The sequence below is a fragment of the Gracilimonas mengyeensis genome (assembly GCF_900182705.1).
Lineage (GTDB): Bacteria > Bacteroidota > Rhodothermia > Balneolales > Balneolaceae > Gracilimonas > Gracilimonas mengyeensis.
In genome coordinates this window covers 1-57,671 of sequence record NZ_FXTP01000020.1, presented here as the reverse complement: position 1 = coordinate 57,671, position 57,671 = coordinate 1, and the positions used below count along the sequence as shown (strand labels likewise).

At 45.8% G+C, this 57,671-nt stretch carries 36 protein-coding genes and 4 tRNA genes (1 of these 40 running past the window's edge); 23 read left to right on the top strand and 17 right to left on the bottom strand.

The window, feature by feature from the left end:
• Positions 1–9,461: the 3' portion of a DUF2341 domain-containing protein gene (locus tag FN815_RS17840; protein WP_142456194.1), read on the top strand. The gene continues 241 nt to the left of window position 1, outside the view; 9,461 of the gene's 9,702 nt are visible here — the last part of the coding sequence; its start codon lies off the left edge, out of view; the stop codon is at positions 9,459–9,461.
• Between the two features lie 391 nt (positions 9,462–9,852).
• Here FN815_RS17840 and FN815_RS17835 read toward each other — a convergent pair whose 3' ends face one another.
• Positions 9,853–12,081, bottom strand: a complete 2,229-nt coding sequence (locus FN815_RS17835) for an NADP-dependent isocitrate dehydrogenase (protein ID WP_142456193.1) — start codon at positions 12,079–12,081, stop codon at positions 9,853–9,855.
• Positions 12,082–12,572: 491 nt separating this feature from the next.
• Here FN815_RS17835 and FN815_RS17830 point away from each other — a divergent pair, with 491 nt between their 5' ends.
• The gene (locus tag FN815_RS17830) at positions 12,573–14,966 is read left to right on the top strand and encodes a glycoside hydrolase family 31 protein (protein ID WP_142456192.1); all 2,394 of its coding nucleotides are present in this window, start codon (positions 12,573–12,575) and stop codon (positions 14,964–14,966) included.
• A gap of 430 nt (positions 14,967–15,396) precedes the next feature.
• Here FN815_RS17830 and dnaB read toward each other — a convergent pair whose 3' ends face one another.
• From dnaB to FN815_RS17810, 4 genes are all read right to left on the bottom strand, one after another.
• On the bottom strand, positions 15,397–16,941 hold the full coding sequence (dnaB, locus tag FN815_RS17825) for a replicative DNA helicase (protein WP_142456191.1): 1,545 nt from the start codon (positions 16,939–16,941) through the stop codon (positions 15,397–15,399).
• A gap of 475 nt (positions 16,942–17,416) precedes the next feature.
• Positions 17,417–18,247: a uracil-DNA glycosylase gene (locus FN815_RS17820; RefSeq protein ID WP_142456190.1), complete on the bottom strand. Its 831-nt coding sequence runs from the start codon at positions 18,245–18,247 to the stop codon at positions 17,417–17,419.
• On the bottom strand, positions 18,240–19,580 hold the full coding sequence (mtaB, locus tag FN815_RS17815) for a tRNA (N(6)-L-threonylcarbamoyladenosine(37)-C(2))-methylthiotransferase MtaB (RefSeq protein ID WP_142456189.1): 1,341 nt from the start codon (positions 19,578–19,580) through the stop codon (positions 18,240–18,242). The genes FN815_RS17820 and mtaB overlap by 8 nt, the downstream gene beginning before the upstream one ends.
• Positions 19,581–20,121: 541 nt before the next feature.
• On the bottom strand, positions 20,122–20,739 hold the full coding sequence (locus tag FN815_RS17810; RefSeq protein WP_142456188.1) for a hypothetical protein: 618 nt from the start codon (positions 20,737–20,739) through the stop codon (positions 20,122–20,124).
• A 77-nt stretch (positions 20,740–20,816) separates the two neighbouring features.
• Between FN815_RS17810 and FN815_RS17805 the strand changes: the two genes are divergently transcribed.
• The 9 genes from FN815_RS17805 to FN815_RS17765 all read left to right on the top strand — a co-directional run bounded on the left by FN815_RS17805 (position 20,817) and on the right by FN815_RS17765 (position 34,240).
• Entirely contained in the window at positions 20,817–22,778 is a 1,962-nt protein-coding gene (locus FN815_RS17805; protein WP_142456187.1) for an aconitate hydratase, read from the top strand.
• 448 nt (positions 22,779–23,226) lie between these two features.
• Positions 23,227–23,433 (top strand): hypothetical protein, encoded by a 207-nt coding sequence (locus FN815_RS17800; RefSeq protein ID WP_142456186.1) that lies wholly within the window; start codon positions 23,227–23,229, stop codon positions 23,431–23,433.
• A 27-nt stretch (positions 23,434–23,460) separates the two neighbouring features.
• Complete coding sequence (gene mutL / locus FN815_RS17795; protein ID WP_142456185.1) at positions 23,461–25,320, top strand: DNA mismatch repair endonuclease MutL; 1,860 nt, start codon at positions 23,461–23,463, stop codon at positions 25,318–25,320.
• Positions 25,321–25,760: 440 nt separating this feature from the next.
• Positions 25,761–26,873, top strand: coding sequence for a tRNA-queuosine alpha-mannosyltransferase domain-containing protein (locus FN815_RS17790; RefSeq protein ID WP_142456184.1), 1,113 nt, complete (start codon positions 25,761–25,763; stop codon positions 26,871–26,873).
• 507 nt (positions 26,874–27,380) lie between these two features.
• Positions 27,381–29,126, top strand: coding sequence for an Rne/Rng family ribonuclease (locus FN815_RS17785; RefSeq protein ID WP_142456183.1), 1,746 nt, complete (start codon positions 27,381–27,383; stop codon positions 29,124–29,126).
• Between the two features lie 57 nt (positions 29,127–29,183).
• Entirely contained in the window at positions 29,184–29,738 is a 555-nt protein-coding gene (gene hslV / locus FN815_RS17780; RefSeq protein ID WP_142456182.1) for an ATP-dependent protease subunit HslV, read from the top strand.
• Positions 29,728–31,149: an ATP-dependent protease ATPase subunit HslU gene (gene hslU, locus FN815_RS17775; protein WP_246075352.1), complete on the top strand. Its 1,422-nt coding sequence runs from the start codon at positions 29,728–29,730 to the stop codon at positions 31,147–31,149. The genes hslV and hslU overlap by 11 nt, the downstream gene beginning before the upstream one ends.
• A 187-nt stretch (positions 31,150–31,336) precedes the next feature.
• Complete coding sequence (locus tag FN815_RS17770) at positions 31,337–33,250, top strand: S41 family peptidase (protein WP_142456181.1); 1,914 nt, start codon at positions 31,337–31,339, stop codon at positions 33,248–33,250.
• 225 nt (positions 33,251–33,475) lie between these two features.
• On the top strand, positions 33,476–34,240 hold the full coding sequence (locus FN815_RS17765; RefSeq protein ID WP_142456180.1) for a DUF4412 domain-containing protein: 765 nt from the start codon (positions 33,476–33,478) through the stop codon (positions 34,238–34,240).
• Between the two features lie 80 nt (positions 34,241–34,320).
• Here the strand turns inward: FN815_RS17765 and FN815_RS17760 are convergent, their stop codons facing one another.
• Genes FN815_RS17760 through FN815_RS17750 form a run of 3 tightly spaced genes read right to left on the bottom strand, consistent with a single transcriptional unit; the run spans position 34,321 to position 36,900 of the window.
• A complete protein-coding gene (locus tag FN815_RS17760; protein WP_142456179.1) occupies positions 34,321–35,112 on the bottom strand; it encodes a purine-nucleoside phosphorylase in 792 nt (263 codons plus the stop codon).
• Entirely contained in the window at positions 35,099–35,899 is an 801-nt protein-coding gene (locus tag FN815_RS17755) for an MBL fold metallo-hydrolase (RefSeq protein WP_142456178.1), read from the bottom strand. Before FN815_RS17755 ends, FN815_RS17760 begins: the two co-directional genes overlap by 14 nt.
• Before the next feature lie 41 nt (positions 35,900–35,940).
• A complete protein-coding gene (locus FN815_RS17750) occupies positions 35,941–36,900 on the bottom strand; it encodes a PhoH family protein (protein ID WP_142456206.1) in 960 nt (319 codons plus the stop codon).
• A gap of 279 nt (positions 36,901–37,179) precedes the next feature.
• On the opposite strand from FN815_RS17750, the gene FN815_RS17745 reads away from it, so the two are divergent.
• The 3 genes from FN815_RS17745 to FN815_RS17735 all read left to right on the top strand — a co-directional run bounded on the left by FN815_RS17745 (position 37,180) and on the right by FN815_RS17735 (position 42,776).
• The gene (locus FN815_RS17745; protein ID WP_142456177.1) at positions 37,180–38,547 is read left to right on the top strand and encodes an AGE family epimerase/isomerase; all 1,368 of its coding nucleotides are present in this window, start codon (positions 37,180–37,182) and stop codon (positions 38,545–38,547) included.
• Positions 38,548–38,745: 198 nt separating this feature from the next.
• Positions 38,746–41,457: an aconitate hydratase AcnA gene (acnA, locus tag FN815_RS17740; protein ID WP_142456176.1), complete on the top strand. Its 2,712-nt coding sequence runs from the start codon at positions 38,746–38,748 to the stop codon at positions 41,455–41,457.
• Between the two features lie 89 nt (positions 41,458–41,546).
• Positions 41,547–42,776: a histidine kinase dimerization/phosphoacceptor domain -containing protein gene (locus FN815_RS17735; protein WP_185957369.1), complete on the top strand. Its 1,230-nt coding sequence runs from the start codon at positions 41,547–41,549 to the stop codon at positions 42,774–42,776.
• Between the two features lie 29 nt (positions 42,777–42,805).
• Here FN815_RS17735 and FN815_RS17730 read toward each other — a convergent pair whose 3' ends face one another.
• From FN815_RS17730 to FN815_RS17690, 9 genes are all read right to left on the bottom strand, one after another.
• Positions 42,806–43,969 (bottom strand): FAD-dependent oxidoreductase, encoded by a 1,164-nt coding sequence (locus FN815_RS17730; protein ID WP_142456174.1) that lies wholly within the window; start codon positions 43,967–43,969, stop codon positions 42,806–42,808.
• Positions 43,953–44,651: a class I SAM-dependent methyltransferase gene (locus tag FN815_RS17725; protein WP_142456173.1), complete on the bottom strand. Its 699-nt coding sequence runs from the start codon at positions 44,649–44,651 to the stop codon at positions 43,953–43,955. Before FN815_RS17725 ends, FN815_RS17730 begins: the two co-directional genes overlap by 17 nt.
• A 4-nt stretch (positions 44,652–44,655) precedes the next feature.
• Positions 44,656–45,765, bottom strand: a complete 1,110-nt coding sequence (locus tag FN815_RS17720) for a type III polyketide synthase (RefSeq protein ID WP_142456172.1) — start codon at positions 45,763–45,765, stop codon at positions 44,656–44,658.
• A 313-nt stretch (positions 45,766–46,078) separates the two neighbouring features.
• The gene (locus FN815_RS17715) at positions 46,079–47,452 is read right to left on the bottom strand and encodes an MATE family efflux transporter (RefSeq protein WP_246075348.1); all 1,374 of its coding nucleotides are present in this window, start codon (positions 47,450–47,452) and stop codon (positions 46,079–46,081) included.
• Positions 47,453–47,488: 36 nt separating this feature from the next.
• A complete protein-coding gene (locus FN815_RS17710) occupies positions 47,489–51,373 on the bottom strand; it encodes a sensor histidine kinase (RefSeq protein WP_142456171.1) in 3,885 nt (1,294 codons plus the stop codon).
• 46 nt (positions 51,374–51,419) lie between these two features.
• Complete coding sequence (locus FN815_RS17705) at positions 51,420–52,403, bottom strand: 2-hydroxyacid dehydrogenase (protein ID WP_142456170.1); 984 nt, start codon at positions 52,401–52,403, stop codon at positions 51,420–51,422.
• A gap of 24 nt (positions 52,404–52,427) precedes the next feature.
• Positions 52,428–52,847, bottom strand: a complete 420-nt coding sequence (gene rsfS / locus FN815_RS17700; RefSeq protein WP_142456169.1) for a ribosome silencing factor — start codon at positions 52,845–52,847, stop codon at positions 52,428–52,430.
• Between the two features lie 10 nt (positions 52,848–52,857).
• Positions 52,858–53,325 carry a LytR C-terminal domain-containing protein gene (locus FN815_RS17695; protein ID WP_142456168.1) on the bottom strand — a complete coding sequence of 156 codons (468 nt, stop codon included), beginning with the start codon at positions 53,323–53,325 and terminating at the stop codon, positions 52,858–52,860.
• 10 nt (positions 53,326–53,335) lie between these two features.
• Positions 53,336–53,857: a hypothetical protein gene (locus FN815_RS17690; RefSeq protein ID WP_142456167.1), complete on the bottom strand. Its 522-nt coding sequence runs from the start codon at positions 53,855–53,857 to the stop codon at positions 53,336–53,338.
• 167 nt (positions 53,858–54,024) lie between these two features.
• Between FN815_RS17690 and queA the strand changes: the two genes are divergently transcribed.
• From queA to FN815_RS17645, 9 genes are all read left to right on the top strand, one after another.
• On the top strand, positions 54,025–55,080 hold the full coding sequence (gene queA, locus FN815_RS17685; protein WP_142456166.1) for a tRNA preQ1(34) S-adenosylmethionine ribosyltransferase-isomerase QueA: 1,056 nt from the start codon (positions 54,025–54,027) through the stop codon (positions 55,078–55,080).
• Between the two features lie 2 nt (positions 55,081–55,082).
• Positions 55,083–55,775, top strand: a complete 693-nt coding sequence (gene ispD, locus FN815_RS17680) for a 2-C-methyl-D-erythritol 4-phosphate cytidylyltransferase (RefSeq protein ID WP_142456165.1) — start codon at positions 55,083–55,085, stop codon at positions 55,773–55,775.
• Positions 55,772–56,257, top strand: coding sequence for a 2-C-methyl-D-erythritol 2,4-cyclodiphosphate synthase (gene ispF, locus FN815_RS17675; RefSeq protein ID WP_142456164.1), 486 nt, complete (start codon positions 55,772–55,774; stop codon positions 56,255–56,257). Before ispD ends, ispF begins: the two co-directional genes overlap by 4 nt.
• On the top strand, positions 56,257–56,904 hold the full coding sequence (locus tag FN815_RS17670) for a DedA family protein (RefSeq protein WP_142456163.1): 648 nt from the start codon (positions 56,257–56,259) through the stop codon (positions 56,902–56,904). Before ispF ends, FN815_RS17670 begins: the two co-directional genes overlap by 1 nt.
• Before the next feature lie 66 nt (positions 56,905–56,970).
• Positions 56,971–57,046: transfer RNA gene (locus FN815_RS17665), tRNA-Thr, on the top strand.
• A 137-nt stretch (positions 57,047–57,183) separates the two neighbouring features.
• A tRNA-Tyr gene (locus tag FN815_RS17660) sits at positions 57,184–57,266 on the top strand.
• 7 nt (positions 57,267–57,273) lie between these two features.
• Positions 57,274–57,346 (top strand) — tRNA-Gly (locus tag FN815_RS17655).
• Positions 57,347–57,353: 7 nt separating this feature from the next.
• Positions 57,354–57,425 (top strand) — tRNA-Thr (locus FN815_RS17650).
• Positions 57,426–57,474: 49 nt separating this feature from the next.
• Positions 57,475–57,671 (top strand): GTP-binding protein (locus FN815_RS17645; RefSeq protein ID WP_246075346.1); only part of this gene is annotated, 197 nt, incomplete at its 3' end.

The following is a 57,671-nucleotide window of genomic DNA, read 5'->3' as shown; positions in this document are numbered from 1 at the left end:
GTAATACCATCCTCAGTCATGAAATAGAAAGTTATAATTCATCGACCGGCGAGTTGATTGCCTGGGTGCAGATTCCTTCCCTGAGTGGAAATACCGACACCGATATTTATATGTTCTATGGGAATGGGGCGGTTACTACGAATCCTTCCACAAATGCTATATGGAACAGTAACTATTTTGGGATCTATCACTTTGAAAATAATGTAAGCGATGCGAGCGGCAGCAATAATAATTTAACGAACCGGTCTACCTCAAATTTGGGAAATGGTAAAATTGGGTCTGCTAGAAACTTAAACAATTCATCAAATGTAGCTTCAAACAGTAATTCAGGCCAACATTTGGAGGTGCCAAATAGAATTTTTTCCGGCGTGGGGGATTTTACCTTTTCAGGTTGGGTACAATTAGACCGTGCAAATACCAACTGGGAACGGGTGTTCGATTTTGGCCGTAATACCAACATTAACTTTTTCTTTACCCCTTCGGTAGGTACGAATTCACCGTCCGAAACCCGGGTGCGTATTACTGGAAATGGAAATTCAGGAGAACAGGGAGCTATTATTTCCAATTCAACTCTTGATATCGGTCAATGGGTGCATTGGGCTATTGTACTTGATGATGGAGCAAATACATTGATTGTATATCGGAATGGCTCTCTGTATGGAACTGCAAATAATGTTACCCTGACACCAAATAGTATTGAGAATTCAAACTCAAACTATTTTGGAAGGTCAAATTACGGTGCGGATGATTACATAGATGCAAAGTTCGACGAGTTTAGGTTGGCAAGTTCCACCTTCTCGTCAGGCTGGATAGCTACAGAGTTCAATAACCAAAATAATCCATCTTCTTTCTATACTGTTAGCAATCAGCAGCCCGTGGATGGGAATCCTCCACCTGCCCCCCAAAACGTTTCAGCCGAGGCAGTAGCCGGGGGCGATATTCGACTTTCTTTTGATGATGTGGATGAGACCGGCAGCGGAGTTAGTTTGTATTCCATTCGTCGCGGAACCTCGCAGGGCGGGCCTTACAGTGAGGTAGCCACAATTACCGATGATGAAAGTTCCTCTTACCTCTTCCCCGATAATGGCGTAACCGACGGATTAACCTATTATTATGTAGTTGTAGCCGTGGATGGATCAGGCAATACAAGTGTGCCATCTGCCGAGGTGTCTGCTACGGCCGACCAATCACCCCCAACACTTGAGGCGGTTACTGTCAACAGGTCCAACCTGCAGCTTGATTATAACGAAAGCCTTGATGGCGGTTCGGTGCCCTCTGCAAGCAGTTTTACTGTAAATGTGAATTCCAGTGAGGTTACGATTACGAACGTTTCAATAAGTGGGGATAAAGTAAACCTTACCATCAATCCTGAGGCCGAAGTGGGAGATGATGTGGAGGTCAGCTATACGGCAGGAGGTAACCCAATTCAGGATGTGGCAGGGAATAATGCAGGGAATCTCACAAACCAGACCGTAACCAATAATACCAGTACTATTCCAGGGGCTCCGGTTAACGTCACAGCTACTGCTCTTGCGGGCGGCGATATTGAGATTAACTTTGATGATGTGGACAGCGAGGGGGGTGTTACTACTTATTCAATACAACGAGCCTCAAATGCCGGCGGACCCTATACGCAGGTTGCCACTGTAGGGGATGATGAAAGTGCGAGATATAGCTATACCAATACCGGCCTCACCGACGGTGGCACCTATTACTACGTGGTGACCGCTATTGATGGATCCGGGAATGAAAGTCCGGAGTCGGCCGAAGCTTCAGCAACTGCAGATGCCAGCGGACCGGTTTTGAATGTGGCCAGTATAAACGGTTCAACCCTGCAGCTTGATTACAATGAGAATCTGAGTCCCGCTTCCATTCCTGCCTCAGGTGACTTTACCATTCGGGTTAATGGAAATACGAGAACGGTTACTAATGTAGCTATCATCGGGGCTCGCATTAACTTAAGTCTTTCACAGCCTGTTGTGAGTGGTGATATTGTGGAAGTGGATTATAGTACCGGCACAAATCCTGTACAGGATGAAATCGGTAATAATGCCTCAGGTTTCAGCAATCAGCCGGTAACGAATAATACCTTTAATAACTCCGCTTTTGGGCCGGATCCGTGTCCCATCACCAACGGACAGGATGTGGCCTGGGCCTGTTTTAACGGAGTGTTTGGCGGAACTTCTATGTCTGCTTTTGTAGGGGGATTGGAAATTGCTACGGTGGACGCTGCGGCCGGAAGCAACACCACCTTTGCTCCCAACGCTTTGCAATCCTGGGCTTCAGGAGCGTATGCCGGGGATGAGTTTAACGGCCCACAGTTAAACCCCAGCGGAGCTACCGGTAATACGACATCCATCGATATTGATATTCCTTCAGGCGTGCCTTCAGATGCCATTTTGCTCTCACTCAACCGGCTGGCTCCCAACGGTGGAAATACCTCCTACACACTGGAAGCTTTTGATAATTCGGGCTCTAAAGTTTCTTTAAATGGCTGGCAAACAGGGCAAGGCACGGATGGCGGACTTTGTACCAACAACGTAAATTTGGTATACACCAACGGAAACACCACACTGGAATTTCAGCCCACGGTTTCCGGCAATGCTTCCTGTAGTATTTCCTCCACTCCGCTCTGGATAAAAATCGGCAATCCCGATATGGACCGGATTGAGCTTCGAAAAGTGCATACTGCCAATGATAATATTTATGTAGGACTGGGTGTTCGGGCTGATTTTGGGGATGCCCCTTCAACCTACACCACACAGTATAGCTCCAGAACACAGCCTCCAGCTTTCCACCTTTTGAATAATGATGGGAACGACCAGGTATTTTTTGGCGGAAATGTAGATCCCGATGGAAATGGAAGACCAAATGGAACATCATCCGGGGATGATACCGAAAGTTCAGGACTGGGAGCCGGTGATGATGAAGATGCGATTTCGTCTATGCCGGAACTGCATACGGCCCAACCCAGCTATGATGTCACCTTGGTCTGTTCCGGTGGCGGAGCGGTTGGCGGCTGGGTAGATTTCAATCAGTCTGGTTCTTTTGATGCCGGTGAGTATGATTCCGGGACCTGTTCTGCAGGAAGCGTAACGTTGAACTGGACTGGATTGTCAGGTTTAGTTACAGGTACTACGCATGCCCGTTTCCGTATCGCTACAAATGCAGCCGAAGTAGCCAATCCTACCGGAAGTGCTTCAGATGGTGAGGTAGAAGATTATATGGTTACCATCACCCCGCCACCTACGCCGGATTTGGTCATGTTGAAGTCGGTAAATAATACGCAGCCTATTGAAGGGGAAACCATCACTTTTACCCTGCAAGTGGGCAACAGCTCGGATGAATTCAGCGCAACAGGTGTACAGGTAACCGATCAGCTGCCGTCAGGCATCACTTTCACATCGGCCAATGCAGAACAGGGCAGTTATAACAGCGGAACAGGTATTTGGAATGTAGGAACCCTGGCACCGGAAGACACGGTTTCCCTGGAACTGATGGCCACGGTTAATAGCGGCACGGTGGGATCTACCATCGAAAACGAGGCCTCTATTTCTTCTGTGGATCAGAGTGATCCGGATTTGACCAACAATACGGCGACTACAGGGATTACCGTCATCCCCGAAACAGCGGATATCAATGTGCAAAAAGTGGTAGATAATGCCGTGCCGCTGGAAGGCGAATACATCACCTATACCATTTATGTGACGAACAACGGGCCAAAGGATGCCACCAATTTAAGCCTGATTGACCAGTTGCCTTCAGGGCTGACTTTCCAAAGTGCTACCGCTACGCTGGGAAGTTACAATCAGTCTACCGGCATTTGGACTATCGGGGCACTTGCAAATGGCGCTTCTGCCTCGCTGGCGATTAACGTAACGGTAGATGATGAAACGCAGGGCAATAGCATTTCTAATACGGCATCTATAAACACGCTCGATCAAAATGATAATAATGCAGACAATAACACCTCTACTGCAGTGGTGGACGTATTGATTCCCGGGGCTCCCAATTCCTGTAACGACCGGCCTTTGCTTACTTTCGAAAATGGCAACTTGATCAGTGGTTCCAACAACCAGATAGGGGCTGTTTATCGGTTTAACAACGTGATGAACGGGGTATATGCCAAAGTGGAAGTGATTACGATTAATAATGCTCAACTGTTGAATGTAGATGATGCCAACCTGAGTCAGCTGCCTGAAGAGTTCTCACCATCCATTGAAAACATTGGAGGTGATGACGGATACGTAGATTTCAAGATTTCCTTTTTTGATAATAGTACAAACCTGCCGCGCTATATGTCCTTTGCTGCTACCGGTTCTGACATTGATGGTACCGGAAGCCTGAAGGATTTGATTGGGTTTCAAAACCTGAGCTCGTTTACGGTAGAGGAAGCAACGAACCTGATAAACGACTACGCGAATGCATTCGTCACATTTGAATCGAATAACTTCCAGGATACCCAACCTACCTACAGCAATTACACCGACTACATGGTGTATGCCACTTACACGAACGAGGCGGTATTCAACCTGCGGGCTGGTATTAAATCTGACGGTACCACGGACGATCGCGTTATTTCAGTGAGTTTCGATCCCTGTAAAATCAATGATTTTGACGATCCAAACACGGAAAGCGTAGTTGATGTTGGGGTTACCAAAGAGGTGGATGACGTGACGCCGGATGTGGGGCAGGACATCACCTATACCATCAACCTCGCAAACACTAAAACTACACCTGCCACCGGCATTGTTATAGAAGATGTACTTTCCAGTGATTTGACGTTTAAATCGGCTACCCCAAGCCAGGGTAGCTATAACAGCAGCAATGGGGAATGGACAGTAGGTTCGCTGCAGGGCTTGCAATCTGCTACGCTTGAGATTGTTGCTGAGGTTGAAACCGGTACAGAGGGCGAGACCATATCAAACACCGCAACGGTTGCGGAAGTAGACGGTGTGGATTTGGTACCCAATAACAATACCACCACCATCGATATAGTTGTTAACGATCCGAACTCAAACCTCTCATGTACTGCTCCGCCCACTTTCTCTTTTGATACCTATAGTCTGGAACAGGGCGTTCCGGAGCAGGTCAATGCCGTCTATCGCTTTACCAATGTAGCTTCCGGACTGGATGCTCTTGTAACGATAAAAGCCATCAACAATGCCATATTGAATGAGTTGGATGATAACAGCGCGGGCGATCAGGCCGCTAACTTTAGTCCGCTTTTTGTAACCCAAAATGGTACCAGCAACGGATACATAGATTGGGAAATCAGGATTGTTCAGTCCGGAACAGATATCCCCGTAAAACGAAGTTTCTCCATGACAGGCCTGGATATTGACGGCTATCAGACGGGAGGAGAATCGATCAGGGATTACATGGGCTTTTCCCAGAATCAATCCAGTACCATAGAATCTGGAACAAACTTAGCGCTTAGCAACGAAGGGCCTTTCGCTATCTTCGCTTCCTCCACCACTACAGATGGACAAGGTTCTTTTGATACCGATCATATGGCATACATCACGTTTAACTATACCTCGAGGTTGGAGTTGCGCACCGGATCCATTCCAACAGGAGGTTACGACAGTGAACGTCTGGTCGATATTGATTTCAGAGGCTGTTTGAATCAGGAATTTGACAATCCTATTGTGAATACCAGGAATGCAGATATTCAGGTTACTAAAACGGTGGATGAAGAAAATCCGCTGGAAAATGAGGTGATCAACTTCACTGTAAATGTGACCAACAACGGTCCGCAGAATGCAACCGAACTGGATATCAGTGAGCAACTGCCCGCCGGGCTTTCCCTGATCCAGGCCACCCCCACACAAGGTACCTTTAACCAGCTCACTAAAACCTGGGCGATTGGAACGCTGAATTCAGGTAACTCCGCTACCTTGTCGCTTAGAACTTCCGTTGATTCGGGAGTAGAAGCCGATTCTTTGGTAAACATGGCTTATGTGAAAGGACTCAATCAGTTCGATCCCAACATTGCCAATGATACCTCCAAGACGGTGGTCCGCATTAGTATTGAGGCAGAAGGAACGGTATTCAGAGATAAAACCGGCAATGGTGTTGCAGACGGCGATCTGTCTTTCAATGATGCTTCCGGTGATCAGACCGGATTACAAAATGTTAAAGTACATCTGTTTAAAGATGGCGGAGACGGGCTTCCGGATGGCGCGGATGACGAATATGAACAAACGGTAGTTACCGGGAATAAAGGGGAGTATACCTTCCAGATTGGGCAGGGTGGGGATTACTGGGTGGCAGTGGATTCCAGGTCTGGCGCATTGACAAATGGAAGTACCTGGGCGGAGCAGACCTATGCACCTGCAGGCGCCTATTGTGCAGATGGTAATAACGGCACGGTGGTATCATCTACAGCAGGGAATTGTTTTGGAGGTCGCAGGGGCAATGTTTCTGATAATATCCCGGCCTCACCGACCGGCGCAGATATTGCACAGGCTGAGCATGTGGCTAAACTGACGGTTACAGATCAGGGAATAGAAGACATTGATTTTGGATTTAGCTTTAATGTAGTAACAAATACTCGAGATGGTGATGACGACGGTTCAGCGGGCCGATCGATACAGGGTGGATTGCGACAGTTTATCCAAAATGCTAATGCCATCAGTGGGGCTAATACTATGCGGTTTGTGCCAGCGGCACCGGTGAACAATGCCAACTGGTGGAGCATCACCTTAAACAGTGCCTTACCGCCGGTAACGGATCCCCTGACTACCATCAGCGGGATTGCTTACAGTAAAGACAGTCCCTTGGTTATTCGCAATGAAAATGGAGGAACCGTGGGGGCTGGTGGAGCGGTTGGAACAGCCCAAAGTGCCATCGGAAGCTTTAGCCGCAAAGAGCTGGAGATCAACCTGAATGACATGGGCGACTATGCCTTTACCATCAATACATCGGGAGCGGTGGTTGTTAAGGAATTGGCATTGTTCAACAACAGCAATGGTATCAATGTTCAAAATTCCTCTTCCGGTACCATCGAGAATAACCTTGTTGGATTGCGGGCAGATGGTACCAATCCGGGTGGAAACTCACGGGCAGGTCAGGGAATTGATTTTAGTGGATCTGCTTCACTTTCTATATTGGTTCAGAAAAACTTTATAGCCTACACCACGGGTAATGGGGTGAGATCCGAAAACGCCAATGCAAGCGTGACTTTCTTTGGAAACGAGGTATTTCAAACTGCACAGGAGAATACAGAGGCCGATGGATTATCGGTGATTGGAACTTGGACCATTGAGCAAAACCTGATTCACGAAAATGGAAACAGCAGCAGCGATCCGGTTACCGGTGGTAGTGGTATTGAGCTGGGACAGACAGGCAGTGCATCACAAAACAGTATCATTCGGGATAACACCATCCGGCATAACACGGTTGCGGGTATAAGTGTGCTGCATAGCGTTTCAAATTCCTTGATTGAAGCCAACGTAATTAATAATAACGGAACGAATTATTCCTCAGGCGGACAGAATTTAGGTGCGGGTATCAAACTTAGCTTTCCAGACGGCGGCTCCATTCAGGGCATCCGGATTACTGAGAACAGCTTTCTCAACAACTTTGGTCTTTCTGTGGATGTGGTTTCCAATTACAGTGGTTCAGGTCAGGCGGATGGGGTGAATTCCAACGATGGAAATATTCAGTCAACCAGTGTGGAACCTAATGCCGGTCTTGATTATCCGCAGTTTACGCTGGCAACGGTTGAAGGATCTGATTTGCGCGTGGAAGGTTTTGTAGGAACCAATGCCAATAAACTAAACGGCACCTACACTATCGAAATCTACAAAGCCGATAACGATGGCAACAATGAGGGATTGATTGAAGAAAACGGGACTTTGGTCAGACCACATGGCGAGGGACGGCAATTTATCGGAAGTGTAACCACCAACTCTGATGGCACCTTTAATGAAGCGGTTACTATCCCCAATTCTGTGACGCTGGCAACCAACGACCGCATCACAGCCATTACCATCGATGGCAGTAATAACACTTCTGAGTTTAGTGCCAACCAACGCATTGTACCTACCGGGGTTACGATTACCGGTTATGTGTATCAGGATGAAAATCACAACAGCGTTCGCGAAAATGGAGAAAACGGTATACAGGATGTGACGGTGGTACTCTATAATGTGGCGTTGAATAACTGTAAGAGTGTGATCACCAATTCTGATGGTTTGTATCAGTTTACCAATGTGCTGAATGGTGAATACGAAGTGATTGAAGCCTATGGGCAAAGTGTACCCACACCGGATGTTTGTACACCTACGCCTGTCGATCCCGAAGAGCATGTTTCCACCACGCCCAACAAACGTCCCGTTACGGTAAACAACCAACCGTACACCATGAACTTTGGGGATTTCAGAGGCGCTAAAGTAGAAGGAACCGTTTATAACGATAACGGCATCAGCGGTGGAACCGCAAACAACGCTCAACAGGATGGTGGAGAAGCCGGGCTTTCAGGAGTTACGGTTAAAGCTGCAACTACCGGTGGCTCTACACTACATGAGGTTCAAAGCAAGGGCAGCGGAGCATTTGAGCTATATATTTCAGCTTCAGAAATATCCGATGGAAGTGTTGTTGAAATACTGGAACAGGGCGGAACTGAGTATACCACGACCGGTGGAGAAGTCGGCAATACCCAGGGGACGTATACTCTATCCGAAGACAAAGTGAGCTTTACGTATGCTTTGGGAGAAGTGTACACCGGGGTGAAGTTTGCCAATGTACGGCTGAGCCGTTTGCTTACTAATGGAGAAAAGAATCTGCAACCCGGAACATCAGGCTTCTTCCAGCATACTTTTGAATCCAGAACGGCCGGAAAGGTGACTTTCTCAATAGAGAACACTTCCAATCCGGATAATGCAATCTGGCCGGTGGTACTGTATCGGGATCTTAATTGTAATAATTCGGTTGAAAGCGGAGAGCCTATACTGGACGAAAATACGGAAGTTGCCGTAACGGCCAATCAAACCATGTGCCTATTGCTGAAAGTGACGGTTCCACAAGGGGTATCCACCGGGGCTTCGAACAGTTCGGTTATTACTGCGAACTTCGTGTTAGACAATACGAGTCCTGATATTGAGCAAGAACTGCAGCGAACGGATTTAGTCCGGGTGAGCATCACTGAAGGCGGACTGGTGATTGTGAAAGAGGTAAACAAAGGACAGGCTTTGCCGGGCGCCTCCTTGACCTACACCATTGATTACACGAATAATGGAAGTGAGCCCATTAGCTCCATGGAAATAGTGGATAACACGCCATCCTATACCTCATTTACTTCTGCTACTTGCAATACCCTCCCAAATAGCTTGACAGGCTGTACCATTGAAGATCCCGGCTCCGGACAAGAGGGAGTTATAAAATGGATTTTCCAGGGAAGTCTTGCCCCGGGCGCCTCCGGTTCCGTAACCTACGTGGTCAAGATTCACGAGTAAGGATTAAGCCGATATTGTTGTACAAGATCTTTTGAAGTTGCACTTCAAAAGCACAAGTAACTCAAGGCTTTGCCTTGAGTCAGATATTGCTAATTACCCTCAACAAAACCATTTCATTCTGTCCTGCCGCAAGCGTCTCGCTTGTGGTATATAATGGTAATGAGTTGCAGTTACAGTTGGTACAAGCGAGACGCTTGCACCAGGATAGGTAGCCAGGATAAGTTCGGGCAAGTAAGCGTTAATGTGATCTTTTGAAGTTGTACTTCAAAAGGATAAGTAATTCGAGGCTTTGCCTTGAGTCATAGAAAGCTTCCCCAAAACTCCCAAGCATAAAAAAAGCCCGCCACCGAAACCGGGACGGGCTTTTGAATACGTTACTTCAGCAAATAGCTTACACGTTTTCAATGATTTCGTTTAGCGTTTTGCTTGGGCGCATTTTATCAAACACCAACTCGCGATTAGGCCAGTAATAGCCTTCGATATCCTGTGGACTGCCTTGCGCATCAATCAGCTCTTTGTTGATTTGATCTTCGTTGGCTTCCAGCTTCTCGGCTACTGCCTTAAAGTGTTCGGCCAGCTCGGCATCTTTGGTTTGATTAGCCAATGCCTTGGCCCAGTACATCGCCAGGTAAAAGTGACTGCCACGGTTGTCGTGTTCGTTCACTTTACGAGAAGGCGACTTGTCGTTTTGCAGGTACTCGGTATTGGCTTCGTCCAGCGCTTCTGAAAGAACCAGCGCGCGTTCGTTGTCGAAGGTTTTGCCGAGGTGTTCCAGCGAAACAGCCAGAGCCAGGAATTCACCCAATGAATCCCAGCGCAAGTGACCTTCATCCAGAAACTGCTGAATGTGCTTAGGCGCAGAACCGCCGGCACCGGTTTCAAATAAGCCACCGCCGTTCATCAGCGGAACAATAGAAAGCATCTTGGCGCTGGTACCCACTTCCAGGATAGGGAAGAGGTCGGTGAGGTAATCACGCAGCACGTTTCCGGTTACGGAGATCGTGTCTTTGCCGTCTTTGATGCGCTCCAAAGAGAATCGCATCGCTTTAACAGGACTCATAATCTGAATGTCCAGCCCTTCGGTATCAAATTCCGGCAGGTACTGGTTTACTTTTTTGATAAGTTCGGCATCGTGTGCACGGTCTTCATCCAGCCAAAAAACAGCGGGATCACCGGTTTCCCGGGCGCGGCGTACCGCCAGTCCAACCCAGTCTTTGATGGGGGCGTCTTTGGTCTGGCACATTCTCCAGATATCGCCTTGCTCCACATCGTGCTCGGTTACCGTATCGCCGGCTTTATTTACTACGCGAACTTTTCCTTTTCCGGGGATTTCGAACGTCTTGTCGTGTGAGCCGTATTCTTCAGCTTTTTTCGCCATCAACCCAACATTAGGCACGCTGCCCATGGTAGTAGGATCAAAAGCGCCGTTTTCCTTGCAGAAGTCAATCACTTCCTGGTAGATGCCGGCATACGAACTTTCAGGAATCACGGCTTTGGTATCCTGCGTTTCGTCATCTTTGTTCCACATCTGTCCGGAAGTCCGGATCATGGCGGGCATAGAGGCATCAATAATAACATCACTTGGAACGTGCAGGTTGGTGATACCTTTGTAGGAATTCACCATCGCCAGGTCGGGACCTTCTTCGTAGCACTTCTGAATATCGGCTTTGATTTCCGCCTTCTTGTCTTCAGGCAGCTCTTCAATTTTGGATTCCAGATCCCCAAAACCATTGTTGGGGTCTACGCCCAGCTCTTTCAGGGTTTCACCATGCTTTTCAAAAACATCCTTAAAATACACGCGCACGGCATGACCAAAAATGATAGGATCCGAAACCTTCATCATCGTGGCTTTCATGTGCAGAGAGAACAGCACGTCTTTTTCTTTGGCATCTTCCACTTGCTCTTCCAGAAATTTAACCAAGGCATCTTTGCTCATGGCGCCGGTGTCAATGACTTCTCCGGGCAACAGTTGGGTGCTTTCTTTAAGCACTTGTACCTCGCCGTTTTCATCCACAAACTCGATCCGTACGTCATCGGCATTATCTACCGTCACGGATTTTTCGGTGGAGGCAAAATCATCATGCCCCATAGTGGCTACATGTGTTTTGGAATCGGAACTCCATTCACCCATGGAATGTGGGTTCTTACGGGCATATTCTTTAACCGGCTTGGGAGCACGTCGGTCTGAGTTCCCTTCACGCAATACGGGATTCACCGCACTTCCCATTGCTATGCCATAGCGGTCATGGATTTTCTGTTCTTCCTCGGTCTCCGGCTCTTCGGGATAATCGGGAAGGTCGTAGCCTTTTTTCTGTAATTCTTTAACGGCGGCTACCAGCTGCGGAACCGAAGCACTGATGTTCGGCAGCTTGATGATGTTGGCTTCAGGTTTCTTGGCCAGTTCGCCCAGCTCCGTCAAGGCATCCGATACCTCTTGATCTTCTTTCAGGTAATCGGGAAAGTTGGCGAGAATACGTCCGGCCAGCGAAATGTCTTTGGTTTCTACATTGACCCCTGCGGCTTTGGTAAAGGCTTCAATAATAGGAAGGAGGGAGTGAGTGGCTAGGTACGGTCCTTCATCCGTAATAGTGTAAAAGATTTTTTCTTTGTCAGTGCTCATTGGTTGAATGAATGATTGATTGCTGTTTTTAATTCAAATAAAGATCGGTAAATCGTGCTCCGAACAAAAATTGAGGGGCAGGGAGTTTACAAAATTTAGAGGCAAAAAGAACATTTGAACATCGAATATGGAACATTGAACAAGGAATGCAGAACTTTTGGAGAAATTCAGGGGGGTAATTGATACATTGTTAGAGCTCGGCTATGATATTTCGGCCATCTTGCGAAGCAAACCTTTTCCTAATCCTTTAAAATTCAGGAATGGTGAAAGGAAGAATGAATTTTAGCTTTTCAGAGATTCCTCTTTATTTATTCCAATAAATTGATAAATTCATTCAAACAGAATAGTTGTTGTAGTACCGGGAATAAAATTGAGTGGTTTTGGATGATGATTTTTCACCTTCACACGGGGCTTTTGGGGATACCAGCGCAGCCCACTTTTTCGGCACACAGCCATTTCTCTTCTCACAAAGAACCTGAAAAAAGATGATTATGAACACCTTTCTAAAAAGCATAACCGCGATGTTATTGGCCATGCTGTGTTCCACCAGTGCATGGGCTCAATTGCAGGGCACCGATCTACTAAACGAGCCAACCGATATCGCTCCGGATTTCAGAAACTTCAAAAACACCTATTACCTGGCCGATCACGTGGCTTCATTTGATCCGGAAACGGCATCGGGAACTATCAAATATATTCGTCACGAGTTCACCACGCGTATGGCTTTTAATAATATGCTGGCTGGATTGGATTCGGTTGGAGCGAATGAGTTTCCCACTACTGAATATGCTGCTAGCCCCGAACTGCCATTTTCACTGCAGTTTGTGTCAGATCGTACGGTCCGGCTTAAGATGACATCGGGTCCTCAGTTTGTAGATGAAGAGCCTTCGCTGATGCTGGTTAACGGTTCGGCCCTGGATGCGCGTTCTGCGTGGAGCTATGCCAAAACCGAAGAAGGCCACAGCTACAGCAGCGAGTATGGCAAAGTGGTGATTACCGAAAATCCCTGGCACATTTATTTGTATGATGAAGAAGGTAAGCTGCTCACCAGCACCATCCACCAATCGGATGTAACCAACACCTACACTCCGGTTTTACCTTTTTCATATGTGCGTCGTGCCAGCGATTATTCCCGCAGCATGGCGGCTGTGATGTCACTTTCTCCGGATGAAAAGATTTTTGGCTTTGGAGAGTCCTTCACTCAATTCAACAAACGTGGACAAAAAGTAGTGTTGTGGGTGGATGACGCCAACGGCACCCAAAATGAGACCATGTACAAGCCCATTCCGTTTTATATGAGCAGCCGCGGGTATGGCGTGTTTATGCATCACTCTACTCCCATTAGTGTAGATGTGGGCAAGTACTTCAATGCTGCCAATTCTATGATGATTGGCGATGATGAAGCCGACCTCTTTTTCTTTTTGGGTGAACCGAAAGACATCCTGGATGAATACACCGAGTTGACCGGCAAAGCCTCCATGCCGCCCTTGTGGTCGTTTGGGTTTTGGATGAGTCGCATTACCTATTTCTCGGAAGCGGAAGGCAGAGAAGTGATTCAGAAACTACGCGATTATGAAATCCCGGCCGATGTACTGCATTTCGATACCGGCTGGTTTGGCGTGGATTGGAGAAGTGATTATAAATTCCCCGAAGATCGTTTCCCGAATCCTGAGAAGATGATCAGTGATTTCAAAGACGACGGATTTCATATTTCACTCTGGCAGCTGCCTTACTTCACCCCGAAAAACACGCTGTTTCCTGAGATTATTGAGAATGATCTCGCGGTGAAAGATCGCAAGGGAAATATTCCTTTAGAAGATGCGGTGTTGGATTTCTCCAATCCTAAGGCTGTTCAGTGGTATCAGGATAAACTGGAGCCGCTGCTGGAAATGGGTGTAGGCGCCATTAAAGTAGATTTTGGAGAGGCGGCTCCTGCCAATGGTATTTACGCTTCCGGCCGGACCGGCTTTTACGAGCATAATTTGTACCCCCTGCGCTACAATAAAGCCGTAGCCGATATTACCGAGGAGGTGCATGGCAATGGATTTATATGGGCACGAAGTACCTGGGCGGGCAGTCAGCGTTACCCCGTGCACTGGGGCGGTGATCCGGCTACTACGAATACGGCCATGTCAGCTACCTTACGAGCCGGACTTTCTATGGGACTCAGCGGTTTCACCTTTTGGAGCCATGATATTGGCGGCTTTGTGACGGCTACGCCTGAAGACTTGTACCGGCGCTGGACTCCTTTCGGGATGCTCACTTCCCACGTACGTTCGCACGGCAACCCACCGACTGAGCCGTGGGAGTTCAGCGATGAATTTCTCGAAGGTTTCCGTAAGGCCGATAACATGCGCTACCGCCTGATGCCCTACATCTACGCCCAGGCCAAGCATAATTCCGAGCATGGCTGGCCAATGCTGCGCGCCCTGTTTGTGGAATTTCCAGATGATCCCGGCTCCTGGCTCATTGACGATCAATATCTCTTTGGCTCGGATATCCTGGTAGCCCCGCTATTTGAAAATGTGGAAGAACGCGATGTATACCTGCCACCCGGAACCTGGATTGACTATCAGACTGGTGAAGTTTACAAAGGAGGCTGGCATTCCATCGAAGCTGGTGAAATTCCCATCATTGCTCTGGTGCGAAATGGAACCGTCCTGCCACATATCGAACTGGCACAATCCACCAAGTTTATGGATTGGAGCAAAATTGAATTGGTGGCCTATTCGGTAGAAGGTTCTGGAGCTTCTGGTAAGATTTATTTGCCCGATGGGGAAAGCGTTCAGGACATCACCCTGCAAAAGCAAAATGGCGAATACCAGCTGGTTGCTGATCCTTTTAATGGAGAGGTGAGTTGGGAGATTCGCAGTTTTGAGGAGTGATCCGGCCTGTGAATAATAACATCTAAGCAAGTCATCCCTGCGAAAGCAGGGATCTCAGTGCTTGATGAAAATGCCTTGGTTTTTGAACCAGGATTTTAAGGATGGGCCTGGATTTACAGGACGTGGTGCATGCATTTTTTGTAAGCAGGGGATGCATTAGGGGATAGAGCCATTATTAACCATCGTACACCCTCCGCGTGTTTTGGCAAGCCAAAACCCGGCACCTCCCTCAAGGGAGGACTAATTCGAAGTTGAATTCAATATCAAAAATTATCTTAGGTATCGTAGCTGTAATACCTACTGGATAAGTCTCTCCTTGAGGAGAGATCAAACAAAACAGATGTTCCTGTTTTGTTTGCGAGAGGTGTTGGTGCTAAGGGCAAAAAATCTTAAAACTAAAACCTTGCACCTAACATCTAAAACCTAATCACTAAAACGGTGCATCCTCATCCGGGGCAGGATTATGCGGCAGGGGTGGAGGTCCGCCACCTTCATTGCCGCCGGAAGGTCCGCCGTTGTTATTGCCGCCTCCACCATCCCCCATCATGGGGTTATCGTTATTGGCGGAAGTCAGGTTTTCAAAGCGGGCATATTCTTTCACAAAATACATCATCTTGCTGCCCACGGGACCATTACGCTGCTTCCCTACAATTATTTCGGCAAGACCGGTAGTCGATTGTCCTTCTTCCGTTGTGGTGATACCATAGTATTCCGGGCGATAGAGGAACATCACAATATCAGCATCCTGCTCAATAGATCCGGATTCACGCAAGTCACTCAACTGTGGACGCTTGTCGCCACCACGCTGCTCCACGGCACGACTCAACTGCGCCAGTGCAATTACGGGCACATCCAGTTCTTTAGCTAGTCCTTTCAGTCCACGGGAAATGGTCGCAATTTCCTGCTCACGATTACCGATGTCTTTGGAATTGGCCTGCATCAGCTGCAGGTAATCAATTACAATCAGTCCGATGTCTTTTTCACTTTTGAGCCGACGGCATTTGGTACGCAGCTCCATCAAGCTGATTGCCGGAGTATCATCAATATAAATTTCAGCACTGAATAAGCGACTGGCGGCATCAATGAGGCGGCGGAAATCTTCGTCTTTCAAGGTTCCCTTACGCGCTTCATCGGCACGAACCCGAGCTTCCATGGTAAGCAAACGTTGCACCAGGGACTGATTTGACATCTCCAAACTAAACAAGGCGATGGGCGTTCGGAGGTTTTCATCCGGATGCATGGCGGCGTTCCGGGCAGCCGTCAATACAAAAGCCGTTTTACCCATGGAAGGGCGCGCTGCAATAATCACTAAATCTCCTTTTTGCCAGCCGGCCGTCATATCGTCAATAGCCAGTCCGGTCGGCACCCCGGTAATGCCGTAATCCTTGCCACGAAGATCTTCCAGGTACGAGAGCGTATCCTTCAGTAATTTTTCAACGGGAACGGCGCTACTACGACTTTTTTGGTTGGAGAGATCGAATATGCTTTGCTCGGCGTGATCCAAAACATCGTAGGCATCCGATGTGGTATCGTAGGCTTCCTTAATCACATCATTGCTGGCCAGAATCAGGTTCCGCTTGATGGCCTTTTCAATGATAATCTGTGAGTGATATTCAATATTGGCTGAAGAAGAAACCGAGCGGGTCAGGTCAGACAAGTAGGTAGGGCCACCACAAACTTCCAGCAGGTTGTTGTCCTTGAGCTCGTTTTCTACCGTCAGCAAATCCAGCGGATTGTCACGTTCATACAGATTGGAAAGCGTCTCGAAAATATGGCGATTCGCCGTTTTGTAGAAATCATCCGGCTTCAGCATCTGCAAGGCAATGGTAGCAGCGCCGTGCTCAATGAGCATGGCTCCCAGTACGGCTTCTTCCACTTCTACAGCCTGGGGAGGTACCCGGCCTTCTTTTTCCAATACCTTGGAATCGTCCTTCTGATACTTATTACTATAATTGGAACCGTTGTTCTTCGCCATGAATGAAAGTGAGACTGGAATCTAAAACATTGACTTTTTTCGAACTTTCAAAATAGCTATAAATTGAAACCTAATTGAAAATCTTTTGAACAAATTTTACACCGGTTGTCAACATAGTTATCCACAATTTTATGATATGGTGATATGGTGATATGGTGATATGGTGATATGGTGATATGGTGATATGGTGATATGGTGATATGGTGAGGGAAGAGCTGGTGTTAAGTTCAGTGGTTTCTACTACAATTATAATTTTGGGATACCATCCTGCTCCATAGGAGCAAAATATTGGTAAAAAAGACACTGAACTTGGAAAGGAAAATTTTTGCCCCAATATTTTTTAGGCGATGATCTGTACCAAAATTTGGGCACTCTTCACTAATACTTGTTCACATATAAAACCGTGATGATCCGTTTTATCCGTGTCATCCGCGTTCCAAACCGATGGATTCAAGGTCGGATAAATCTATTCGACCTACTCGCCAACCAATTCGTCGTAACGTTTGCGCAGTTTCTGCACATCTTCCCAGGTAGGTCGCTTCCATTGCTGATTTCGTAACAAAGCCGCCGGGTGATAAGTAGCCATCAATTCCCGGCCATGGAATTCATGGAATTTTCCACGCAGATTGCTAAGCGAGGTTTCCTTATCTAATAAGGTGGTAGCGGAGACTTTCCCAACACACAAGATGAGTTTTGGATCAATCAGCTCAATTTGGCGCAGCAGAAAGGGGAGGCTGCGTTCGCGCTCTTCTGCTTTGGGATTTCGATTATTGGGCGGGCGATGTTTCAGGATATTGGCAATGTAAATGTCTTTTCTCTCAAAGTTGATTGCCGCCATGATTTTATCCAGCAGCTGCCCGGCCTGACCTACAAACGGTTCTCCCTGTTGGTCCTCGTTGTAACCCGGCGCTTCGCCCACAATCATTAAATTGGCATTGGGATTCCCCACTCCAAACACCAGATTGGTTCCCTTCAGATCGGTATGCAATTCCTCGGCCTGTTCACACAATGCCCGAAGTTCTTCCAAAGTTTCACAGCGTGCAATCTTTTGGGCAGTGGTAAGAGGCTCCTCTTTCTGTTCTTTTTCCTCTGGGGTGATGGCGTCTGATCCCTTGGAGGTTGCCGGGCTTTTTTTCACTTCACTGCTGTGGCTTACTTCTTTTGATACAGCAGCTGTTCCCGCTTCCTCTTTTTCTGCAGCAACTACAGATTGTGATTCAATATCCACGGAAAAATCCCCATACATATCTCGTTGCTGCTTAATAAAGCGGGAGGCACGTTCTATAAATTCCTGGGGATCATTCATAGGCTATGAGTTCTTTAATTACTTGTTCTTCTTGGACAATATCTTTCGGCAGCGTGCCAAAGTAAAATCCATTTTCGCTGCGCTTACCGATAGTAACTTCCTGTATAGTATTTCCTAAACGGGGACTAAAAGGTACGGCTACTCGCACATAATTATCGGTCCACCCATGAATAAAGCCGTTCTTATTTTCTTCCTCAAATAAAACGGGTCGCTTTTGTCCGATGAAGCGTTCGTTAAAGATAAAGCGTTTTTTGGCTGATAACTGCCGCAGTTTATGCGTGCGTTCTTTTCGTACCTCGTGATCCACTACCGGCTTGATAGTGAGTGCATGGGTATTAGGACGTTCGGAATAGGTAAACACGTGCAGGTAGGAGATGTCCAGGCTATCAATGAAGTAATAGGATTCCTGGAAAAGTTCATCCGTTTCGCCTGGGTGACCAGTAATCACATCTACCCCAATACAGGCATCAGGCATTAATTCACGAATCAGCTCAACGCGACTTAGATATAAATCAGTTTGATACCGACGGCGCATTAGCTTTAACATTTCGTCGCTGCCACTTTGAAGCGGCATGTGGAAATGCGGCTGTAGTTTCTTAGACTCAGCGGCAAAATGGATGATATCTTCATGGAGCAAGTTCGGCTCGATGGAAGAAACACGAAGGCGCTCCAGTCCGTCGACCTCATCAAGTGCCTGTAGCAATTGGAAGAAATCCTCATCAGTTCCCGCTCCAAAATCACCAGCATTTACCCCAGTGATGATGATTTCACGGAATCCTTCATCCACCAGCTGACGAGCATTACGCACCACGGTATCAATTTTGGCACTCCGGCTTTTTCCGCGGGCCATCGGGATGGTACAAAAGGAACATTTATAATTGCAGCCGTCCTGTATTTTCAGGAAAGCGCGGGTGCGGTCATCTGAAGAAAAAGCGTTGTGGAAGTCGACCGCTTCGTTAACATCAGTGCTGTGAATGATGGTTTCTTCCCGCTTGGCGAAATCATCAAACAGATCCAACAGTTTGAATTTGTCCTTTGTCCCCAGCACGGCATCAACGCCTTCAATCTCGGCAATTTCCTCGGGCTCCAGTTGGGCATAACAACCTACCACCGCCACAAAGGCATCCGGGTTAAGTCGTAAGGCCTGCCGCACGGTTTGCCGGCAGGTACTGTTGGCACTCTGGGTCACCGAACAGGTGTTAATGACATAGATATCTGCCTCTTCGTCAAATTCGGCAATCTCAAATCCCCGGTTGGCAAAATCTCTTCGCATGGAGGATGTTTCCGAGAAATTGAGCTTGCATCCTAATGTCTCAAATGCAACGGTTTTCATACCCGGAAATATAAAAAGTTTGGGGCAGTGTGTCGAGCCCGCTGGAACATTGAACAAGGAACATTCAACTTTGAACATTGAAGTGAACTTGTTGTAGACTGTATTCTTCGAATCGCGCATCGCACATCCCTCTGGTTTAGAGCTGAAGCTCTAAACCGGTCTCCCTTCAAAGGGAGAATTTTCACAAATTACACCACAAGTTATGAGGAACTCAGATCCAAAAACTATCAACTTAAATAAGGAAAAGTTGAAAGGAGAAAATCCCTCTTCGAAGAGGGACCGGAAAATCAGTTCACTGATTTTGCAGGGGGATGTGCGATGGTGACATAGCTTCGGTAATTGATTTAGGCAAATTCACAGTATCCTTTATACAAAACCAAGCCCCTCGAACAAACACCCACCGCTCCCGAATTCTCGGGAATAAATCAAAAACCGGGCACATCCCGCAAAGGAATATCAAATATTGAACAAGGAATATTGAATATCGAAGTGTTCGGGAATTGGCGCCAACGGACATCCAGCTTCATTAAACCATCCAACCCTACAAATCAATATCCAGTTTCACCTCTTCGTAATTTTCAGGCTCCAGCAATGGCCAAATCAGACAGATAATAAGCGTGATGATGCCGATCCAGTACATGCCCCAGGCTACGGTCATATAATGATCCAGGATGCCTTGCATGATAAGGAGATTGTAGAAGTCGTGGGCGGATTTGGGGAGATCGCCGATGAGCGGCATGCGTCGGGCTACGGCATCGGCAGCGTAGGCGGAGGATTCAATCCAGGCGAAGGCAGTAAGCAGCAGCCCCAGTTGTGCAACGATGCGATTCCGGTTCCAATATCCATATATAAAAATGAGAAAGGGCAATAGGATTTCAAAAAGCGTACCGCCCAAAATCCCAATAAAACGGGATCCGAAAAAGCCGAAAAAAGTATGACCGGCCTCATGAATGATCAGCAAAAAAGTATCAACCATAACAAAGATGGGAGAAAGCAAGAGAGGATGATCATAAAGCCAGGCAAAGGAGATTTCCCACTTCAGCGCCATCCAGTATTGATGGACCAGAAACCAGCAGAAGGGCAGGCAGATAATGGAGAACCACCATTTCCTAATGTGAGGCATGTACTTAACAAATAGCTGTTCTGTTGTAAGCTTCATAAAAATTGAACCATTTGGCCATTCAGCAAGTTGTAGATAGTGAATGTAATGAAATACTGAACAAGCCGAATACCGTTATGAGTAAACCACTGAACGTAACACAGAAGTTGATTAAAGATCATTTAGTTGAAGGGGAAATGACGCCCGGGGAAGAAATAGGGATCAAGATTGACCAGACACTCACACAGGATGCCACCGGAACCCTCGTGATGCTGGAGCTGGAAGCTATGGAACTGGAGGATGCAAAGACGGAATTATCCTGCCAGTATGTAGATCATAATTTGCTGCAGACAGACAATAAGAACCCCGATGACCACCGGTTTTTGAAGTCAGCGGCCGAGAAATTTGGGATGTGGTTTAGTCGCCCGGGTAATGGGGTGAGTCATCCTATTGAAACGGAACGTTTTGCCATTCCGGGTAAAACTCTGGCGGGCTCCGATAGTCATACTCCGGCTTCCGGTTGCATGGGCATGCTGGCTATTGGTGCAGGCGGACTGGATGTAGCCTTTGCAATTGCTGGACAACCTTTATTCATGAAAATGCCCAAAGTGCTTGGGGTTGAATTGAAAGGCAATCTGCCTGACTGGGTAAGTGCCAAAGATGTGGTGCTGGAAATGCTCCGTCGTTATAATGTAGATGGTGCCTCCGGGTATGTGATTGAATATTTTGGTGAAGGTCTCAAAAATCTTTCTACCATGGATCGCCATGTGATTGCAAATATGGGGACGGAGATGGGTGCCACGTCAACGGTTTTTCCAGCCGATGGCGAAGTTCGCCGGTTTATGACCTCGCAAGGCAGGGGCGATGAGTTTGTAGAACTAGTAGCAGATGAAGGCGCCGAATATGATAAATATGAAGAACTGATTCTGGATGATGTAGAGCCGCTTATTGCGCTGCCCAGCAGTCCCGGTAATGTGGTGCCAGTGCGGGAAGTGGAAGGAAAACCCATTTATCAGGCGTACGTAGGTTCGTCAGCCAATCCGGGTTACCGCGATTTTTGGATGGCATCTGAAATTGTGAAGGGGCGTAATGTGGATGAAAATGTGTCGTGGGATATCAACCCAACTTCACGGCAAATTATAGAGAACATGGTGAAGAATAACGTGATGTTTAACCTTGTTCAGTCCGGGGCCCGTATTCACCAGGCTGGCTGTAACGGTTGCATAGGTATGGGGCAAGCTCCCGCTTCCGGACAAAACAGCTTGCGTACGGTACCACGGAATTTTCCGGATCGGTCGGGTACCAAAGAGGATTCAGTATTTTTGGTAAGCCCTGAAACAGCAGCAGCTTCTGCCTTGACCGGGAAGATAACCGATCCTCGGGATTTGGAAGAGCTCTACAACTTGAAATATCCCAGGTTTGAGGAGCTTGACGATCCCATTGTGAATACCGAAATGCTGAAAGCACCTGTTCCCAAAGAAGAGCGCGGAGAGATTAAAAAAGGACCAAATATTTCCACTATGCCTGATTTTGACGGTTTAAGTGATTTTGAAGTACCGGTATTGCTGAAGATGGATGACGATATCTCCACTGATGAAATCCTGAGGGCCGGAGCAGAAGTCTTGCCATTTCGCAGTAACATCCCCGAAATAAGCAAGTTTACGCTGGATGTGGTAGATGAAAATTTCCACGATCGGGCCCTGGAGGCAAAAGAAGAACATGGAGGACATGTAGTAGTTGCAGGTGAAAATTACGCACAGGGATCAAGCCGCGAACACGCTGCCATTGCCCCGAGATATTTAGGGCAACGAGCTGTTATTGCTAAAAGCTATGCCCGTATTGGCTGGCAAAACCTGGTTAATTTCGGTATTCCTCCCTTTGAATTTTCCAACGAGGAAGATTACATCGATATCGATCAGGGCGACATCCTGAAGACAGAAAACATCCGTGCCAGCATTGAAAGTGGCAATACCGCCAAGCTCATTAATGTGACTAAAGGCAAAGAGTACGAAGTAAAACACAGCCTGAGTGAACGTCAGCGAGAGGCTGTTCTGGATGGCGGTGTGATAAATACCTTTAAGAAGAAAAAGGCATCCTAAGCTTACAGTATAAATTTGTCAGCCTTGGGGGTTGGTTCCAACGCAGAGCGTGTGGAACCAGTGGAGAAAAGATCATAGCTGATTGAGCTATCCTGAACCTTGGCACGAACACCCTCCGCCGGTTTTGGCGAGCCAAAACCAAGGCACCTTCCTCAAGGAAGGACTTATCCGAAGTGGTATTCTGTATCCTACTTTGCATAAGTTTCATAGCTGTAAAACTATCTCGTAAAGTCTCTCCTTGAGGAGAGATCAAACAAAACAGTTGTTTCTGTTTTGTTTGTGAGAGGTGTTGGTGCTAACAGAATCTTAGTTCAAAAAAGCTATAGTTCTTTCTCTCAACACAATCCTCAAACAGAGATGAAACCCGCTTCCATATTCTGTATATTGAAATACGAATGGTGGAATACGTTCGTTAGCCCTTCAAAGTCCACAAAATTGAGGTGTTGTTATGATTAAACCTATGTTTGGCCATCGGCCTAAACCCAAACAATTCGATTATCCCTATCGGTATTACGATCCCGAGAAGGATGAAAAGGAAAAAAGAAGAAAACGCATTAAGTTTGAAAGCCACACGCGTCGCCGCCCGGCACAATTTAAAACCATTGTATTTTTTGCGGTGTTACTGTCGTTGGTTGTGTACCTTATCTCTCTATAATTAAATCACCCTAAAAATTTTTATCCGTTGAGCGAGACTCGTATTAACGACTCTATTATTCATCAGCTTCCCCCAGAAATCAGTAATAAAATAGCGGCAGGGGAGGTCATTCAGAGACCCGCTTCCGTAGTTAAAGAACTGCTTGACAACGCCATCGATTCCGGCGCCGATCAGGTCAAGATTCTGGTACAAAATGCCGGAAAAACCCTTATTCAGGTATCTGATAACGGCTGCGGGATGAGCAAGGAAGACCTGCCATTGTGCTTTGAACGTCATGCCACTTCCAAGATCAATTCTGTGGACGATCTGTTCCGTATTCGTACCTTAGGCTTTAGGGGAGAAGCCATGGCGTCTATTGCCTCGGTGTCTCAGGTATCAGTGAAAACCAAACGGGCAGAAGACGATAACGGCTGGGAATTTGAAGTTTGGGGCGGAGAAGAAAAGGAGGTAAAGCCTGCCGCCGTAGATGACGGTACCACAGTAGCCGTTCGCAATCTCTTTTTTAATGTACCCGCTCGCCGTCAGTTTTTGAAGACCGATGTAACCGAGTTGCGTCATATCTTGCGAACTATTCAATATGCATCGCTGGCCAACACCGATGTGGCCTTTTATGTGGAGGCGGATGGCGATGTAATCTACGATCTGCCCATCCAGAACCTCAAAGACCGGGTTACCCAGATTTTTGGCAGTTCGTACAAAGCCAGCCTAATTGAGTTTGAAGAGGAAACCAGCTATGTAAAGATTCACGGTTTTGCTTCCGATCCCAAGCTGGCGAAGAAAAGTCGTGGTGAACAGTTTTTATTTGTGAACGGAAGGCCGTTTCAGCACCGCTACCTTACCCATGTGATTTTGAGTTTGTATGATGCGTGGACCCGCAACAACGAATATCCCTTTTACGCCCTCTTTTTTGAGATTGATCCCTCCAAGGTGGATGTAAATGTACATCCATCCAAAATGGAAGTGAAGTTTGAAGACGAGCGCAGCGTGATACAACTGGCCCGATCGGTGGTAAACCGTGCGCTGAACCAGCATTTCCAGGTGCCCAATATTCAGCAGGAAGAAGATGCTTTTCTAAGTGATGATTCTTCTAAAGGATTTGATTCCGGCTTTAGTTTTAACCGTCCCAAACCTTCTTCTCAAAGCAGTGGTGGGTTCCAGATTCCATCCCGCATCAACAACAAAAATACGATGCCTCAGGGACGTGGCAGCGAGTTTGGTGAGCAGTTGTATGGAAGAAGTTCCGGTTCCAGCGGGCAAGGGTCTTCACAGCAGCAAACCTTTCAGCCTGACGAAGATTCCTCCAAGCCCAAAGAGAAAGTAGCCCAGGACAAAGGCTTCTGGCAGTTGCACAATACGTACATTCTCACGCAAACGCGTACCGGGCTTACGGTGATTGATCAACACTTGGCTCATAAGCGTATTATTTTTGAAAAGGCCATCAATGCCACTGAAGAAGCGCTGCCCAGTACCCAGCAGCTGCTGTTTGCTCAAACGCTGGAGCTTTCTGCTTCGGATTATGCGCTACTCAAAGAATTGCATTCCATTATTCAGCGGATGGGCTTTTCGGTACAGCTGCTGAGCGGGAATACGGCTATGATCAATGGCGTACCAGCCGATATCGAGATTGGAAACGAGGAAGAGGTGCTGGTTTCAATGTTGCATCAGTACCAGGATTTGGGACAGAAAGTGAAACTGGAAGCGCGGGACAAGCTGGCTATTGCTTTTGCCTCTCGTGCGGCCATTCCAAGAGGGAAGAAATTATCGGAAGAAGAGATGGAGGCGTTGGTGGATCAGCTGTTCGCTTGCGAGCAACCTTATCTCGATCCGCTTAAAAAACCCACCATCAGCTATATTCCCTTGGATGAGATTGAGGCCCGTTTTCGATAAAGTAGCCGAGACTTGTCGTAGGATTTTGAAATTTAGATTGGGGGCTTAGATTTACCATCGTACATCCCTCTGGTTCAGACCTGAAGCTCTAAACCGGTCTCCCTTTGAAGGGAGATTTTTTGGATAGTACTAGACAAGCAGTGCAAGACTCAGAAATTACCTCCTGAAACTTCTGTGAATTCAGATAATATCATGCATCTGAATTCGCCAAAGAGAAATTCCCTCTTCGAAGAGGGACCGGAAAATCAGCTCGCTGATTTTGCAGGGGGATGTGCGATGGTTAAAACGAATTCACTTGCAATTTAGGCATGGGGAAATCTTCCCAGCCAGATAAGTTTAATGTTGGATCTTCCTTGTTCGATATTCAATGTTCCTCTCCGCTCATCCCAAAAATTTCCTATACTTAGTATTCTTTTTGATTTTGACAAGCAACCATTTGCATGAACATTCTGGCGGTAGAACCATTTTACAGCGGCTCGCATAAAGCCTTTCTAAAGGGATTGGAGAAGTATTCCAGCCACAATATTATCCCCATAAAACTAAATTATAAGGGATGGAAGTGGCGCATGCATGGTGATTCTGTGACGCTGACCGAAATGAGCAACCAGGTTGAAGAAGACATTGACCTGTTACTCACCAGCAGCATGACAAACCTGCCGGCATTCATGGCGCTCACCAATCCCCGATTTGCGCATACGCCGGTGATTATGTACATGCATGACAACCAGTTTACCCGGCCTATTCCGGAAGGGGAGAGCCGGGACCTAACCTATTGCTATATCAATTACCTAAGTATGCTGGTGGCTGATAAGTTGTTGTTTTCCTCACAGTTTCATTTGGATGATCTGCTTGCAGCTCTTCCCGGCTTCCTGGATAAATTCCCAGATGGGAAAAAGTATAACACCGTGGAAAAAATCCGGGATAAAAGTGTGGTGATGCATCCGGGGCTGGACCTTAAAAGTTTTGATAAGCAGCCGGATACCCGGGCAAATAATGAGAACCCCGTGATTGTATGGAACCAGCGCTGGCAGTTTGATCGCAATCCGGCCATGTTTTTTAGAGTGCTGAACCGCCTGAATGACATTGATCTGAAGTTTGACCTTATTCTGGCTGGTGATACCCAGCATGAAAAGCCCGAGGAATTCGAAAAAGCCTGGAAACGATACGGCCAGCAAATCACGCACTTCGGCTACGTAGATGACAAAGAAAACTATAGCAAGCTCTTGCATTCAGGTGATATTGTGGTTTCTACCGCCAGTTATGAATTTTTCTGTGTGGCTATAATGGAGGCCATTTATTGTGGCTGTCATCCGTTGGTGCCAAATACCCTGCACTATCCGGAGTTAATTCCTGAAAGCTTGCACAATCCTTTGTTGCATGCCCCTGTGTTATATGGATGCGAAGATCAGTTATTTCATCACATGAAAGATCTTCTTACCGGAAAGACCAAGCCCTTGCCGAAGACATCCCTTCAAAACATCAACAAACACCTGGATTGGTCGCGCCATACCAGAAACTATGATGCGCTGTTCGAAGAAATAGCAGACGCATAAAGAAAGAATACGTAAGTCTCTAATTTTGAATTAGTGACTAAAAGTGCAGGCTACAGGCAGTTACTTGTGTTTTTTCAGGAGGGGTAAAAGTTTAACATAAAAGAAAAAGGCGTTTACATTATCCCGTTTACACAGTTATATTAGTGACAGTAAAAATCGGTTTTTAAAAGCTTTTTTAAATTTATTTTTGATTGCATTTCGCACAGAATACATACCAAAAACAATCTTTGATGGCATCAGTGATCGCATTTTGTAAAGATGCTGCCACCGAATTTTACTTTATCTGCGCATTATTTTTAACAGCCTTAACGCAGATTTTCTTTTCTGATTCCGAACAGGAATCCTCAAACAAAGCAATTCTAACAGATATTTATCCCGAAGCAGCCGCTCGAACGTTTGCTTCTAACCCCGTACTAACCAATGAGACTGTACTAAAAGTACATCAAAAACTAAGACGATGGTTCGTTTGCAGGGGATACAGCGGCCTTGGGGAAAGGAATAATTTCAATGAAAAATCAAATTATTATACACTCTTCGGGCAATCAGACCCGTATTGCGCTTATAGAAAACAACGAGTTAGCGCAGCTATTCATCGAATCGGAAGAAAACCAACGCACGGTTGGTAACATATATGTAGCCCGAGTACACAAAGTGATGAGCGGTATCCGAGCCGCTTTTATTGACATGGGTACTCCCAAAGATGCCTTCTTGCACTTTTCTGATGCCGGAGATCACCTTGATGAATACATCACCAAGCTGAATGGTAAAGAAGCCATTCCCAATCACGCAAAGAATGACCTGCAGAAAAAAGACAAGCTTTCCAATGTAGAAAAGCAGGTACTGGCGGGTAAGATTTTACGTTCCGGACAAAAGCTGTTGGTTCAAATTGTAAAAGAACCGATTGGCTCCAAAGGTCCTCGTATTTCTACGGATATCACCATTGCCGGACGTTTTCTGGTGTTGATTCCTATGGGAGATTACATCGCGGTATCGAAAAAAATTGGCCATTATAAAGAACGCCGTCGCCTTAAAGGAATCCTGAATAACATGGTACCGGATGGCTTTGGCGTGATCGTTCGTACCGTGGCACAGGGTCAGGATAAAAAAGCCCTGGAAGATGACCTCAGAAACGTGCTGAAGAAGTGGGAAGATATTGTAGACAACCTAACCGATGCTAAACCACCAGAGCTTCTCTATCGCGATTTGAATATGACAGAGAGTCTGATCCGTGACCTCTTTGCGAAAAACTATGACCGGGTGCTGATTGACGATCCCGAGATGTACGGTGAAATTAAAGAGTATGTGAGCCAGATTGCTCCACAGATGGTGCCTAATGTGCAGCTGTATAAAGGCAAAGAGCACATTTTTGATTACATGAAAATAGCGCATGATGTGAATTCTATTTTCAGCCCACGAGTGCGCATGAAGTCAGGCGGGTACCTGATTTTTGAACAAACTGAAGCCATGTATGTGGTAGATGTGAACTCTGGTCCTTATGCGGCCAAGCAGCGACAGGAAGACAATTCACTGAAAACCAACCTGGAAGCCGCCCGGGAAGTGGCCAAACAGCTTCGTCTGCGTGATATCGGTGGTATTATCGTTGTGGATTTTATTGATTTGAGAGACGATAAAAACCGTAAGAAGATTTATGATGAGCTGAAGAAGGAATTTGCCAAGGATCCAGCCAAAACCAACGTAATTGGCATGAGTGATTTTGGGCTGGTTCAGATCACCCGTCAGCGTATACGCCCAAGCGTTGTGAATTCCGTATCCAAAGTATGTCCGGTTTGTGGTGGTTCCGGTAATGTAGTTACCCAGGATACCATCCTTACCGATCTTGAAATCTGGTTGAGCAAGTTTAAGCATAGTACCAACTACCGTGCTGTGGATATCTACGTAAATCCTTATCTGAAATCGGTTCTGACAAAAGGACTGCTCAGCACACGTTGGAAATGGATGCTGAAATACTGGATCAAAATTTCGCTTATCGGAGATGAGTCGGTATCCATGAATGAATTTAAAGCTACACTGGTAGGTTCGGATATTGACATCACAGATATTGTTATGCGTGATGAATCGATTGAAGAAGTGTTGGACCGAGAAGGAGAGCTGATAGAATTAGAGAGCGGAAAAGGGAACAAAGAGAACCTGGACATCTCTAAAAAAGAGCGAAGAGGCGGGAACAGATCGTCAGACCGTAATGACAATTCGAACGGAAGAAGCAATTCTAAGTACTATAAGTCTTCCAATTAAGGGTTGGCTTGGTTTTTGTGATTACCCGACTCAACACCCTTAAAAAAATTTAGTTAAATGAATTTATCAGAATTGCATGCAACAACCGTTGTGGGGGTAATCCACAACGGAAAAGCGGCTATTGGCTGTGATGGCCAGGCCACAATGGAAAAAACCGTGATGAAGAGCACCGTTAAAAAGGTGCGCAAATTGTACGACGGTAAAATTTTAGCCGGTTTCGCTGGCTCTACAGCCGATGCTTTTACTTTGTTTGAAAAGTATGAGGAGAAGCTGAACGAGTACAACGGAAATATGGAAAGAGCAGCGGTAGAGCTGGCTAAGGAATGGCGCAAAGACAAGTTTCTACAGAAACTCCAGGCTTTGCTCATTGTAATGAATAATGACAAATCATTGGTGATATCCGGTCAGGGAGATGTTATTGAGCCGGATCATGAGATAGCAACCATTGGCAGCGGTGGTTCATATGCCTTATCAGCTGCCCGGGCGATGCTAAAGCATGCTCCGAAATTATCTTCCCGCGAGATCGTTGAAGAAGCGCTGCACATTGCGGCCGACATCGATATCTACACAAATCATAATATCACCATTTTAGAAATTGAAGATGAAGACTGAGATGCAGACTATTGAAGAGAAGAACCTGACGCCTCAACAAATTGTAGCCGAACTGGATAAGTATATTGTTGGGCAGAAGTCGGCCAAAAGATCCGTTTCCATCGCCTTGCGTAACCGCTGGAGACGCCTGAACTCGGACGATGACATCAGGGATGAAATTGTACCTAATAACATTCTATTAATTGGTCCTACGGGTGTAGGTAAAACTGAAATTGCTCGTCGGCTGGCTCGCTTGGCACACGCTCCTTTTATGAAAGTAGAAGCCTCCAAATTTACAGAGGTTGGCTATGTGGGGCGTGATGTGGAATCCATGATTCGTGACCTTACCGATGTGGCTATCAGTATGGTAAAGCAGGAAATGCAGGAGCGTGTAAAAGAAAAAGCCCGTGAAAATGCAGAAAAACGTATTCTGGATATCCTGATTCCTCCGGTTAAAAAATCTGGCGTTGGGTTTAAGAGTAATAATGATTCAGATAATTTCAATCCTGAAAACGCTACTGATTCCGAGCTGAACGAGCGCACCCGCGAACGTTTTCGAGAGAAATTGCGGAATGGTGAACTGGAAGACCGCGAGATTGAAATCGAAGTGAAATCCAGTAAAAGCCCAATGATGCAAGTCTTTGGTCCCCAGGGGATGGAAGAGATGGGCATCAACCTGCAGGATATGCTGGGCAACCTAGGCAAAGGCGGAAAGAAATCCAAGCGTAAGCTGCCTATCAGCGAAGCCCGCGAAATTCTGATTGAAGAGGAAGCTGAGAAGCTGATCGATCACGAAGCCGCTGTTCAAGAAGCTCTGGAACGTGTGCAAAAACAAGGCATCGTGTTTATTGATGAGATTGACAAGATCGCTGAGGATTCTTCTTCTGGCGGTGGCAAAGGCGGACCGGACGTAAGCCGTCAGGGTGTTCAGCGTGACCTGCTTCCTATCGTGGAAGGTAGTGCGGTGAATACCAAGCACGGCATCGTGAAAACCGATCATATTCTATTTATCGGTTCCGGTGCATTTCATGTATCCAAACCATCGGATATGATCCCGGAGCTGCAAGGCCGTTTCCCTATTCGTGTAGAGCTGAATTCACTTACTGAAGATGACTTCGTAGACATCTTGTCTAAGCCTAAAAATGCGCTCACCAAGCAGTATATCGCTATGCTGAAAACGGAAGGCGTGGGTATTAAATTCACAGATGAAGCCATCCGTGAAGTTGCCCGCATTGCAGCCGAGGTAAACTCTTCGGTAGAAAATATTGGAGCACGAAGACTGCATACTATCATGTCATCCCTGTTTGATGAACTGCTGTTTGCCGTGCCCGATGACATTAATTCCGGCGAAATTACTATCGACAAAGCTTATGTGGATAAGCAATTAGCCGGCATTGTGAAAGACAAAGACTTAAGCCACTACATTTTATAGTGAATATTTAAAAAGGGTGCTTCACGGCACCCTTTTTACTTTCAGAGTGTAAAACTTTAAAAATATCAATCCAGTTTTAACATTGTGCAATACTACTTTTTTTCCTACAATCGTTAGCACTCGAAACTATTCGCGCTAATTCTGGTTATTACTATACACCATCGAACCGATGCAAAATTTATTACCTATGACTTTAAAGAAATTTCTGTACCCCAATTTGTTTCTGCTCTTGCTGTTTGCTGTGCTCAGGTTTACAGGTGTAGATCCGGTTTTAAAAGCCCAGGATGAGGGCAACGATGATACGACCAATCTGACGAAATACGTGCAGGCACAGCGTAGTATCGTAACCAATTATTTTGGGGAGCCCGATCTGACCGAGATGTATAAGGCCAGCGTGAAGCGAATGGTACAGTCCTTGAAAGACAGTACATTAGCAGTTGATGGTACCCCCATCGATACCACTTTTCAGGGGATAGAAATTGGATCAATCCGGGATTCTTTTTCCAATTTTGAGAAAGCCTATTTGTATATCGCAAATAATAGTCCGGAATCAGATATGGCCAAGCTGACTGATGCGGCGCTGCGAGGAATGTTTTCAACGCTGGATCCGCATTCCATGTATATCGAGCCCGAAGACAACGAAGAAATTCAAGCTGAGTTTGATGGTAAGTTTCAGGGTATTGGCGTTCAGTTTAATATCATTCAGGATACCATCACCGTAATTACAGCTATTTCTGGCGGTCCCAGTGAGCAATTAGGTATTCGTTCCGGGGATCGTATAATTGCTATCGAAGACTCCTCTGCCATCGGTTATACCAACGAGATGGTGCTCAATAAACTTCGGGGAGAGAAAGGAACAAAAGTAGATGTAACGATCAAGCGTCCCCATGTAAAAGAGCCTATCAATTTTACCATCACGCGGGATGATATTCCTCTGTATACCGTGGATACTTCCTACAAGCTGGATGAGAAAACCGGTTATGTGAAGATTAACCGTTTTGCAGCCACTACCCATAGCGAGTTCATGGAAGCCGTTTCAGGAATGCAAGAAGAGGGTATGGAGCGACTCGTATTGGATTTACGGAATAACCCGGGTGGATACTTAAGTCAGGCCATTGCTATTGCTGAAGAATTTTTTCCGCGAGGCACACAACTGGTATCAACCAAAAGTAAGCACACTCGTTTTAACGGGGATTATGATTCCAGAAAGGACGGTAAACTTCGTGAAACACCAGTGATTGTTTTAGTTAATGAAGGATCCGCTTCTGCTAGCGAAATTGTGAGCGGTGCCATCCAAGATCACGACCGTGGTTTGATTGTTGGAAAACGAACTTTTGGCAAAGGACTGGTACAACAGCAATATGAATTGGTTGATAACAGCAGTGTTCGCGTGACGATTTCTCGATACTACACACCATCAGGTAGAATGATCCAAAAACCTTTTGTGGAAGGTGGTGAAGAGTATGCATACGAAATTTATCGCCGTGAAAATAACGCGATGGAAGATGCATCTGAATTTATAGATCACGTACCAGATTCGCTGAAATATTCTACCGATGCCGGCAGAACAGTGTACGGTGGTGGAGGTATTGTCCCCGATTATATCGTTCCTGATGACACCACCACTTCAGCCTACGTGTTCAACTTTGCCATGAGAAACCAGGTGTTCTTTGAGCAAGTACGTGAGATACTGGACGATGAAGGCGAAGAGCTGCGCAGCAGGTGGGAAGATGACTTTGAAGAGTACCGGGAAGAGTTTACCTGGGAACAGCGCCACATAGATAGCGTGAAGAGCCGCCTGCTCAGTAAAGGCATGGTGATTTCAGACACCGTTAAAACACCTGATTTCCGTAATGATTCCTTGTTTGTGCCAACCGGGCATTTTGAAGAAGTTTCCTGGCTGGCTGAAGGACGCATGAAGGCTGAATTGGCCCGTCAAATTTGGGGGATGAAATATTTTTATCCGGTGATAAATGATGTGCTGGACACCACTTTGGATAAAGCCATGAGTCTTTGGGATGCAGTGGCAAGGCTTGAAGCGATCGCCGATGGCAAAGCAGAAGCTAACATCGGTAATCTGAATCTTACCAAAGATCAGTAGCGAACAGAATTAGTGAGAAAGAACCAAAGGGCCTGAGAAAGTTTAATTCTCTGGCCCTTTATTGATACTGCAATCTACTATTGCAGCCTTGAGTTGTTTGAATGAAAATTAATAAAGGTATGTATGATTTTATCCCGGCCTGATATTTTGCACTCTTGGATGAAACATAAAGGTACCGTAAGGCGTTAAAACTTTCGTATGTCAATGCATAATCAATATCACACCATGAAGAATTCTTTACGCGCATTTTTTGCTTTACTGTTCATAAGCTTGTTTACTACTTCTATGGCCTCAGCTCAATTTGAAGGCCAGATTTCCATGAAAATGTATAGCAATGACAACGGCAAGACCGACGTCAGCGAGTTGAACTTGTATGCTACTTCTACCCGTATTCTTATCAAAGGGGAAGAGAATTTTGACCTGATGGATAAAATGACCACGGATGGCCTGCTTATCCGGAATGACATGAAAGACTTTATTATCATGACTGGAAGTGATGAAGCCTTGCAGGTCACCAAAACTGAAATTGAAGGTCTGGTTGATATGCTGGCCAGCTGGGGAGGAGAGTCTTCGGGAAGTTCAGATTCAGATGATTTTAAAACCGATTACAGTTTTTCTGATCGCGTTAAAACTATCAACGGTTATGAAACCACCGAGATGATTGTTAAGGACAAGGAAAATCCAGATAAGCATTTGTCCGTGTGGTTAGCTCCCAAGATTGATATCAACTGGGGAATGCTGAGTGAACGCTGGAAGAACATGCCCGAAAGCATTGACGCCGAAATTAATGGTATGAGCCAGGAATTGATTTTTAAAGGCAAGAACTTTCCCATGCTTGTTGAGGCGGTAGAGGGCAATCAGCGCACCAAAATCATGGAGGTAACGAATGTGAATGAATCAAGCGTGGCCAGAGCCATGGTAGAAATTCCGGCCGGTGTAAAACTGATGAGCTTTAAAGACTACGTGTTTAAAATGATGATGGAAGGCTAAGATTAAACTACATAAGTTGAATAAATAAAAGGCATGGTTCCGGTAGGGGCGATGCCTTTTTTAATGGGGCCGGTCAAGAATTAAAACTGTTGAATCAATCCCTTTACCAACCTTGCAAACACTTCTTTTTTCTTATCCGCGGCTTCTTTAACCTCGGCGTGGTCCAGTTTTTCTCCTGTAACGCCAGCAGCAGCATTGGTGATAAGCGATATAGCTGCGGTTTTGATATCCAGTTTGGCGGCTTCTATGAGCTCTGGAGCCGTACTCATACCCACGGCATCGCCTCCCATTTTACGGAAGGCCTTGATCTCAGCTTTGCTTTCATAATTGGGGCCTTTTACATATAAGTAGGTACCCATTTGAGTTTCAATACCAAGATCTCTGGCAATCTGCTTCACTTCCAGTGCATATTCTTCAAAGCGGGAGCTCCAGGTAGATACCGCAGGCTCTGACACCATCATAAACTGCTTAATGATGCTGTCAATTATCATCAAATCCCCCACATGATAGCGCAAGTTTATGCCACCGGCTGCATTGGATATGATTAGCTTATTAACCCCAAACACGCTGGCCAACTGTACCGGTAGTACCGTCTTGGCGAAATCATGACCTTCATAGTGATGGAACCGTCCGGAAAAAGCCACTACTGATTTACCGCCAACTTCGCCGAAAATAAGTGAGCCGGAATGTCCCTCTACGGTAGAAACGGGGAAGGAGGGAATATCCTCATAAGGAATGGTATCTGAGTTTTCGATGTGATCACCAAAACTGCCCAAACCGGAACCCAGGATGACGGCCGCATCCACTTGTTCGGGAAAACCGTGTTCGGTCAAAAAGCTCTTTATTTCGGGAATGTATTCAGGCAGGGACATGGGATTCAATCTTTTCGGTACTGTAGCCGGTTTTTTCGTCGTAGTTGGTTAGTTTGAATAAAGGATGCCGGTCTTCATGATAACACATCAGCGTAAAACCTTCATCATAAGCGAGTTTAGTCAGCTCTTCACGTTGCTGTTGGCTAACCTTGGGTTCAAAATCGTATTTAGCGGCGTATTTTCTGTTCACGGCTCCTTTGGTACCAATCACATCACCGGCCTGCATATATTTTTTATCACCATCATCAAAAAGAAGCACCTGATGAAATTCCGTATGTCCTCCAATTTGCCGGACGGTAATTTCGGGATAGGGTTGTTCCTCTTCTCCTAAAAAGTGCAGATCTGCTTTAGCATCCAGGAAATGGATGAACTCTGTCTTTTCCTCATCATAAAATTCATCTTTGGAAGTGACTTTCCCCCAGGCTTTTTTAGATACCCAGATTTTGGCATCGGGAAAGGTAAGCTCCCAATATCCATTTTGCCGGTGTGCAAGTCCGCCGATATGATCGTAATGCAGATGGCTTAAGAAGATATCGGTAATATCAAATTCATTAAGGCCGTGTTCTTCCAGGTTCCCAAGGATGGTATCTGGTCCGGTATCTTCTCCAAACTCACCTATCCCGCAATCAAACAGATAATTACGCTCTTCCGTGTGAATCAGAAATGGGTTGAGGGAAAGTTTGAGGGCTCCTTTTGCCGGAGGATCATCCCGGTCAATTCGAACAAATTTTTTATCGGTTCCCACTGAGAAGGTGCCTTCGTAGAGAACCGCAGCGTAGGTTTTCATAAAATTATTTTGGGGTGATATTTTGAGCTGTCAGCTAATGGTTACTTATTTTGCTCATCTTCATACCGGTCATAGGCTTTAATGATATCCCGTACCAGTTTATGACGAACCACATCGCCATCGTCGAGGTATACAAAATCGATACCGTTTACTTCCTTCAGGATATTTTGGATAGAAATCAATCCGGATTGCTGACGGCGGGGAAGGTCGGTTTGGGTTACGTCACCGGTAATGATGGCTCGGCTGTTAAAGCCAATTCGCGTAAGAAACATCTTCATTTGCGTGTTAGTGGCGTTTTGGGCCTCATCCAAAATCACAAAAGCATTGTTGAGGGTTCGTCCGCGCATATAAGCCAGCGGAGCGATCTCAATCACATTTTTGGCGAGATTCAGTTCCAGGCGGTCTTGGTCAATCATATCTTCCAGCGCATCATAAAGCGGGCGCAGGTAAGGATCAATTTTCTCCTTCAAATCACCGGGCAAGAAACCGAGATTTTCCCCTGCTTCCACCGCAGGACGTGCCAGGATAATTTTGCGCACCTTCCGATTTTTTAAAGCCTGAACGGCCAGTGCTACCGAGGTATAAGTTTTACCCGTTCCGGCCGGACCAATAGCAAATACAATGTCATTTTCAGCGGAAGATTCCACGATGCGTTTCTGCCCGGGTTTCTTGGCCGTAATAGCCTCGCCCGTGTGGGTATGGATAATGACGTCGCCTTCGGTTTCATCCAGAGAACGTATTTTTGGTTCATTGGCATAAGACTCGCCACTTTTCAGGGTAATGAGCGTCTTCACATCGCCTTCGGAAACCTTGCTTTTCCGATCCAGCAATTCAATCATCCCATGCACAACATTAGCTGCTGTTTCCACTTCATGGGCGGGACCGGTTAGTTTAATACGGTTGCCCCGGCTGTTGAATTTGGTTTCGGGAAATGCTTTATCCAGGGCGATGAGGTTATGATCGTGCAAACCAAAAAGAGCCACAGGATCGGTTCCTTCCAGTTCAATAATCTCTTCGGTAAGTGTTTTTTGGTCTTCTATAGCGGTAGTATTTTTTGATGAATAATAGACTACACAAGATAACAATTATAGAGCAGAAATGAGGGAGGGGATTTAGATGACAGGTTTTAGGTACAAGGCACAAGGTTTTAGGGAAAAAGGGGCGAAACTAACACATTGAAACTTGCTTCTTGCCCCTCGAAGCTGGTGCCTTACAGAAATATTTCTCCCTCATTAATCAATTTGTTAGATTAAAGTAAAATGCGGAATAAAAGGACATCAATGAAAGCAATAAAGCTTGTATTACCGGCGGCTGTTTTACTAATGTTAATCACTGCATGTGGGCAATCGCCAAATCTGGAAGAGCGCATGCGGTATGCAAATGAGATCGAGGTTTCACTTGAAGCTGAGCTGCTTGCCCCCTGGTATCCCAAGGCAGTGGATAAAGAGTTTGGAGGCTTCTTAAGTGCTTTTACGTATGATTTTGAACCCGCCGATCAGCAAAATAAAATGATTGTGTCGCAGTCACGACACGTATGGACCAATGCAAAAGCGTCTCAGCGTTATCCCGAAGAAGAACATTATCTTGAAGCAGCTCGTCAGGGCTTTGAATTTCTAAAGGATAAGATGTGGGATGCGGAATTCGGCGGGTTTCATACTATGGTAACACGAAGTGGTGAGGTGATCCCTCAGAAACCGGCTAAAACAGCCTATGGCAATGCCTTTGCAATATATGGATTGGCGACCTATTACGAGGCATCAGGCGATGAAGAGGCACTGGAATTAGCCAAAGAAGCCTTTCTGTGGCTGGAAGAGCATAGCCATGATCCGCAATACCTGGGGTATTTCCAGCATTTGGGACGGGATGGTACACGGATTCGCAGAAGTGCTGATACTCCATCAACCTCTGATCTTGGCTATAAAGATCAGAACAGCTCCATTCATTTGTTAGAGGCTTTTACAGAACTCTATCACGTGTGGCCGGATGAGCTGGTGGCTGAGCGGCTGGAAGAAATACTGGTGTTAATTCGTGATACCATCGTAAATGAACACCATTCGCTTACTCTATTTCTGCAGCCGGACTGGACGCCCGTATCCTTCCGGGATTCCTCCCGCGGGGTGATTGATGAGCATTATTACCTCGATCATGTCTCCTTTGGGCATGATGTAGAAACGGCCTTCCTGATGCTGGAAGCTTCCCATGCATTGGGACTCGAGGACGATACCATCACCCCGAAAAAAGCAAAGCAAATGGTAGATCACTCGCTGCGTAATGGCTGGGATGCGCAAGACGGTGGTTTCTATGATGCCGGGTATTACTTTTCAGGGGATGATACCCTGACGGTGATCCGCCAAACCAAGAACTGGTGGGCGCAGGCAGAAGGGCTGAATGCATTATCATTGATGGCCCGGCTTCATCCCGATGATGAGATGAAGTACTTCGAAAAGTTTAAAAAGCAGTGGGAGTACATTGATAAATACCTAATTGACCACGAGCACGGAGGCTGGTATGAAGGTGGGCTTGACGAGCAGCCCGAAGCTAAAGAACGCATGAAAGGCCACATCTGGAAAACAACCTATCACACTTACCGCGCAATGGCCCAATCTATAGATATGCTGCGGGGTAAATTTGAGCTATTGGATGAGTAGCTAACGCTGTTTGTTAACCGTAGTGATAAGAATACGTGGGAATTAAGGCCTGATAAAGTACATCAAGTGTACTGTTAGATCCGCAGATATCTGCCCTATAAATCGCATAACTATAAACTATGTGAACGGCTCAACAAAAACGCCAAAAAAATTGTACCTTTAGTTCCGGAAAAAGTAAATCCAAATTTGATCTAAACTATGAGCGATAAACTGAAGCAAACCAGAGTTGAATTTGAAACCGGTTCGGGCAAGGCTTTTTTGCACAGCCTTCCAAAATTGAAAGAACTGGGTTATGACAATATTGATAAACTTCCATTCTCCGTTAAGATTTTATTGGAAGCCGTTTTACGTGAATTTGACGGCTATGCAGTAACGGAAAAAGATGTGGAAGCATTGGCTAATTATGATGCCAAAAACCCACAGGGAGAAATTCCCTTTAAACCATCCCGCGTAGTACTGCAGGATTTCACCGGTGTACCCGCTGTAGTAGATTTAGCTGCACTACGGTCTGCTATGAAACGGATGGGTGGAAAAGCTACCGACATCAACCCGCAGGTTCCTGTGGATTTGGTGATTGACCACTCCGTTCAGGTTGATATGTTCGGGCAGGATTATGCGCTCATGTTTAATGTTGAGAAAGAAATGGAGCGTAACCGCGAGCGTTACGAATTCCTGAAGTGGGGTAAAGAAGCTTTTGATAACTTCCGTGTGGTACCTCCGGGACGTGGTATCGTTCACCAGGTAAATCTTGAGTACCTCGGTCGCGGCGTATTTACCCGCAAAGAGGAAGACGGTTCGGTAACCGCTTATCCTGATACGCTTGTAGGTACCGACTCACACACCACCATGATTAACGGTCTCGGTATTCTTGGCTGGGGCGTTGGTGGTATTGAAGCGGAAGCTGCTATGCTGGGTCAGCCAATTTCTATGCTGGTGCCTGAAGTAGTAGGTATGAAACTGACTGGAAAACTTCGTGAAGGAGTGACTGCAACTGATCTTACACTGACTGTAACCCAAATGCTGCGTAAGCATGGGGTAGTTGGTAAATTTGTAGAATTTTATGGGGATGGACTTAGCAATATGAGTCTGCCCGATCGCGCAACTATTGCCAATATGTCTCCTGAATACGGAGCTACCATGGGCTTTTTCCCTGTTGATGAAGAAGCATTGCGCTACATGCGCCGTACCGGTCGTTCTGAAGAATTAGTGAACCTGGTTGAACAGTACACCAAGGCGCAGGGACTATTCCGCACAAATGATACTCCCGATCCTGAATTTTCTTCTACTCTTGAGCTGGACTTGAGCACGGTAGAAACATCACTGGCCGGACCTAAACTGCCACATGATCGTATCACGCTCAGCAACATGAAGAAGTCTTTTGAGAATTCGCTGACCAGCGATGACCCAACTATGGGCTTCAATATGGAGCAAGAGAAACTGGCCAACAAAGGGCTGTATAAAAACGGACAGGAAATTGAGATGAAGCACGGCGATGTAGTTATTGCCGCTATCACGTCCTGTACCAACACTTCGAACCCAAGTGTAATGCTGGGTGCCGGAATCGTGGCTAAGAAAGCATACGAAAAAGGACTTGAAGTACCAGCGTATGTGAAGACTTCTCTTGCGCCTGGTTCTCGTGTAGTTACTGAATATTTGAAGGAAGCCGGTCTTACCGAATATATGGACAAGCTTGGTTTCAACCTTGTAGGTTACGGATGTACCACTTGTATCGGTAACTCTGGTCCGCTGCCTGAAGCTGTAGAAACAGCCATTAAAGAAGGCGACCTGATTGCGGCCGGAGTACTTTCCGGAAACCGTAACTTTGAAGGCCGGATTCACCCTTGGGTGAAAGCCAATTACCTGGCTTCCCCGCCGCTGGTAGTAGCGTATGCACTGGCTGGTAGCGTGGACATTGATCTGGCCAACGAGCCACTTGGAAAAGACAAGGAAGGCAACGATGTATATCTGAAAGACATCTGGCCAACTACCGCAGAGATTGCCGAACACCTGGATGCTGCAATCCGACCGGAGCTGTTCGAAAAAATGTATGGTGATATTTTTGAATCACCTACCTGGGAAGAAATTCCTGTATCTGGTGGCGACCTGTTTAACTGGAGCGATGAATCCACATATATTCAAGAACCTCCGTTCTTCATGGGCATGTCGGAAGATCCCGATCCCATCAAACCCATTAAAGGTGCACGTGCACTGGTTAAAGTAGGAGATTCCATTACCACGGATCACATTTCTCCGGCTGGTAACATTGCCGAAGATTCACCTGCAGGTAAATACCTGAAGGATCACGGTGTTGAGAAATCTGAATTCAACTCCTACGGTTCTCGTCGCGGTAACGACCGTGTGATGACCCGCGGAACCTTTGCCAATGTTCGTTTCAAGAACCAATTGGCTCCGGGCACTGAAGGTGGTTATACCAAGTACTTCCCAGACGACGAAATCACGACTATTTATGATGCGTCACTGAAGTACAAAGAATCCAATACGCCACTTGTAGCCCTTGCCGGCAACCAATACGGAACCGGATCCTCACGTGACTGGGCGGCCAAAGGTACAGCACTGTTAGGTGTTGAAGCGGTAATCGCGACTTCTTACGAACGCATCCACCGTTCCAACTTAATCCAGATGGGCGTACTTCCGCTGCAATTTAAAGAAGGTGAAAGTGCTGACAGTCTTGGACTGGATGGCTCAGAAACCTTTGATATTCATGTGGACGATGATGTACAGGCCCAGGATGAAATCAAAGTAACGGCTACCAAAACTGATGGTGAAGAAATTAACTTTACCACCGTTTGCCGTATTGATACCCCGGTTGAGGTAGATTATTACCGCAACGGCGGAATCCTGCACACCGTACTGCTGGATTACTTGAAACGCAGCAAAGCGGAAAGCTAATAGCTGCTGAAAATCTATATTTACAATTCAAAGCACAGTCTTTTTAGGCTGTGCTTTTTTTATTGGTAAGAATTCAGCTATTTTAAAATTTGGATTTTGGGTGGATAAATTCCATTATTAATAGGTCTATCAAAAAAAGGGTTACTCGTATTACTAAAAACGACGTCAATATTACTCATCATTTTCCGGGAACATCCAGAAGTAAGGATTTACTGCTTCGTGTAGTTGAAGGCATAAACCGAACTTTTGAGCTTAAAGAGTTACTGGTTAAAAGTATGGAAGCTGCAAAATTGGTGATGCATGCAGAAGCAAGTTCACTGATGTTGCTGGATGAAACCACTGGCGAATTGAATGTCAGTATTCCTACCGGACCGGTTAAAGAAGAAATCATCGGAAAAACTATACCCCGTGACCGAGGTATCGGTGGGTGGGTTATCAGGCATAACAAACCCTTTGTATCCAATGATATAAGTGATACGGAAGTTTTTTGGAAGGACTTGTCTAATGGTTTTACCACTCGCAACATTCTTTGTGTGCCACTTAAAGATGATGAGGGAGAGGCTTTTGGTGTTTTACAAGTACTGAATAAAAAGAAAGGGCTGGTATTTACCCAAAACGATATTTTCATTTTTGAGCTGTTGGCCTTGCACGTAAGTAATGCCATCCAGCGCTCAAAGAAATATGACGCCCTGGCCAATAAACTTGAAGACTGTGAACTCCAATTGTCAGAGATTCACCATCGGCTGAAGAATAACTTAGCCACGATCTGTGCCTTGCTGGAATTGGATATAGCGGAAATAGATGACGAAGTTTCGCAGGAAGCCCTTGCCGCTGCCAATACCCGGCTGAAATCAGTAGCAGAGGCTCATACACTGCTTTATAACCAACAGGATGCGGGGCAAATTGAATTATCCTCTTACCTCGAGGCCGTATTGCGAAATATTGAGAATGTGTTTTACAATTCGGAAAAGGAGATATCAATCACTACTCGTTTTGAGGCTTTAAAGATTGATGCAAACCGCGGGATGCTCTGTGGCCTTATTGTGAATGAATTGCTTATAAATGCCTATAAACACGCTTTTGTGGGACAAAGTAGTGGTGAGGTTGTGATAACGCTCAAGCTCTCTTCTTCTGGAAAAGTGATTTTTATGATTTCGGATAATGGCGTAGGCTTCGATCAGAACAAAGGATCCGACAGGGATAATGGCGGACATTTTATTGTTGAAGCTCTCGCTCAAAAACTAAAAGCCGACATAAACTTTGCCACCAACCCGAATATAGGTTCAACCTGTATCGTAAGCTTTCCTTTTGAGATGTAGAACTGCTTTCGGAGTAACACATTAATTTTTCAAATGAGCCCTTTCTCCAGGTTTTGCATGGTAAACATGCCGGCTGTTTTCTTTTGCAGGATAGGGCTAAGCATCAGTTTTACAGCGAAATTTCTAAACACAGGCCAGCTAACTTTTCTTCCCAAACGCATGTTTAACTCTGCACGGCGGGCTGCTTTCTTGACAAGATGCTGCTGTTGAGTAGTATAATTTACACCCGGTGTTTTTTGGTGAAGATGATCTGAAAGATGGTCGGCAAGTGCCCTTGCATCCAGCCAGCCCAGGTTCATTCCCTGCCCGCCAATGGGACTTACCACATGCGCTGCATCACCAGCCAGAAAAACAGAACCCTTTTGAAAAGTCTCAGCCATATACTGCTGCACCCCAAAACTGCTGAGCATAGTATGCCGCACGTCACTGATATCAAATCCAATGCGCCCTTTTACTTTTTGCGCCAGTAAGCCTGCATTAGGCTCAGCGATGTAATCAACGGTTTTTACTACCCAGCGACGCATACCATTGGGTAGGGGGAAGGATTCAATAAGCCCGGCTTTGGGCAGGAAGACAGCGGCATCGTTTCCAAAAGTGGTGGTATCCTCAAAATCTCCCATAATGTACGTATCGGGATAGCGCCTGCCGTTGAAGGCAATGCCTGCCTGTTGACGCACCATGCTGTTTTTTCCATCACAACCTACAAGAAACCGGCTGCTTATTACCTGTTGTTCTCCTTTGGGGTGATTTGTTTTGTATCGAACAGCTACTTCCTCACCGGTATCCTTGTAGCCTTCAAACTCCACCCCGGTAATCAACGCACTTCCGTCTAACCGATCCAGTTCATCCCGCAAAATAGATTCGGTGGTAAACTGCGGACAGGCCAGAATGTAAGGATGTGTTGCCTCCAAATTGATAAAAGAAATTTCTCCAAACTTTCCATGCTCAGAGAGAGCCAGTCCTCTGCTGATTTTTATGCCTTGGTCCAGGAAGGTTTGTGTAATCCCCAACTCATCAAATAAAGACAGTGAAGGTGGATGAATGCCCAGCGACCGGGAATCAGGTACCGGTTTTTCGCGTTTCTCAAGTACCCTGCATTCAATACCTTGCTTGAGCAGACACAGGGCCAAAAACAGCCCCACCGGACCACCTCCTACAATTACTACCGGGATATGTTCAGTTTTCTGGTTCATACACAGCCAATAATCGGAAAGGGAAAAGAGGTTTTACCTGCCAGCCATTTGGAACCACTCGCCGGAGTTCATCTCGCGTAAAGCTGCGTTTGATAGAGGTCAGGCCATCTTCCGTAATAAAAGACTTTCGGAAAAGGGGACGGGAAAATACATTGAACAGTCCGTAGCCGATGGCACTCCGTTCAATATCATTAAAGATAACTTTTTTCCTGGCAAGCGCCGAGGTTTCCTGCATCATGTCCACGGCTTGCGAATCCGTAAGATGATGTAACAAATGGTTTGAGATAACAAAATCAAAAGACTGTCCCTTTTCTGCCAAGGCGGAGGAGGAAGTTTGCTGCCACTGTACGGGAGCTTTTGGGCGATTTTTTTGCACAAAACGGAAGGCCCGCGGATCAGGATCGATGGCGGTAACAAAAAGGTCAATACCATCTTGCCGAGCCCATTGTTGCATGCGTACGGGCAGGTCGCCGCCGCCAAAGCCGATATCCAACATCGTGTACGGTTGGTTTTGCTGCATCAGCGGACGGATCTCTGACTGGTATACTTTCTTCCACCGCGCCAACAACCGGTTGATGAGCGAAAATTGCCGGTAGGTATTCTCAAGTCGTTGCGGGTCGCAATCCTCCCGGTCCATGTGTTCTACGAGATGCGGCTGCCGTTCTGCGAATAATCTTGGCATGACCCTACTTATTTTCTTCGGGCTGATGAACACGCAGCAGCCCGCTTTCTATGGTTAAACCGGGGCCAAAAGCCATCGACAGAATTTGTTGGTTAGGAGAAAGTCCGGCATCCATCATGGTTTTCAAGACAAATAGTATGGTGGCACTGCTCATATTACCATATCGGGACAATACCTGACGGGAAGCCTTGAGTTGATCGGGCTGAAGTTCCATGGTCTGCTCTATTTTGTCGAGTATGGCCCGACCGCCGGGGTGCAGGGCCCAGTGGTCAATGTCATCTTTCGAAAGCTGCAACTGCTGGAATAAAGGCTCCAGCACCGGCTGCATATTTTTCTGGATGATGTCGGGCACGTACGAGGAAAGCACCATATTGAATCCGGTATCCCCAATGGTCCAGGCCATGTCTTTTTCGGCATCAGGTACCAGCGAGGAGGCAAAATGCTGAAATTCTAGCGCTTGTTTTTGGGGTGATTGCGCCGAAACCAACAAACCGGCCGCGCCATCTGCAAATACAGAACCCGAAAGTAGATGATCAATATCATTATTAAACTGGAAATGCAGGGTGCACAATTCAGCGCTTACCAACAGCACCACCGCATCAGGGTCGGCCGTACAAAAAGATTGGGCCATTTTCATGGCGGGGAAAGCCCCGTAACAGCCCATAAACCCAACGTGAAATCGTTGAGTGGAAGGGGAGAGACCGAGAGACTTAACGAGCTCATAATCCGGTCCCGGCGCATAAAAACCTGTACAGGAAACGGTGATGACATGGGTAATATCCTCTTTAGAAAAGGAGGTCCTGCCTTCTAACAGTTTTTGTCCGACTTCTATGAACAGTTTTTTAGATTCCTGCTCATACACCTTGTTTCGAGCCGAAGTGCCGGGATTCTCTTTCGCCTCTCCATTAAAAAAAAGAGAACCATGGTGATTATCTACAAAATCCTCAATCACCGAATGCCGTGTCTCAATACCGGATTGCGAATAAATGCGGTGAATGATAGCCTCTGACTTCCGGTCGGTGCTCACATGCTGTTTCATTACCTCCCGGATATGTTGCTGCCGGCTGGCATGGGGCGGAACGGCGGTGGCTATGTCATGAATATAAACAGGCATATATATTGGTTAGGTGCATTTAAATACCTTAAACCTTTTGTTTGTTCCGTTCATTCAGTATTGATTTTGAATGATGATGAATTAATTTAGTAGTCAGCAGTCAGACTACTCTGGTTGAGAGTTTCCCCGCTTGGGCGGGGATTAAGGGGTGGGTTAATGGTGTAAAAGACTATCTGTTACTTTGAAGACATTACTACAGTCCTTTTTGCTCATCCCTAACCGCCGGTTGAGAATGCCTGCCGGAACCTCTGGTTCAGAATTGGTTGATTGGGAGCGAAATTCCAACCTACAGCAACCAAAAATCACCTTAGCCCTACTTTGTAAGCCGGTGGAAGCGAATATTATGCAGCACGGCGGCTACGGTTAAGCCGCAAATTAGTCCAATCCATAAACCCTCGGGGCCGTAGCCGAGGTGGATGCCCAGCCCGTATCCGGTGGTAAAGCCCACCAGCCAGTAGGAGATGAAGTTGACAATCATGGGCAGGCGAGTGTCTTTGAGTCCGCGCAGGGCACCAAAAGCACCGACCTGCAAGCCGTCGGAGATCTGAAAGATGGCCGCCATAAAGATGAGGGAGACGGCGGTGGTAGCTACTTCCGGATCATCCGTGTAAATGCTGATAATGAAATCTGGTACCAGAAAGAGGAGGATGGCGGTGAGCGTCATCACCCCTGCACACATCACAATACCAACATATCCACGAAAGCGCGCATTTTCCATAGAACCCTGGCCGATGGAAAACCCTACCCGCTGGGAGATGCCAATGGACAAGCCAAAGGGCACCATAAACATGGTAGCTGCAACATTGATGGCAATTTGATGGGCCGCAGCTGCTTTTACGCTCAGGGTACCCATCAACAAACTAACAGCTGCAAAAAGCAGTACTTCCATAGCAGAACTGATGCCATTTGGAATACCCACACGAATGAGTTCACCGATGTATTCCCATTCCGGTCCTTTGGTACGGGCAAAAATATTGAAGCGTTTGAAAGGTTCGAAAGAAGCGGTAAAGCCAATGAACACAACAGCACCAAAAAAGTTAATGAATGTGGTAGCATATCCCGTTCCCACCGCGCCCAGCGCAGGAAACCCAAGTTTGCCGTACATCAATACATAATTGGCGCCTACGTTTAGTACCAGGCTGGCGGCGGCAATGTACATGGCAGGCTTTGTGACGGATAATCCCTCACTAAAATAACGCACACCAGCGTAAGCCAGCAAAGGCAGCATCCCCCAGGATATGGCTTTCAGGTATCCGTCGGCAATGGGAATGATTTCCGGGGTGACGCCTACCAGGCGCATTACAATATCCAGGTTTCGGATGAGGAAGAAGGTAGGGATGGCCAGCATCAGCACCAGCCAGAACATTTGCCGGGCACTTTTACCGATCTCGTCGAACTTACGCGCTCCTAAAAATTGTGAAACCACCGGGTTTATGGCTATCAGGGTGGCCATACAAAAGATTCCGATGGGCACGTAAATGGAGTTCCCAATTGCTACAGCGGCCAGGTCTAGCGCTGAAAGGTTTCCCGCCATTACCGTATCGGTAAAATTGAGGCCCATGCGCAGCAATTGTGTGGCAATGATAGGGCTGCCTATGGCCAGCAGGGTGCGGCTTTCTTTCTTTATTTCTTCGTGTAGATGTTGCATACCAATAGAGCCGCCCAAGGTACGGACTATTATATGCAAATGATAAGGTTTAAGATTAGAAAAAGGTGGGCGGTGTTATTCCTGTTCTTTTAAAGGCAGCTCAATAGTAAAGGTAGTACCTTCACCTGGCACGGAAACGAGAGTAATGGTACCATCGTGGGCTTCAATAATTTTTTTAGAGATAGCCAGTCCCAGACCGGTGCCGCTGCTTTTAGTGGAGAAGTTTGGTACAAATATCCGATCTTGGTGTTCTTCTGCAATACCTTCACCGTCGTCAATTACTGAAATCTGTACTTTTTGTTTTTCTGTATCAACCCGTGAAGCGAGGGTAATGTTGCCTTGTGATTTAGGCATTGCCTCGTAGGCATTCTTTACCAAATTTATGAACACCCGCCGCAGTTCGTCTTTTACGCCAAGAATCCATATCTCAGAATCGGCAAGATCTTTTCTCATTACCAGTTTTTTCTCTGTTTCGTATAAAGCAGAGACAGAAAGCAGCAGTTCATTCATTTCTACAGGCTCAAACTCCTGGTCGATAGGTTTGGCAAATTTTGAGAAATCGGAGGCGATTTGGCTTAAAGATTCAATCTGCTCTATCATATTCGCCGTAATTTTTTTGACCTTTGGCCGAGCCTTGGCCAGATCCTCTTCCGTTGATTTCAGCTGACGCTCCAAATGCTGTAGGTTTAACTTCATGGGAGTGAGCGGATTTTTTATCTCATGGGCCACTTGCTGTGCCATTTCTTTCCATGCTGCTTCCCGTTCGGCCCGTGCAAGATCTTCCCGTAAATCCTGTAACCGATACACCATTACGTTGTAGGCATTGGTGAGGGAACCAATTTCATCCTGGCTACGTACCGGTAAGGTGGTTTCAAGGTTTCCGTCTGAAATCTTTTGCAAGCCTTCCCGAAGATCTTCAATGGGGGCCGTAAGCCGAGATGAAATCAACGCAGCACCAACGATAAAGAAGCCAAAGATAATTGCATATAGCCCCAGCAAGTAGCTGGTAGTTGAAAGCAATTGCTCGTTGAATTTTGGTGCTTCCAAAAAGGTAGGAATTGCTACTATACCCGCTATATTCCCGTCATCATCTTCAAAAGCCTGATACCCTTTCAGCAATGGTTGATCACCCAGGGTGATCATATGCGTGGTTTGATAATTTCCTTCCTGAATGAGTGCTTGATAAACCGGCCAGTGAAGTACATCCGGCAATAAATGTTGTTGATAAATTTGATTGGTTGTAGATGTTTTCAGTGTTTTGCCACTGTAAATACTGGCATCTGCATCCAAAGCGGAGGTGAGCTGAGTAAGTTGAGTTGGAAATTCATTTGGGTCGACCGGAGGCTGAGACGAGAGAGTTTCTGCGAGGTTATCTACTTTACCCAATAGCTGGTCCTGAATATTTTTTTGGTTTTGATCTTTAATGGCATAGTACGTGGCAGTGGTGAGGGCCATCAGACAAAGCAGAGAAGCCAGTATAAAACGGTCAATAAGACGATCACGGAAACGTTGGTTGTGGCCTAAAATGTTTAGATCTTCTCTGTGTGAAAAAGCGGCGAGTACAATCAAACCAGTAATGAGCAGGAAGAAAAAATATCGAATTATAGAAAACAGGTGATTTTCCAAACCGGGGTGTACAGTTGCGGCCCGAATAATGCGGTTGGGTGAAGTAGCTATGAAGTACTCTCGTATTTTTTGACCGGCAATTTCATGAGTTCTAAAGAGGGTTGAATCTTCATGGACAGAATCGATAAGTGTTTGAGGAAGCCGTGAATACCCGGGTAGCTCAAGGGGAATACCCGCCACCGTATTTCGTGCATTTTCGCCGTCAACAAACTCAGTTACGTTGATAGAGGCATTCCAGTCTTCGTTGCCCTGTGCTGCAAGTACAGCACGAATCGGCTTTTCGAATTGGGGCCGTTCCCGGTAAACCGAGCACAAGATCCAGCCAATGCGTTCGGTTGGGCTTTCAAAATCATACAATGGGATCCATGCCCTTCGGAAAGAAGAGTAGTTACCGCTTTCTTCATCAAGTGGGCGTTCTCTTACAATGGGTCTCAGGTTGTCAATCCGGATCCGTTCTTCCTCAAAGGGGATGACCAGTGATAGTATGTTGAAAGCACGAGTCCAGGCAGGGGAATTGATATCGGAGGTATATTCTCCGATGATTTGGCCGGAGTTATCTACAAGCTGTGTTGAAATCGAAAAAGCCTCCCATTCTGTTGAAATAAGTTGTTGGGTTTGTTGGATAAAAATATTTTCAACGATAGCCGGGCGCTCAATGAAGTCACTTTCAGATAACCCGGAAAGGTTTTGCTCGAGGTTGGTTAGCAGTTCTGTGGCAATAATTTCTGCCTGAGATTCCTCTTCATCTACAAAAAGCCTCGCCGCTTCCTGCATTTGACTATTGAGATGTTCTGAGTATCCTTTATAGATTGAGATATAAGTGATTGCTACAGTAATACTACTGAAAAGCATCAGCATACGCATGCGGGAGGTATAAGAGAAAAGAGCCGGATTTCTTTGAATGACATAAATTAATATCAATATCACTATAAAAAAGATAGAACTGGTAGTAAATAACCAATACTGGCCAATAGGAAGGGCCGACAATTGAAGCATCAGAAGTATATCAGCTGCAAAGCCACCGAACATGGTTGCAATAGAAATAGTAGGAGATAACGTACTGGATTTCAGAAGAAACCATCCTAAAAGAGTGAGTAACACAGTAGCAGAAATGGCAAATATCCCCGAAAAGACATAGAATATGATGGTCTGCCAGGTAGGGAAAACATCCAGATCTAATACAGTTATACTTGTTTCGGTAAATAACTGATACGTTTCTGACAGATAAAATAGCAATAGAGAAAAACTCAGGAACCCAAAAAGAGCTGAGATGAGATAATTCAGGTTTTGGTCTTTATCTTTAAAGGTGATTTTATTTTTTAGAAAAGGGGAGAAAGCGGTGGAGGTAATGAGTAGGATAAACAGGGCATGTAACCCGTATTTAAGCAATGGCCGGATTTCCGGCATTTGTCCCTGGCCCAGGGCTCGTATAAAGCCCAGCCAGCCAACTCCGTATTCCAAGTTTGCAAAAAATAGCCATGCTATAGTAATAGCCAAAAGCTTTAAGAAAAGAGACTTCCAGGTGCTAAAGGTTTTGGAGATTTCAACCAGAAAAAGGGTAAACAATAATATGATAACGCCATAGAATACCGCCCGATACAGAAAGTTTAGGTTTTTCTGATATTGCTGATAGGATTGATCATCCTCAGCCAAGGTATAAATAACCCCGGCTGAGTCGATGCTTTGAGTGGATAGCGTGGTTTTAAATTGAGCGTTTTCAGATGCTTCCTGAAAAAAATGAAAGTGTACCGGGTAATCACTGACACTCTGGAAAAGTTCTGAGGCTTCAAGTTCCGCATTGTCGCCTATGGCCAGAATGTTGTTTTGTTGTATCTTTTTTTTGATGACCACCATGTAGTGATGAGTAGTGTCGGCCCCGGAAATCTGAAATTGGTGGGCATACTTTAAGTAGGTAACATTATTGGATTGCCCTATATCAACGAAAGTGGTCGAATCGGTTGGCACGGCAGTGCTGTCGTATTCCAGTTCTCCAAAACCTTCCCAAATCCACAATTCCTTATCTCTGAACACAGAGATTCCCCAAAAATCGTACTGGCCCATAATGCGATTGTAAATTTGTTCGGGGGAAGCATCCGTTCGGATGTGATCGGTTAGTTGATTGGTAATATCCTGGCTTTGGTAAACAAACTGTTGCTCAAATTCTGCAAAGTTGCCCAATGCAGCACGGATTGCTTCCTGTGCCAGCTCGGCTTGCCGTTCCTCTGAGATTTCCTGATTGGCAACCAGTAACTCAAAAAAGCCATAGGTAAGCACTGCAAGGGCCAAAAGGATGGCTACGATCCAGGTTCTGTTATTTGGGGGAGGAAGGTTCAAATGGGGTGGATTACGCTCGAATTAATGAAATGAATATGAGCTATATTCAGGGACGAATCAAGTTGGGAACTTCCGAAGCCAGTTTGCCTTCCAGAATATCAGCAATGGCTTGCGCAGCGAGCATACCAATGGCTTCGCGAGTTTCATGGGTAGCACTGGCAATATGGGGCAACAAAAGCGTATTGGGAGTTTTAAGTAATTCAGGATTCACTTCCGGCTCATTTTCAAAAACATCAAGGGCAGCTCCAACAATCACTTCTTCCTTCAAGGCCTTGGCAAGTTCAGCCTCATCAATTACAGCTCCCCTTGAGATATTAACCAACAAGGCATGCTCAGGCATAATTTCCAATAAATTACGATCTACCAAATGATGGGTTTCTTCCGTCAAAGGACAGTTTAGACTTAGTACATCGCTTTGCCTGGCAAGTTCGTAATGATCGGCTATGTAGGTAGCTTCCAGTTCCTTTTCGATCTCAGGGTTGATGCGGCTACGGTTATGATATTTAATTTGCATTCCAAAAGCGCGGGCACGTCGGGCAAAAGCTTGGCCTATTCGTCCCATACCTATAATGCCGAGTGTTTTGTTTCGCAATTCCATCCCCAAAAAGCCAAGCGGTTCCCAGCCGGTAAAATTACCTTCACGAAGGTAAGCCTCGGCCTCATTGAATTTCCGGGAGAGGGCCATAAGTAATCCCATGGCATAATCGCCACAAGCTTCAGTTAATACATCCGGTGTGTTGGCCACTTTTATACCCAGTTCATGGGCGGTTTCCACATCAATATTATCGTAACCCACCGCAAAATTGGCCACAATCTTTAAACGGTCTGCAGCTTCTAACACCCTTTTATTCACAGGATTAGAGAGCATGCATAACAGGGCATCGTACCCTTTAATGTCCCTTATTAAATGCTCTTGGTTCTGATAAGTGCCTTTTTCTCCAACAGTGACTTCCCCATGCTGTTTTAGAAAGTCTATAGCTTTTTCGGGGATAGGCTCTGTAATAAGTATGCGATGAGTAGTGGAAGGCACTCTGAAGAGTCTTTAAATTACGGTTTATTCAGTTTCTTCTTCGGCTATGTGAGTGACCTTTGCATCATTCCACATCCGCTCAATACCATAATACTCTCTTTTTTCTTTACTCATGATATGAACCACAATGTTTACGAAATCAAGGATGACCCACGCTCTTCCCTGAAGACCTTCTTTCTTCCAAACGCGCTCACCTGATTTTTCTCTTAGATCTTCTTCCACAGCATCAGCAAGAGCTTTAATCTGAACATCAGAAGTACCGTGACACACCACAAAATAATCGGTAAGAGTGGTTAATTCAGATACATCCAATACAGTGATGTCTTTCCCTTTTTTACTGGCAAGGGCTTCGGTGACGAGTTCCACGATTTGTTTCGAATCGGGGCTGTCTCCAGAAAAAGCATGTTCAAATTGTTGTTTTGCCGGCTGATTAATATTTGTCATAAAATGTATTTTATTCAGAATTTAGATTTTCGTAATCGTGACCTATGATCACACTTACATCCAGGTAAAAATCAGGGGATGATTCCCGGAGTACATTTTCTCTGGATACTCCCAGAGCATCTGCAACGCGATAGGCATTATCCATAACGCCACTTCTTGATATAATCATAGTTTGTTGCAGGTCAAAAGTTTCAAAGTTGCCCGTTTCTACCACATCAAAGCCATTTGATCTTAACAAGCCCGTGTAAGCATTGGCAATTCCGTTTACCCCGCATCCGTTAAGCACTTCAATTTGGATAATTTCGCTGATAAGTCCGGATTCCACTTCTGCCCTTTCATTAAAAATCCGTGGGTAAACAACACGGGTGAAAAGAGCGGCTACCAAAACCAAAAGCAGCACGCTAAGAAACCCAATGGCAGCATTTAAAAAAAGTTCGTTATTAGAGGTAGAAGAGCTTGTGCCGTTTGTATCTGCCATCAACTAAAATTTAATACCAAGGTCTGAATCGGTCGTACCGGTCATATCTGTCAAAACCAAAGCCACTTCTAAATGGGCTGTAACCGTATCCGCCGGGAATTTGCTGATACTGAAACCGGATATGTGCATTATCATTAATTTGATAATTCAATTCTGCATTCCGGATCATAATTTCGCCATTAATTCCGTTGTTGGTATCAACAAAATCAGATCCACCAAATGGAGAGTGTAAGAATGAGACATCCAGGCGCCCTGTGAGGTTTTCAGTAAACAGAAAATGCATGGTATTGGTGTATGCATTCACGTTTTGGTAGGATCCGGCCACAGAACCAAAACTCATGGAATAGGAATGACTCATTTTCACCCTGTTCTGGAAGAAGTCGTTTAACCCAGACTGTACCGTAGGTGCGTTCTTGTTAATTATTGGACCGGTATACTCGTAGTACGCATCCAGGTTTTCTCTCAGTTGAGCAGAAAGCTGCAAGCTGATAAAGAGGGAAAAAATAAAAGTAAGTGTAAATATCTTTTTCATAGCGCGTGATAATATTTCTCGTTCAACGCCTAAACAATTTGTTAAGTATAATCATTTGGGGAATAATAATAAACAAGGCGAGTTGCGGGCTTTCTTTGAAATCGCAGAAAAAAAAGGCTATCTTATTCAACTTTTCTAACCGTACTGAATAAATTATATAAAGCTAGATGAAGCTCACCGATTTTAAATTTGAGATTGACGATTTAAACGTACCCGAAGAACCGCTGGAAAAAAGAGATTCAGCCAAGCTCATGGTGCTGAATCGTGCTGAAAAAACCATCGAACACAAAACCTTTTCTGATATTCACGAATATGTGAATGAAGGTGATGTGGTTATTTATAACAATACCAAGGTATTTCCTGCTCGTTTAAAGGGAAAGAAAGAAAAGACTGAGGCAGATATTGAGGTGTTTTTGTTGCGCGAGCTTATGCCTGAAAATATGCTCTGGGATGTACTTGTAGAGCCGGCGCGTAAGATTAGAATTGGTAACAAGCTTTATTTCGGAGAAGAAGACGATGAGTTAATGGCTGAGGTGGTAGATAACACGACCTCTCGTGGACGTACCATCCGCTTTTTATATGAAGGCCCCAATCAGGAGCTTTATGACAAATTGGATGAGTTGGGTATGATGCCGCTTCCTCCGTATATCGAAAGAGAACCGGTTGAGGCAGATAAGGAAAGATATCAAACTATCTTTGCTACTGAGCGTGGCGCTGTTGCTGCTCCAACAGCTGGTATGCACTTTACACCAGAGCTGGTTAAAAAAATTGAAGATAAAGGTGCAGAGTTTTTACCCACCACCTTGCATATTGGATGGGGGACTTTCCGAAATGTTGAGGTTGAAGACCTTACCAAGCATCGCATGGACTCGGAAAACTATTTCATTTCCAAAGATACTTCTGACAAGATCAATAAGGCGCTGAAGAGCAAGAAGAATAAAGTAATTGCTATTGGTACTAGCGCGGTACGTACCATCGAAACAAGCGTGATGGCCAGTGGGATGTCAAAACCAGGCACCGGCTGGACCGATAAATTTATTTATCCACCGTACGAATTTAAGATTACCGAAGCATTGATTACCAATTTCCATCGTCCCGAGTCAACACTGTTGATGTTAGGCGCAGCCTTTGCCGGTTACGATTTCCTGATGGAAGCCTACGAAGAAGCCAAGGAAAAAGATTACCGAATGTTCTCCTTCGGTGATGCAATGCTTATTATTTAAAGATGGCTAAACTGTCGGTCATAATACCGGCGGCCGGGTCGGGTGAACGTATGGGAGCGGATATCCCTAAGCCTTTTTTAGAGCTTGGGGGGCGTTGCATTTTAGAACACACCATATCCCGGTTTTTGAACGTCAGAGATATTCACCAAATCGTGATCGCTGCGTCATCGAATTATCTTCCCAGGATTGAATCATTATTTAAAAACTTTGAAGAGGCTTCGGTTTCCTATCTTGCAGTTGAAGGGGGTAGTGAGCGACAGTACTCTATTTATAATGCTTTGCAAGTAATAAAAGATGAAGTAGAGCTGGTAGCTGTGCACGATGCCGTTCGGCCCTTCATTCGCTCCAGCTTAATCGAGAAATGCTGTGAAGTTGCAAGCAAGGTAGGGGGCGGAGTAATTGGTGTGCCAGCTAAAGATACTATTAAGCAGGTTGATGAGGGGCGCAATATTACAGCAACTCCCGATCGTTCTAAACTTTGGCAGGCACAGACTCCACAAATATTTCAAAAAGAATTATTAATAAAAGCCTATAATTCTGCATTAGCAGATGATTTTGTAGGTACGGACGATGCTTCGCTGGTAGAACGAATTGGCGGCAATGTTCAGATGGTGGAAGGGGATAGAAAGAATCTTAAAATAACCTATCCCATTGATTTAAAAGTTGCAGAATTGATTTTGAATAATCAGCTATGAGTGAATTCAGAATTGGATACGGCTATGATGTGCATCAGCTCAAAGAAGGCCGCCCTTTAATCTTAGGAGGGGTTGAAATTCCACACCATGTGGGTCTCTTAGGTCATTCTGATGCGGATGTATTGCTTCATGCCATTACGGATGCCCTGTTGGGTGCTTTGGCATTAGGCGATATTGGTACTCACTTTCCGGATACGGATCCTGAATTTAAAGGCGCAGATAGCCGCAAATTGCTTCGTAAAAGTTATGAGCTGGTTCAGGGCAAAGGGTATACCATTGGTAATATCGATGCCACAGTGATAGCAGAACGTCCAAAGCTAAAACCCTATATTGATGAGATCAGGAATAATATTGCCGATGATCTAAAATGTGAAGTAGATAAGATCTCAGTTAAAGCAACAACTTCCGAGAAAATGGGTTTTGTAGGTAAAGAAAAAGGCATGGCGGCGCATGCGGTAATACTTATCAGGAAAAGTCTCTGATGGCAGACCAAATAGTACAGGGTATAGTAGATTGGATTGAGGTGGTACCTCCTATAGCTATGTACCTGATGTTTTTTGCCATTGCTTACATTGAAAACCTGTTGCCTCCCATACCAGGTGATGTAATTGTTGCCTTTGGAGGATATTTGGCTGCGGAAGGTGTAATTCAATTATTTCCAGTTTGGAGCTTGACGGTGGTTGCTTCTGTTGCCGGCTTCATGACGATGTATTGGCTCGGTTTTATATGGGGCGAGCAGATTGAAAATAACCGCGAAAGCCATCTTTTGCTACGTTTTTTGGATTACAAGCATTTCCGCAGAGGGAAGCGCTGGATGCTGAAGTGGGGGCAAGGTGTTGTGATGGCTAATCGTTTCTTAGCTGGTACGCGCTCGGTAATCGCACTCACAGCAGGAATGTCACGCTTACGAATTTGGCCTACTACGCTAAGCTCTTTGCTCAGTTCGGTATTATGGAACACTTTACTTTTGGCTATGGGTTGGGTGATCCGCGATAACTGGCAAATTATCGGTGAATATTTATCAAATTACGGTAAGATAATTCTGGGATTAATCGTACTTTTCATAGCTATGAAATTCGCCAGCTATTGGCGAACAAAATCAAAGGCAAAGAAATTAGAAAAAGACTGAAATTTTTATCGAAATCATGTTGACAATAAAAGTTAACATGCGTAATTTTGGAGTCTTTCGTGAAAAGCCAGTGTAGCTCAGTTGGTAGAGCAACGGTTTTGTAAACCGTCGGTCATCGGTTCGAATCCGGTCACTGGCTCCAAGCTCTAAAAAAGTTTGGTTTGTAGGGTGATTATTCGTTAAAAGAATGGTAACTTTGCAGGCCGCGCAACATTCAATACTCCCAAGTGGGTGATGCGTTTAATTTTATTTGAGTTTACGGATTTTTGAAATGTTGATGGGGGGATACCAAAGCGGCCAACTGGGGCAGACTGTAAATCTGTTGTCGTGAGACTTCGCAGGTTCGAATCCTGCTCCCCCCACGATCAAGCGAGCGTAGCTCAATTGGTAGAGCGTCACCCTTCCAAGGTGAATGTTGCCGGTTCGATTCCGGTCGCTCGCTCAGCTTCGCCGATATAGCTCAGGGGTAGAGCACTTCCATGGTAAGGAAGGGGTCGTCGGTTCAAATCCGACTATCGGCTCAGGTCAATTATAGAATTTGAAAACAATACTTAACTAAACAGCTTAATCATGGCAAAAGAGACCTTTCAGCGAACCAAGCCCCATGTGAATGTGGGAACCATTGGACACGTAGATCACGGCAAAACTACTTTGACAGCAGCTATTACAACTGTAATGGCTAAGACCTATGGTGGAGTGGCCAAGCAATTTGCAGATATCGATAACGCTCCTGAAGAGCGTGAGCGCGGTATCACCATTGCCACGGC

Coding starts and splice junctions, on each gene's coding strand:
- FN815_RS17835 (WP_142456193.1), bottom strand. CDS start 12,081: ATGAGCACTGACAAAGAAAAAATCTTTTACACTATTACGGATGAAGGA.
- FN815_RS17830 (WP_142456192.1), top strand. CDS start 12,573: ATGAACACCTTTCTAAAAAGCATAACCGCGATGTTATTGGCCATGCTG.
- dnaB (WP_142456191.1), bottom strand. CDS start 16,941: ATGGCGAAGAACAACGGTTCCAATTATAGTAATAAGTATCAGAAGGAC.
- FN815_RS17820 (WP_142456190.1), bottom strand. CDS start 18,247: ATGAATGATCCCCAGGAATTTATAGAACGTGCCTCCCGCTTTATTAAG.
- mtaB (WP_142456189.1), bottom strand. CDS start 19,580: ATGAAAACCGTTGCATTTGAGACATTAGGATGCAAGCTCAATTTCTCG.
- FN815_RS17810 (WP_142456188.1), bottom strand. CDS start 20,739: ATGAAGCTTACAACAGAACAGCTATTTGTTAAGTACATGCCTCACATT.
- FN815_RS17805 (WP_142456187.1), top strand. CDS start 20,817: ATGAGTAAACCACTGAACGTAACACAGAAGTTGATTAAAGATCATTTA.
- FN815_RS17800 (WP_142456186.1), top strand. CDS start 23,227: ATGATTAAACCTATGTTTGGCCATCGGCCTAAACCCAAACAATTCGAT.
- FN815_RS17790 (WP_142456184.1), top strand. CDS start 25,761: ATGAACATTCTGGCGGTAGAACCATTTTACAGCGGCTCGCATAAAGCC.
- FN815_RS17785 (WP_142456183.1), top strand. CDS start 27,381: ATGAAAAATCAAATTATTATACACTCTTCGGGCAATCAGACCCGTATT.
- hslV (WP_142456182.1), top strand. CDS start 29,184: ATGAATTTATCAGAATTGCATGCAACAACCGTTGTGGGGGTAATCCAC.
- hslU (WP_246075352.1), top strand. CDS start 29,728: ATGAAGACTGAGATGCAGACTATTGAAGAGAAGAACCTGACGCCTCAA.
- FN815_RS17770 (WP_142456181.1), top strand. CDS start 31,337: ATGACTTTAAAGAAATTTCTGTACCCCAATTTGTTTCTGCTCTTGCTG.
- FN815_RS17765 (WP_142456180.1), top strand. CDS start 33,476: ATGAAGAATTCTTTACGCGCATTTTTTGCTTTACTGTTCATAAGCTTG.
- FN815_RS17760 (WP_142456179.1), bottom strand. CDS start 35,112: ATGTCCCTGCCTGAATACATTCCCGAAATAAAGAGCTTTTTGACCGAA.
- FN815_RS17755 (WP_142456178.1), bottom strand. CDS start 35,899: ATGAAAACCTACGCTGCGGTTCTCTACGAAGGCACCTTCTCAGTGGGA.
- FN815_RS17745 (WP_142456177.1), top strand. CDS start 37,180: ATGAAAGCAATAAAGCTTGTATTACCGGCGGCTGTTTTACTAATGTTA.
- acnA (WP_142456176.1), top strand. CDS start 38,746: ATGAGCGATAAACTGAAGCAAACCAGAGTTGAATTTGAAACCGGTTCG.
- FN815_RS17730 (WP_142456174.1), bottom strand. CDS start 43,969: ATGAACCAGAAAACTGAACATATCCCGGTAGTAATTGTAGGAGGTGGT.
- FN815_RS17725 (WP_142456173.1), bottom strand. CDS start 44,651: ATGCCAAGATTATTCGCAGAACGGCAGCCGCATCTCGTAGAACACATG.
- FN815_RS17720 (WP_142456172.1), bottom strand. CDS start 45,765: ATGCCTGTTTATATTCATGACATAGCCACCGCCGTTCCGCCCCATGCC.
- rsfS (WP_142456169.1), bottom strand. CDS start 52,847: ATGACAAATATTAATCAGCCGGCAAAACAACAATTTGAACATGCTTTT.
- FN815_RS17695 (WP_142456168.1), bottom strand. CDS start 53,325: ATGGCAGATACAAACGGCACAAGCTCTTCTACCTCTAATAACGAACTT.
- FN815_RS17690 (WP_142456167.1), bottom strand. CDS start 53,857: ATGAAAAAGATATTTACACTTACTTTTATTTTTTCCCTCTTTATCAGC.
- queA (WP_142456166.1), top strand. CDS start 54,025: ATGAAGCTCACCGATTTTAAATTTGAGATTGACGATTTAAACGTACCC.
- ispD (WP_142456165.1), top strand. CDS start 55,083: ATGGCTAAACTGTCGGTCATAATACCGGCGGCCGGGTCGGGTGAACGT.
- ispF (WP_142456164.1), top strand. CDS start 55,772: ATGAGTGAATTCAGAATTGGATACGGCTATGATGTGCATCAGCTCAAA.
- FN815_RS17670 (WP_142456163.1), top strand. CDS start 56,257: ATGGCAGACCAAATAGTACAGGGTATAGTAGATTGGATTGAGGTGGTA.